This window comes from Citricoccus sp. NR2, assembly GCF_027594385.1.
Taxonomy (GTDB): Bacteria; Actinomycetota; Actinomycetes; order Actinomycetales; family Micrococcaceae; genus CmP2.
In genome coordinates this window covers 1,312,871-1,367,665 of sequence record NZ_CP115154.1, presented here as the reverse complement: position 1 = coordinate 1,367,665, position 54,795 = coordinate 1,312,871, and the positions used below count along the sequence as shown (strand labels likewise).

The window sequence follows — 54,795 nt, the reverse complement described above, 5'->3', positions numbered from 1 at the left end:
ACCAATCCGGTCGGAAATGTCGATGATCTGCTGCAGCGACTCCCGGTGATGCTCCTGCGGGAAGAGCGGGATGGTGGTCTTCTCCAGCGTCTCCGGCGAGGAGGTCGTGTACTCGGCGATCACCTCGCGTACGATCTCCGGGTTCTCCTCGGAGAACTGCTGCGACTCCTTCATGGCGGCAGCAAAAGCCTCAACCAGATCCGGGTCACTCTCAATCAGGCCCTCGGTAGCGAAGTACCCGCCGATGGAGAGATCCTCCACGGGCTGCGAGAACGGCCCGTAAATGCGCTCCAGGCCGGCCTCGTCGCCGATCACGGCGAATGGATCGACCGCGGTGATCGCATCCACATTCCCGGCCTCCAGCTGCGGAACCATGTCCGGGAACGCCACTTCCACGAAGTTGATGGAGTCAGCATCGCCACCCTCCTGCTCCATGCCCTCAGAGATCACGGAGTCGAAGATGTTGTTCAGCGTGTTGACGGCAACGGTCTTGCCTTCAAGGTCCGTGATGGACTCAATGCCGGAATCCGGGGTGACCATCACGGCAGCGAAGTCTTCCAGCTCGCTGCCGGTGGTCTGCGGACCGGTGGCGACAATCTTAATCGGCAGACCACGGTCGCGCGCCACCACCAGGGAGGTCACGTTCGAGTAGCCAAAATCGAGGTCCCCGGACTGCACACCGGGCACGATGGCGGCGCCACCCTGGGCCTGAGTCAGCGTGAGGTCCAGGCCATGCTCCTCGAAGATTCCTTCGCGCTGACCCACGTAGATGGAGGCGACGTCACCGATCGGGATCACACCCACCTCCACCGGAGTCAGCTCACCCTGTGCCTCGGCGGAAGCCTCTTCCTCGCCGCCGGAGGGAGAACCCTCACCACAAGCGGTCAGCAACAGTGCCCCGGCGCAGGTCAGGGCGGCGAATCCAGCGGTGCGTCGTTTCGACGTCGTCAACGTGAACATAGAGAGACTCTCCTTCAGTGGCTCCGGCCGGGCCGAAGTGATGCGAGTAGATGAGTGGTGAACGTTCTATTGTGAGCATGAACACATCGTGGCTTGAGTGTAAATCATTGAATATTCGGCGGCAATCACCTGCCTTCATAAATAGTTCGCATACCCCTGAATTGGGCGCCGGGTTCGCCAGGATGGTTCGTCCCTCAGCGGACAACTAGCCCACGACATTGCGCCGGGTTCACGGCAGTGCCATCGTCAAATCCATGTCCGAGAACATCAGCACCCAGGTTCAGCTCATCTCCCGCCCGCAGGGGTGGCCGACTCAGGAAAACTTCCGCATCGTCCAGGTGACCCTGGACGAGCTGGCCCCCGGGGAGGTGCGCGTTCGCAACAGCTACCTCTCGGTGGACCCATACATGCGCGGACGCATGAGCAACGCGAAGAGCTACGTAGCGCCGTTTGCGCTCGAGGAGACCATGACCGGCGGCGCCGTAGGTGTGGTCACCGAGTCCCGGGATGAATCACTGCCGGTGGGCACGCAGGTGCTGCATCAGCTCGGCTGGCGTGACATAGCCCAAGCCCCGGCGTCTCAGTTCCGCGCGGTGCCGGAGATCCCGGGCGTCGAGCCTTCCGTATACCTGGGCATCCTCGGGATGACCGGACTGACCGCTTACGTCGGGCTAACTACCATCGCCCCGGTGTCCGAGGGCGACACCGTATTCGTCTCCGGTGCAGCCGGTGCGGTGGGTACCGCCGTCGGCCAGATCGCACGCCTGCTGGGCGCCTCCCGGGTGATCGGTTCTGCCGGGTCCGCGGAAAAGATCGCACTGCTCACCGAAAAGTACGGCTTCGACGCCGCCTTGAACTACAAGGACGCCCCGGTCCGCGAGCAGTTGGCAGAGCTGGCGCCCGAGGGGATCGACGTGTTCTTCGACAACGTCGGCGGTGACCATCTGGAGGCGGCCCTGGATGTGTTCAACGACGGCGGCCGCGGCGCGCTGTGCGGGGCGATCTCGACCTATAACAGCACCGAAACCGCAATCGGGCCGGACAACATGGTGAACATGATCAAGCGGAGCCTGCGGCTGCGTGGCTTCACCGTGGGCCACCACCTCGACCAGTCCGCCGAGTTCCAGGAACGGATGGCGCAGTGGTTCAGCGCCGGAAAGATCGCCTACGACGAGACCGTGGTGGAGGGCATCGAAAACTCCGTGGATGCGTTCCTCGACATGATGCGCGGAGCCAACACCGGCAAGATGGTCGTCCGCGTTTCTTAGTTGCGAACCTGAAGCTCTAGTAGGCCGGGCTATTCCATATCGTCTACAGAGTCGGCCACGTTCTCTAACCGATACTCGCTACGGATCGAGTCCAGGAGCCGGTCACCCTTCGGGGTATCGGCCACCCAGAACTTCCAACCATTGACGCTGGATCCAGCTACCGCGTGACCTGCCGCCGACAAAGTTGGATACGATTCTCCCTCGAGAAGAATCGTTCCGCCCTCCTCAATTTCACCCACGGCGTCGTACGCCCCAGCGGGAGACAGGACAGTTCCGCTTTTGATTAGCCCCGCTTCGATGAGGTCGAGGACCGAGATCTGTCGTTCGTCAGAGGCGTCTCGATCGGTAGGCGGTTGCGGGTCAGCTTCGATGATCGGCGCATAGGTCGTATCGTCTGCGCCTTCACGCAATGCGGTGAAGGCTTCCTGCGCCACTTTCGCCATGAGCTTGCGCCGCGCTGCAAGGAATTCGGGATAAGACATTTCGGTCCAGCCCGGCGGGAGCGCGTGAAGGTGTTCTTGTCGAGCCAAGCGTTCCGCACTGAGATAGGTCTTAGCCTGCACCTGCTTAGGCCAGTATTCATTCGGCATGGCATCGCTGATTGCGATGTTGTCACTCCACTCAACCAATGCCATATTGCCGATCTGGTTGATCTGGCGAAAATCCTTGATACCAATGCGCTTGAGGTATTCCTTCGGGAAGAGGTGATGGCGTTCGATCCCCTTCTTCGCAGTCACAGCCGGGTCCAAACGATCCCGAACTTTTCCGCTGGACAGAAGAGCATCAGCGTCGAGGATATTGAGTCCCGCGAAATAAGCCAGCAATGCAGGGCTCTTCGCCGCGGCAGTTCCCAGCTCGTTTGGCAAGGTGATCGTCCAGAAGTCAGCGGTCAGAGTGTCGGAAATGATGCGATCCAATGCACCGACGAATCCGACACTTGGGTCGTCCGCAATTTCGGCAATAGTTGCAAAGTCACGTTCAGCCTGGGACTCGAAAGAACCTGAGTAACGCGCCGTGGTGTGAGCCATGAAGAACCACCGTGCAATGACCTCTCGAAGCTGGTCAAGAGGCACTCGATACTCCGTGCGGCCGATCAGCCAGATGGCATAGGTGTACAGAATGACATTCACGCTCGAGATCATCTTCTCGCTGCGATAACCAGCTCGTTCCAAACACTTAAGGTACTCGTGCCAGTTGGTCAGATCGAGAACGTGCCGCTGTGCCTCTTGCAACTGTGCGAACTGCTTCTCGCGGGAGTCGGCGGACGTCAAACCGGTCTCAAGGTCTTTTCCTCGGAGCAGAGAATAGGCATGACGTAGAACGGCACGTCTAAACGCCAACGAAATGCTGACGCGCAACAGTTGATCAGGGGACGGTGCCAAATACCAATTGAACGGTGACGCCGCTTTGCTGGGTACTTTGCTGTCTCGGGCGAACTGCTCAAGCTGCTTTCGGCCTTCGTCCCAATGCACGCTCATCAGGGTGAGGATAAAGTCAGCCTGGTTAAGCTTCACACCTTCGGAGTTGATTCTGACGAACACTTCAGCGACTTGTTCCTCGTCGATCGCAGAATCGAGCTCAACGACGTCGAATGGGTAGTTCTGCAGATCTCGAACCCTGTCGAGTGCATCTTCCCAGTCGTCGCGCTTTGCCTGATCAAGTTCTCCTCGCGCCGTTTCGTAGTCGTTGAAGAATTTCGAGACCGTACGGCGATAGTTGCCCCACAGCTGGGTAATGTCCTTCAAGAATTCGGGGTTCTTGTCAGTGGTAGCGTCCCAAACAGCGAAGTGTGCGTCTCGTGGACGGAATGCGATCTGAACGCGCGACTCTGTATAGTCCTCGCGGACCACTGTGGCACCCGTAATCACAGAGTAGAGCGAGGTCAACCGCTGTTGACCGTCAACGATCAACCATCGTGCGACTTTCGCTTCTTTTCCATCAGTACCGATCTGCCGCGCCCCGGCTTCTGCGCCGGTTTCCCAAAGCAACAGGTGGCCGACGGGAAACCCTCGGTACATAGAATCGAACAGATCACGCACCTTGGTATTCGCCCAAACGAACGGCCTCTGTAGTTCCGGTAGCGCGATGTCGCCTCGAGAAATGTTGTCGACCAAACTGCGCAACGAGAAATTCGTGGATCGAAAGAGCGTGATGGCCACTGTGAAACTCCCAAAAACGTTGTCATTCTCAGATGGTTATGCCGGGTAGCATCCGCTTCCTGCTTGGAGAAACGCCTGCTCGCATGGTCATATCCGCGTTGCGCTTCATTCTTCCGTAAGCCCCCAGCGTTGCCCAAGATCATGTCTGCAGAATTCGGACAATTAGTTGTTCCGACGGCAGAGTCACCAAAATTGCGGATGAAGTCCGTAATGGAAATCTGCCTCACGCAGCGATTTCAGCGCCTTGTTCTGGATCTGCCGGATCCGCTCGCGCGTCACACCGTAGATCTGCCCGACCTCCTCAAGCGTCATTTCCTTCCCCGTCGCAAGACCGTATCGGAGGCTTAAGACGCCCGCTTCACGCTCGGGGAGACAATCGAGACATGAGTCCAAGACCTCATTACGCTCGTTGAGCTCAATAATCTTGTGAGTCGCAGCGGTAAGTGGCGTGGTTTTCGCACCGGTAAGTGGCATTTTTAGCAAGCCAGGTGGCCGCCGGCAGGTGATGTAGGAGTTTAGAGCCCGAATGCTCCGCCACTGATGAGGATGAAGATACCGAGGCCGATTAGCACGATAGGGAACAGCACGTGTTCCCAGCGTTCTAAGATTTCGGCGATCGGCGGGCGGGTGGCGAATAACTTGGCCAGCATGACCAGGACGGCGACGAGTACGAGGAAGACGATGCAGTAGGTCACCACCGTGGCTGGGGCTACGTTGAGGAAGACCGGCACGTAAACCCCAATGTTATCCCCGCCGTTGGCGAAGGTGACTGCTGCGACGGTCCACACGCTAACCCTCTTGTCCGCGATTTTGGCATCGTCATCATCGTCCTGGTCTTCACGCCAGGCCTGCCACCCAGCCCACAGGCCCAGACCCAGGGGAATCAGCCCAAAGTACGGGATAGCTGCCGAGGGCAGGATGGCTCCGGCACCCAGACTCACCAGCACAGCCGCACCGAGGATGCCTGAGAATCCCAGGTATTGACCGGCGGCGATACGTGCCGTGGTCCCGCGTTGTCCAGCTCCACGGGCGAAGAACAGCGAGACCACGATGATGTCATCAATATTGGTTGCGATGAACAGACCGATCGCCTGCACAACAGAGGAAAAAATCACGGGACCAGCCCCGAGGAGCAGCACCCCGGTACTGAACAGCCAGAGTCCAGACACGGCGCGTCCTCATCGACGGCCAGAGTGACCTCGACCAACGTAGTCAGCGCCTGTGCCAGGTGCGCATCAGTAATCTCATACCGTGTCTGGCGACCCTGGGTCACAGCGACCACGATCCCGCAGTCGCGCAAGCACGACAAATGATTGGAAACATTCGAGCGGGTCAGACCCAACCCCTGGGCCAGCTCCGCCGGGTAGGAGGGGCGTTCCATCAAGATCAGCAGTATCCGTGAGCGGGTGGGGTCGGCCATCGCCCGGCCCAACCGGTTCATCACATCTACACGCGAAGCAATAGTCAGCATCTGGTTAACTGTACAGCTAACGCTGAACCATCCAATCTGTACTCACTTTTTCGGGAGCGTCCCAGTTCCTTGGTTGTGGGACTACTACGGCCTAAGGGAACAGGCTCGCTCTGCATCCGTTAAATCCAAGACCTATCTTGAGGTCCTCAGGCAGGGCGTCTCATAGGGGCTTCCTCAACTGAAGCACTCAAGTATGCCCGGTTCTTTCCACGGCTCGGCACGAAACTCCCACCGAGGCGCTCTGGGAAAACGAGACCCACAGATTGTGCGAGAGCCACAAGCGGGTTGACCTTCCCTCAGCTGGAACGTGGAGAATTGACGAGTTGCCCGCCCCGAACCGTCGAGGACCGATGAGTACAAGCACATCCCTTCCCGCTTACGTCGATGCTCTGGTCATTGGCGGGGGCGCCGCTGGCCTCTCGGCTGCTACCTGGTTGGGTCGTTACCAGCGCCGCACCTTGGTGGCCGACGCCGGCCAGCACCGCAACCGGTTCGCAGATCAGGTTCACGGGTTGCTGGGCCGGGACCCGATCAGCCCCAGGGAGTTGCTGAACCAGGCCCGCGCCGACCTGGCCCAATACCACCAGGTGAGCGTCTACGAGGCAACGGTAAGCGCCCTGGAGCCTACCGGCCAGGGCCGGTTCCAGGCCACGATCGACGGCGCCAAGGTTATCGCCGATCGGGTGGTGCTAGCCACCGGGGTCCGCGACCAGTGGCCGCCAATCGCGGGCGTCGATGCGCACTGCGGCGTCGATGTGCATCACTGTCCAGCCTGCGACGGGTACAAGGCACGCGGGGGCACCGTTGTCGTCCTAGGTGCTGGCGAACACGTGCCCGCCTACGCTGCCGAGCTGCTGGATTGGGCCGAGGCCGTGCGCATCGTCACCAACCCCACCGATAGGGCCTTCGACGAAGCCCAGAGGGCCACATTGGCCGAGCACGGCATCAGCGTCGTGGAGGGGGTGGCCCAGGCGCTGATCGGGCTTCCGGGAGCCCTGGAGGGGTTGCGCTTGAAAGACGGGACTGTCGTGGAGGCACAGAAAGTGTTCTTCTCCTACTCCCATCACCCCACCAATGACCTCGCCCTCCAGCTGGAGTGTGAACTCGATGATCACGGGCAGATCGCCGTGGACGGATACCAGCTGACCAGCGTCGATGGCGTCTACGCCGCCGGGGACATTACTCCCGGAATGCAGCTGGTCTCGGTGGCCATCGCTGAAGGGGCGGTCGCTGGGGTGGCGTGTGCGACGTCGATGCGTGGGAATCACACCAACGAGCACGCGCCTTCTCCGGCCCCTCCGACGAGGCGTTTCACCATGAACCGGTGACACCGTCTGCCACTGGACCCAGCGACATAGGTAGTTCGACCAGCCCCCAATCAGCGCCTGAGGAGAGGCGAGATTAACCTTCCCGCGGGCTGTAACATTCTTTGCAGGAGGACTTATGAAGATTGGCGAACTCGCCCGGCTGTCCGGCGTCACCACCAAGACGATCCGTTATTACGAGTCCATTGGGCTTTTGCCGGATCCGGTGCGCACCCCGTCGGGTTATCGGGACTTTGATGAGTCTTATGTCGATCGGTTGACTTTCATCCGCACCTCCCAGCGCTTGGGAATTACCTTGCATGAGGTTAAGGAGATGCTTCTGTTCCGGGAGCGGGGTGAGGCCCCATGCGCGTATGTGCGCAGCGTGCTGGATACCCAACTGGAAGGGATTGATCGGCGGATGCGTGAGCTTGAGTTTCTGCGGGAGCAGCTGACCCAGATTGTTTCAGAGGCGGACCCACTCCCTGCCGCCGCTGATAACTGCACCTGCCAGTTGATCGAGCACGCGCGGCAGAAAGCCAGTATCGCCCCTAGTGGTACGGACTAAGCCGAGACCATCTGCCGGCATGCATCGGCGGCCTTGCGGCAGGCCTCGGCACACTCGGTCATGCCGGTCCGCTCACATTCCTGCGCGCAACGCTCGCATGCGTCTGCGCATACCCGACAGAGTTCGGCGCTGAAGTCGCTGCCACGGGCGATCAACGGGATACAGGCCCGGCATAGATCGGCGCAGTCGACACACAGTGTGATGCACCGAGCCAGATCCTTATCCCCCTGCTCGACACACTCCTTGGCGCACGCGGTGCACTTGGCCAAGCAGTCGCTGAGGATATCGATGAGCTGTTTGGTGTGGTCTTCGATCATTGTCATGACGATTTTCCTTCCCAATAGTTAGCAGTCTTCTTATCGTGGACCTTCCCCCGGCTGGAACGTCAAGCTCCCGGGCCTACGAACCGTCTCATCATCCAATTTGACCTTCTAGTGGAGTGGAAGGTTTATGGTTGATGGCACCTACAAGGAGGTGTGTCGTGAGCACTTATACATTCCGTGTTGAAGAGATCCACTGTGGTGGCTGCGAGAAAGCGATCCGCAATGCGTTGACCCGTGTGAACGGGGTGCGAGACGTCACTGCGGATTCTGACACCAATCAGGTGACGGTGAGTTACCACCAGTCCCAGACCAGTATCGAAGAGATCGGTGAGCGCCTTGCCACCGCTGGCTATCCGGCCGTCAGCTGAGCTGGCGCGTGAGACTACCGAGGAGACGGGAACGAGCACTGTGACGAAAACGGAACAGGCAGAGCAGCTGTGGGCGGAGGAGCCCAGTCACCTGGCGGGACACGCCCGCATTCGAGCTCGGATCGCGGGTCTGCATTGTTCGTTGTGCACCGGAACGATCGAGAAGGCGCTGTGTCGTCAGTCCGGGGTGGACACGGTGGCGGTCAGTCTGACCCATGAACAGGCCCTGGTTGACTACGATCCGAAACTCACCGGTCCTGAGAAGATCCTGAAGACGCTGCGCGATATCGGCTATGACCTCTATGACCCGCGCAAGTTGCGGCCCTTCGAGGAGGAGGAAGCCGACCTCGTTCACGAGGGCAAGCGTCTGCTGGCCGCGATCGCGGCGAGTCTGGCCACCATCGCCCTGATCCTGGAGGTCTCTGGTCTCTGGTCGGTGCTGGTGCCAGCCTCGGTCGTGATCCTAATGGTGCCGGTCTCCTACGCAATCATGCGGCCCGCCGGCCGAGCCCTCGCCACCTTGGGTGCGGTGACGATGATCGCTCCGGCCGCATTGGCGTATACGGGCCGCCAGTCAGGGTGGGTTAGCGAGACAGCGGCGGCGTGGCTCACCGGCGCCCTAGCGCTGACGGTGGTGTTGGCCATCGCCCCCCATATCCTGCGCATGGCCTACCAGGCCGCCAGGCGGGGGATCCTCAACCAACACGTACTGCTGGAGATCGGTGCGCTTGGTGGCATCGTCGGCGGTGTGATCGGGTTGACAGAAGTCTTCCCTGATTACCCCACTGCGGCGTTCTTTGCTGTGACCGTGTTGGTGGCGAACTATCACATCTTCTCTGAATGGCTCTCCCTGCTGGTCAAGACCCGCTCCAGCCAAGCGGTGCGCAAGCTGCTGGAGTTACAACCCGATACCGCCAGTCTGGTCCAGGACGGCACTGAGAAAGAGGTGCCTGTCACCCAGATCACAGCCGGGGACCTGGTGCGCATCCGCCCCGGAGACCGGGTCCCGGTCGATGGCCGGGTCATCGAGGGTTACTCGACCCTGGATTTGTCCCTGGTCACTGGTGAACCCGTCCCGGCCGAACGCTCAGCTGGTGGAGAGGTGATCGGTGGGTCCATCAATGGGGCCGGCACTCTGTTGGTGGAGGCGACCCGGATCGGGTCCGAGAGCTTCCTGGCTCAAGTGGCCCGGCACGTTGAAGACTCGAGAGCGCTGAAGCCCGGGATCCTGCACCTGGTCGACCGGGTGCTGCGCATCTACACTCCCACCGTGCTGATCCTAGCTACTCTCGCGCTGCTCGGTTGGCTGCTAGGTTCCTGGGCATGGGCGGAGGAACCGGATGTGCGACGGGCAGTGTTCGCCGGCATCGGTGTGCTCATCATGGGTTATCCCTGCGCGATGGGGATCGCCGCCCCGCTGGCCCTCGTCCGGGCGGCCGGGGAGGCCGCCGACCAGGGAATCATCATGCGCACCGGAGAAGCATTCCAAACCTTCGGCCAGATCCGCACCATCGTGCTGGATAAGACCGGCACCCTCACTGAAGGCAAACCTGCTGTCCGCGAGATCCAATCCCACACCGACGAGGCAGACCTGCTCACCACCGCCGCCGCGGCCGAAGAGCCCTCCGAACACCCACTAGCCCGAGCTATCGTCACTGCTGCCACTATCCGAGGTCTGACCCTGCCAGCGGTCCAGGACTTCCACTCGGTCACCGGCTTCGGCGTCACCGCCACCGTCGACGGTCGCGCCGTGTTGGTCGGCCGGCCAGGCTTTCTGGTCGATCGCGGCATCGACCTGACCCCCCTCGGCCCCGCCATCCAACGCTTAGAGGCCATCGGACGCACGGTGGTGGCCGTCGCCGCCGACCGCGACTTACTGGGAATCATCGCCCTGGGCGATGAGATCCGCCCCGAGACGGTCGAGGCCGTGCAGCAGCTACAGGCAGCGGGCATCACCCCCGTGTTAGCAACTGGCGACAACCTCCCAGCGGCGAAGCACGTCGCCGCGCAGGTCGGCATCGAAGACATCCGAGCCGGGCTGCTGCCTGAGGACAAAGCCGACCTCGTACGCGAGCTCCAGACCGAGGGGGCCCGGGTCGCGATGGTCGGTGACGGCATCAACGACGCCCCTGCCCTGATGCAATCCGACGTGGGCATCGCCATGGGCAGCGGCACCGACATCGCAGTGGAATCCGCCGATGTCGTCATCGTCCGCGACGACCTCCGCGCGATCCTCACCGCACGCCAAACCAGCCTCTCCAGCTACCGCCGCACCAAGCAGAACGTCGCCCTGGCGTTTCTCTTCAACGGCACCGGGATCCTCGTGGCCACCACCGGGTTGGTCTACCCAGTCTGGGCAATGATCGCCATGGCCCTGTCCGTGACCACCATCTTCATCAACTCCCTCGGCGGCAGACCACGGCTACTCTTCGAAGCCATCGGCAGTGTCGGACGCTCCCGCGAAGACACAAAACCTGACGTGGTGGACACGCGCCCAACCTGACCAACCTGAATGTCATGTTCAGGGGCCCCCTTCACGAAACGGCAGCCAGGTGGGCCGAGTCCTGTGCCAGTTGCCCAACCCCTTTCGGATACCAGGGCCGCCAATTTCCGTTTAGGAAAGGCGGCCACTTATTGCTGCGACTCACACCGTAGTGGGCGTGTCGACAGTGTGACTGTTAGCGGGAGATGGCGGGGAATCGCAGTTTCGCTTGGCGGCTCCGGGTGCTTCTGTTCTTGCCCGGTGGGCCGTCGTCAGTTCTGGATCTCGGTCCACAGGGCGCGGACGCGGTCGTCGATCTGGTCGACGATTTCGCGGATTCGTTCCGGTGTCTCCTCGGCGGGGTCGGCCAGTTCCCAGTCCAGGTAGCGTTTGCCGGGGTAGATGGGGCAGGCGTCGCCGCAGCCCATGGTGATGACGTAGTCGGCTGCGCGGACGACGTCGTCGGTCAGTGGTTTGGGGAAGGCTCCGGACAGGTCGATGTGGCGTTCGGCCAGCGCGTCGATCACCAGGGGGTGGACCTCGGATCCGGGCAGCGAGCCGGCCGAGCGGACCTCGACCCGGTCGCCGGCGTAGTGGGCCAGCAGGGCGCTGGCGATCTGGGAGCGTCCGACGTTGTGCACGCAGACGAACAGCACCTGCGGGACGGTTGTCTCGATTGTGCCCTGTGCCAGGGCGAGAGCGCGGAGGCGGTCGGCGGCGAACCGTTCGGCGAGGATCGCCAGGTGGTCGCGGATTCTCGCGGTCCGCGACAGGGTGGTGTAGGACTCGAAGACGTAGCGCTCGATGGTCTCCGGGGAGAAGATTCCCTCGTACTTGCGGGCGAGGTCATCGGCTGTGTGTTGGAGGACTTGGGTGTCGAGCGGCGGGGTGTCGGCGGCCATGGCCTGGTCCTTTCAGGAGCAGCAGGAGGAGGTGGGTGCGCCGCCGATGGTCACCGGGAGTGGCCCGGCTGGCACGTCGCAGTATCCGCCGAGGTCTGTGGTGCAGACGCCGGTCTCGGGCAGTTCGAGGTGGACGGTGTCGGCGGCGACCCGGTCACCTGCCAGTGCTGCGGCGATGGAGCGGACCTGTTCGTAGCCGGTGGCCATGAGGAACGTCGGTGCGCGGCCGTAGCTCTTCATGCCGACGATGTAGAACCCGGGCTCGGGGTGGGCCAGCACGCGTTCGCCGTGTGGTTCGACGCTGCCGCAGGAGTGGAACTCCGGGTCGATGAGCGGGCCGAGCTTCTGGGGTGCATCGACGGTCGGGTCGAGGTCGAGGCGCAGCTCGGTCAGCATCGACAGGTCGGGGCGGAAGCCGGTGGCCGGGACGAGGACGTCCACGGTGAGCTTCTCGGCGCCGCTGGGTCCTGCGGCCTGGACGTGCAGCTGCTCGCCGTGAGTTTCGAAGCCGGTGATCACGAACGAGGTGTGGACATCGATTCGGCCGGATTCGACCAGGTCCCGGAGGCGGGTGCCCAGGGCGCCGCGGGCGGCGAGTTCGTCGCGGTCTTCGCCGCCGTAGGCGCGGGAGGCGTCCGCTGACCGGACGGCCCAGCTGATCCGGGTCGCGGGGTTGTCGTCGGCGAGCTCGGCGAGGTCGAGCAGCGTGTTGGCCGCGGAGTGGCCGGCGCCGACGACGAGGACGTGGCGCCCGGCGAACCGGTCACGGTCGACACCGGTGACGGCGGGCAGGGGCTGGGTGATGAGGCCGCGGGCTGTCGCCTCGGCTTCTCCGGGGGCGGGCAGGCCGGACCGGCCGAGTGGGTTGGGCTGGTGCCAGGTGCCCGAGGCGTCGATGACGCTGCGCGCCAACACGTCCTCGGACGATCCGTCGGAGGAGGCGATGCGGACGAGGAACGGGGTGGTCTCCCTGCCGGTGCTGCGGGTCTTGTCGATCCCTTCCCGGGAGACCGCGATGACGCGGGCGTCGGTGCGGACGACGTCGCCCAGTGCCGCTGCCAGCGGGGTCAGGTAGTCGGTGATCAGCTCGTGACCGGTGGGCAGGACTTCCGGGTTCGGGGCCTGCCAGCCATCTGCCTCGAGGAGGCGGCGGGCGGCTTCGTCGATGTTGTAGCGCCACGGTGAGAACAGGCGGGTGTGGCCCCAGTCGCGGATCGCGGCGCCGCTGGTGCTGCCGGCCTCCAGCACCAGCGGGGTCAGGCCGCGTTCGCGCAGGTGGGCGGCGGTGGCCAGCCCGACGGGGCCGGCGCCGATGACGACGACCGGCAGACTCTCGGTGTGGTTGGTGGTGTCAGCCATGGCTGGTCTCCTGAAGGACGGGGGCGGTTGCCGGTTCGGTGGCGGCGAGGAAGCGTTCGGCGTCTAGGGCGGCGGCGCACCCGGTGCCGGCGGCGGTGATGGCCTGCCGGTAGCGGTGGTCGACCGCGTCGCCGCAGGCGAAGACGCCGGGCAGGTTGGTGGCGGTGGTCGGGGCGTCGACGACGATGTAGCCGTCCGGGTCGAGTTCCAGCTGGCCCTTGACGAGTTCGGTGCGGGGCAGGTGCCCGATGGCGACGAAGATCCCGGTGGCATCCAGCTGGCTGGTGTTGCCGGTGAGTGAGTCGGTCACGCTCACGCCGGTGACCTTTTCGTCTCCGTGGATGGCGGTGATCTGGCTGTTGTACAGGAAGCGGATCTTCTCGTTCTGTTGTGCCCGCTGGGCCATAATCTTCGATGCGCGCAGGGTGTCGCGCCGGACCACCACGGTCACGGTCGCGGCGAACCGGGTCAGGAACAGTGCCTCCTCCATGGCCGAGTCCCCACCGCCGACGACGATGATGTGCTGGTCGCGGAAGAAGAACCCGTCGCAGGTGGCGCACCAGGACACGCCGTGCCCGGTGAGCCGCTTCTCATCGGCCAGTCCCAGCTCCTTGTACGCCGAACCCGTGGCGACGATGACGGCCGGTGCTCGGTAGGTGGCACCGGACAGGGTCGTGACCTCTTTCAGGGGCCCGGTCAGGTCGACGGCGGAAGCGTCGTCGTACTCGATGCGGGCCCCGAAGTTTGCGGCCTGCTCGCTGAGTCCCATCATGAGTTCCGGGCCCTGGATGCCGCCGGGGAATCCGGGGAAGTTCTCGACGTCGGTGGTGTTCATCAAGGCGCCGCCGTGGGTGACGGATCCGGCGATCACGCGCGGGGACAGCCCGGCGCGTGCCGCGTAGATCGCGGCGGTATAACCTGCGGGGCCGGACCCGATGATGATCAGCTCATCCGTTTGGGTGCTGGTGGTCGTCATGGTGTCAGCGCCTCACTTCGCGCCGGTCGATGCTGGCAGCAGCTCGGAGACGAGCTGCTCGATGCGGGCCTTGATGTCATCGCGGATCGGGCGGACCGCCGCGATGCCCTGGCCTGCGGGGTCTGCGAGGTCCCAGTCCTCGTAGCGCTTGCCCGGGAAGATCGGGCACGCGTCCCCGCAGCCCATGGTGATGACGACGTCGGAGGCCTTGACGGCGTCGGTGGTGAGGATCTTCGGGGAGGCAGAGGTGATGTCGATGCCGTCTTCTGCCATCGCCTCGACGGCGACCGGGTTGATCTGGTCGGCGGGTTCCGAGCCTGCCGAGCGGACCTCGATCCGGCCGCCCGACAGTTCGGTGAGGTAGCCGGCGGCCATCTGGGAGCGGCCGGCGTTGTGGACGCACACGAACAGCACGCTGGGCTTGGTCGTGGTGGTGTTGGGGGCAGCGGTCATAGGACCATCCAATCCGGGAGTGGGTATTCAGTCGTTGAGAAGTGCGGAGTGCAGAGCCTGGACGCGGGTGTCGATGTCGTCGCGGACCAGGCGCATCCGTTCGATGCCCTCGATGCCGCGCTCCGAGGGCTCATCGGTGTTCCAGGTCTCGATCGTGGCGGTCATACCGTCGACGGGTTCGACGTGTGCTTCCTCGCCGAGGACGATGACCCGGTCGACCCGGCGCAGCAGGTCCGGGTCGATCGGCTTGGGCGATTCTCCGGACATGTCTGCGCCCACCTCGGCGACCACGTCGGCGGACAGGGCGTTGAGGGAGGTACCGGGCTTGGTGCCGGCCGAGTGCACCTCAACCGCGTCGCCGGCATGGTAGCGCATCAGCGCGGCGGCCATCTGGGACTTGCCGCCGTTCTTGACGCAGACGAAGAGGACGCTGGGCCTTTTCGGTTCAGAGGTGCTGGTCATGCTCGGACTCCAGAGGTTCTGCGTGCGGGGACAGTCGGGTCGTTGGGGAACAGCTTGGGACCGGCCCAGAGAGCGACGTAGACGAGACCGACGAGGACGGGGACTTCGATGAGCGGGCCGACGACACCGGCCAGCGCCTGCCCCGAGGTGATCCCGAATGCGCCGATCGACACCGCAATCGCGAGCTCGAAGTTGTTGCCCGACGCGGTGAAGGCCACGCTGGTCGACTTCGCGTAGTTCAGTCCGACGGCTCTGGAGGCGAGCAGGCTGATGATGAACATGAGCACGAAGTACAGCAGCAGCGGCACCGCCATCCGGGCCACATCCAAGGGCTGCGAGGTGATCGCCTCACCCTGCATGGCGAACAGCAGCACGATGGTGAACAGCAGTCCGTAGAGCGCCCAGGGACCGATCCTCGGCAGGAACGTCTCCTCGTACCACTGCCGGCCCTTGGCTCTCTCACCAAGCACGCGGGTGAGGAAGCCCGCCAGCAGCGGAATGCCGAGGAAGACGAGCACCGATGCCACGATCGCCCACACGGAGAACTGCGCCGAAGTCGTCTCCAGTCCCAACCACGAGGGCAGCACCTGCAGATAGAACCAGCCCAGCGCACCGAAGGCCACGACCTGGAAGACGGAGTTGATCGCCACCAGCACGGCGGCGGCTTCACGGTCTCCGCAGGCGAGATCGTTCCAGATGAACACCATCGCGATGCAGCGGGCCAGGCCCACGATGATCAGCCCGGTCCGGAACTCCGGCAGATCGGGCAGGAACACCCAGGCCAGCGTGAACATGAAGGCCGGACCTATGACCCAGTTGAGGAACAGCGACAGAGCCAGCAGCTTCCGATCACCGGTCACCCGGTGCATCTCGTCGTAGCGAACCTTCGCCAGCACCGGATACATCATGACCAGCAGACCGATCGCGATCGGCACGGAGATCCCGCCGACCTTCACAGAGTCCAAGGCCGTGTCGAGCCCGGGCACGAAACGCCCCAGCAGCAGACCCACGGCCATTGCCGCCAGGATCCAGACCGCCAGCCAGCGGTCCAGGAAGGACATCTCCTTCGTCACCGGCACCGCGTTCTGCGCAGCCGTCGTTGCAGTGGTGTTCATCGGCACTAAGCTCCTTGTATCGATGGATGTCTATGGAACACACTAAGCGCATGCATCGATGGGCGTCAATGTATGATGGGGTGATGGCAACCGCATTCGAAACCGTGAAACTGCTCACCCCCCATGCCAACGACTGCTGTCCGCTGGCGGTCGCACCGCTGGGCGCGGACCAGGCCGAACAGATGGCCAGAAAGCTCAAAGCGCTGTCCGACCCGACCCGGCTGCGGGTGCTGTCGCATGTAGCCGCGCAGGGATGCGACGCGGTGTGCGCCTGCGACCTGACCGAGACGCTCGACATCAGCCAGCCGACGATCAGCCACCACCTCAAGAAGCTTGTCGAGGCGGGCCTCCTGACGCGTGAGCAGCGCGGCAAGTGGGCGCACTACACCGTGGTGCGCGAAGCGTTCGCCGAGCTGCGCCAGTTCCTCGCCCTGGACTGATGACCGCACTCGGGGCAGTCAGTCGCGCGGTGGAGGTGAGAGATCGAGCCGATGTTGCCGTGATCGGTGGCGGACAGGCCGGCCTGGCGGTCGGCTACTACCTGCGCCGTGCCGGATTGTCCTTCGTGATTCTCGATGACCAGGACGCCCCTGGTGGGGCCTGGAGGCACGTGTGGCCCTCGCTGCGGCTGTTCTCGCCGGCAGAATACTCATCCCTGCCCGGCCGGCTGATGCCGAGAACCTCCGGCGGTAACCCCGACGCCGATCACGTGATCCGGTATCTGGCCGACTACGAGGAGCGGTATTCACTCCCAGTCGTGCGGCCGGTGCGAGTCGCCCAGGTCATCCCAACCAGCGAGGGATTCCAGCTGCTCACCGATGCCGGGCAGTGGCGGGCGCGTGCCGTCGTCAACACGACGGGCACATGGTCGCAGCCCTTCTGGCCAACCGTGCCGGGGCAGAGGAGCTTCCGCGGGAGTCAGATGCACAGTGCCGACTACCGCGGACCAGGCAAGTTCAAGGGCCAATCCGTCCTCGTCGTCGGCGGAGCGAACTCAGCCGCACAGATCGCAGCCGATCTCGCCCGCGCCGCGACGGTGACCTGGTGCCTGCGCGGTGCGCCGCGCTATCTGCCCGACGACGTCGACGGGCGCGAGCTCTTCCGGGTGGCCAGCCAGCGGGTGCGCGCACTGGCCGCCGGGGAACCGGACTCCGGCGGCGTCGCGAACTTGGGCGACATCGTTGCCGTCCCACCCGTGAAGAAGGCACGGGATGCAGGGCTGCTGATCCCTCACCCGATGTTCGAACGCTTCACCCGCGACGGCGTGATCTGGAACGACGGCAGCACACGCCGAGTCGACGCGGTGATCTGGGCCACCGGCTTCAGACCGGCGCTGCGCCATCTGCGGGCACACGACCTCCGGGAGTCAGACGGGACGATCAGGCTCGACGGAACGGCGTCACCCCGGATCCCGGGGCTCTATTTCGCAGGCTACGGAGACTGGACCGGTCCGGGATCGGCCACCCTCGTCGGTGTCGGATCCACCGCGAAAGCCACGGTCGGCGCCATCGCCGGCGATCTTGAGTCCGCCACGACTGCTGCGGCCATCTCTGCACGAGCACGGTGAGTACCATCAGCGCATGGAGATGATGTGCGCGGACTGCGGATGCGCGGTCAGGCGGGGCGTGATCGTGCGCGCCTGTGAGCAGTATCCGGATTGCTGCTGTCAGGATCTGGCCGTCGCGGGCGACCATGGCACTGCGCGCGATGCATGACGCTCTTCGCCACGAGTGACCATATTGTGGTCGGCCGCACCCAGGGCGATCCTGCTCGTCTCAAGCAGAAGCCGTCCGGGTTCCGGGCAGGCTGAGCTGGGATGCATGAAAGTCGAAATGCCGGATCGGGTAGGCGTACACGTCCATCGGGTGCCGTTGCTGCCCCGTCGCGCCTCGGAGCCGCTCGCGCGGTGCAGGGCAGGCAGCCTCTAACTCGGCACAGTTGCGGCTGTATCCATCTCTGATCGCGGTTCGATCCATGATCGTCACCCTCAGCAGGTGGGGGCTTCCTCCGGCCTGCTTATCTCACCGACAACGCGGTCAGGCTGCGGCTGTAGCAGTAACGACCGTTTTCGCTACAAGACATCGCGCCACCGGCGCATCGTCTGTGGATCGCCGCGGTAAATGGCGGTCTTCTCGCACCGCTATCTGTCGCTTGTCTCGATCGACAGCACTGGGGTTATGTGAGGGACGTGAAGGCGCACTCAGACTGACAGGGTGCTGAACTGTCTGGGCAGGTCGCCACGTGGTCGATCGAACTCACCAGCACGGCACGAAGCTCTTCCAAGTTGCGGATACTGTCTTCCACCTCCCGCAGCCGCTCAGTGAGCACTGGGTGCAGGGCATCTCGAGTATTGGTGCAGGTGCCCGTTTCGGTGACCTCGAGAAGCCACTTGATCTGCTCAAGGTCCATATCCATCTTCTTGGCCACCCTGATGAAGCGCAGACGCTCCAGCGCCTCGGGGCCGTATTCGCGGTATCCATTGATGGACCGGGTCGAACTGATCAAGCCGAGCTGTTCGTAGTACCGCAGGGCCGTCGCTGGAACCCCACTATGCGCGGTGACCTCAGAGATACGCATATCTACACCCTTCCACGGAGGCGGAGTGTCATCGGTCGCTGCTCGTCGCGGGAACCTGTTCGGCCGGGTCTGGCTTGTCCCGGTGGCGAATGATCTGACTCAGTGCCGCCAAGATCGGGAGCTCGATCAAAGGCCCTACCACCAGGGCCACGGCGATCAGTGGCCGGTCGGGGAACGCGGCGACTGCGATGCCCAGCGCAATGGGCGAGTTCCTGGCTGTGGTCACCATCGTCAGAGCCACTCGTTGGGGTCCCGTCAGGCGCAACAGCCGAGAAACCCCGGTGGCGACCAGCGGAAGGATGATGAAGAACGCCAGCAGCGGAGGCAGCAACAGCAGCATCTCGGCGCCGCTCTCAGCAACCACCGGCGCCTGCCAGGCGAACATCGCGAAGACCGCGACACACAGCAGCGGCATCACCACACGATTCGCCCACCGGTTGACGTGCTCCTCCCTCCAATGCTCGCCCTTGAGCCGGGTGCTGACCCAGCGCAGCGTGAACGCGACCACCAGCGGGGTCAGAAGCATCAACAGCACGGCCTCCAACAGGGTGGCTGTATCGACCATCGCAGCTTCACCGCCGAGCAGCATCACGTAGACCGGCAACAGCAACAGCTGGAGCACCAGGTTGATCGGCAACAGGGCGGCAGCGATCCCCGCGTGCCCACGAGCCATTGCGGTGAAGATCAGGTACCAATCGGTGCACGGGGTGACCAGTAACAGCAACAGTCCGATTCGCAGGTCAGGCTGCGCACCGAGTAGTCCAAGACCCAAGGCCCAGGCGAGAAGCGGGGTGAAGGCGTAGTTCAGCACCAGACTGACCCCGACAAGTCCCTTAGCCTTGCCCACGTCTTTGAGGTGCGAGGCATCGAGCTGCATAAAGACAGCGATGAGCATCACCAGTAGGGCTGGGATCACGAGATGCTCGCCGTTGGCGCCTAATGGGCTGGCGAGACCGACGCCTAATCCAGCCAGTGCCGCCACGGCGACGAACACGCTTTGAAGACGCTCAGCCCAAGTCATCTGTTGGTCCTCTCCATCGGCAGCTGTGACAGGACCATTCCGGCAGCTGGGTTCAGCGGCAGGGGGGCCTGCATCCCCACGGTAAACCTTCAAGTCAGCTAGAAGGTCAAGACGAGTTTCGGTCCCTCCGGCTAGACCCCACATCCTCAGCTCCATGGACCTCGACTCAATCCTTACCGCGAGCCCGTCGCCGGCAGTCTGGCCATCGACCACGATGCTGGCCATTGGAGCGGGACCTGCTCACGGTCCAATGATCCCCAGAGCTCTCATGCGCCTGGCAACCTATCCGATGGCCATCTGAAAACTGTCGGTACATGTTCGGCCTGCTCTCTCACTGCTGCTGGGCTTGGGGCTGCTGAGCCCTGAGGTTCTTTCAAGCCGTAGCCGGGCCTCGCGCAGGTGACCTGAGCGTTGTGGGGGCCTCCCTCGGGCCTCGCTGTGTTCAACCTCCAGGGGCTCCCACCGTGCCGGCCCGCATCGTGGGGTTTGTCTTGATCTTTGGTCAGAGCATCGATCCCAGGTCAGACGCGATGGAAGGATATACCGCCGGCGAGGATCTTAGCTCCCGCGCCGTCAGCCCGTACTTCATGGCCAGGCTGATCGTGTTCACCAACTCTGCATAACCATGTCCGAACAGATGCGCCCCCACGATGAGATCAGTCGATCGGTCGACGAGAATCTTGGCTGCCCCGGCTGTTTCGCCGACCCGATACTGGGAAAACCACCGACTGGTGTCGGTATACCTGACGTCGATATCCATACCGCGCGACCGGGCTTCATTCTCCAACGCCCCTACCCTGACAAGCTCCGGGATCGTGAAGACCGCCGTCGGAGTCGCCGCGTAGTCAGGTACAGCATTCCCTGACTTCAAGATGTTTGATGCTGCGACTTTCGCCTCCACCACAGCTACCGGGGTAAGCGGCATCCCCTGGGTGTCAGCAGCATCACCGGCGGCATACACGGCTGAGTTCGTAACCGACTGCAGATCAGCTGTCACGTCGATGCCTCGTGGGCCATACGCCACGCCGCCGGCCTCAAGATCAAGCCGGGACAGATCGGGGAGACGTCCTGCTCCATGAACGACAAGGTCCACTTCGATCATCGCTGCGACGCCCTGCTGTTCAAGATGCACCTGATACCCGGCGGGCACTTTCTCCACGCCGGTGATGCTGGTGCCCGATTGGACATCCACGCCAGCCTGGGTGCCGCGTCGGATCAGCAGGTCCACCAGATCGGGGTCGAAACTCTTCAGCGGCCGCGGACCACGGTCGATGATGATCGGGCGGGACCCGGCTCGTGCCGCGATGTGAGCGAACTCGAAGGACACGAACCCGCCCCCGACAAAGAGGACCCGCGGAGGAAGGCTCTCGAGGTTCAAGAACGCGGTGCTGTCGATCAGGTGCTCGTGGCCAGGGAAATCAAGCGGGGCAGGTGTGGCGCCGGTCGCGATCAGGATCTTTGGTGCGTGATAGCCCACACCGGAGACCTCAACCTCTGTCGGGCCGGTGAACACCGCGGTGCCGTGGAGTGTCTGCACCCCGTGCGCTTTGAGATCGTCTTCCATACTGGTGGGCACCCCATCGGTGAAGCCGTGCTTGTGCTTCATCAGCTGCGCCCAGTTCACCGACAAGCCACCTTCATCGATGCCCTTATCCCCCATGAGATGTGCCGCATCCAGGATCTCAGCTCCCCGGCGCAGAATTTTCTTCGGGTCACACCCCCGCAAGGCGCAGGTGCCACCATAGGGAAGCGAGTCCACGATGGCCACACGCCAACCCTGGGATGCGCACTTGGTCGCTGCCGCGATCCCAGCCATGCCGGCCCCAATGACTATCAGGTCGTACTTCTCATGCTCCTCGTACTTCTTCGTCATATCTACACCTTCTCTGAAGCGCCGCGACCGTCACGCAGCGGGGTGAATGGATCCTCGACACTCAGGATTTATCTCGGCGTGGACTCAGCGGCTGCTGCTGCGGAGCGCAGCTGCTCCATGGTGGGGGCGCCGGCGATTCCCTCAGGAGTCATATACCTGCGACACGACAAGCCCACCGCCGAAGAGGCCTCCGAGAACCTGTCGAAACCATCGATCAGGACGCTGGGGGAACCGTGAAAACCCAGCCGCTGAGCCTGAGCGTCACTCTCTACCAGCTGTGTGCTCAGACTGATGTCGGGCCTCTCAGCGCACAGCCTGACAAGCCGCTCATGGGCGATCTTCCAATTGGGGCATCCCTCGAAGTACTGCAGCACGATCTCCATAGCCTGACCATAAACCTTATAGCCGGATACAAGGTCAAGTCATAGGATGGGAGGGTGCTTATCGGAGAACTCAGCGTTGTCACCGGCATTGGCCGTCAGGCGATTCGCTTCTATGAACGCCAGGGCCTGCTGTCGAACCCGGAACGAACGGGCGGCGGCTACCGTCGCTATGACGATCAGGCCGTCACTCGACTGCGGTTCATCCGCGCCGCCCAGGCCGCGGGCCTGACCCTGCAGGAGATTCTGGGCACGATTCAACTTCGCGAGACCGGTCAGATCCCTTGCGCACACGTCGCGGGTCTCGTCGAGGAGAAGCTCGCCGATGTTCGAGCCCGACAGGTTGAACTCGAGATGCTGGCCGCTGATCTCGAGCAGACCGTTCTGGCAAGCCAGCACCTCGACCCGACCAATTGCGGCGACGATGAAGTGTGCCACATCGTGACAACGCCCGAACACAACCTGAACCGTCCCAGGTTTGATGCCGCATCTTTTCGAGTTGAGAGGATGGCTTCATGCCGAAGAAAATTGATCCCCAGGTCCGCGAACGAGCGGTCAGGCTAGTGCTTGAGCACCGAGCGGAATACCCATCGAACGCGAAGGCGATCGCAGCCGTAGCCCTCCAAGAAGGCGTGGGTACTGAATCTCTACGCCGGTGGGTGCTCCAAGCCGAGATCGATGCCGGTACCCGGGAAGGTCAGACCAGCGAAGAGCACGCTGAGATCAAGCGGCTCAAAGCCGAGAACCGTCAGCTCCGTGAGGACGTAGCGATCCTGCGCGCGGCAACGACTTTCTTCGCGGGGGAACTCGACCCCCGCAACCGCTGATGATGGGCTTCATCGACCACATGCGTTCGGAGGGCTTCGCCGTCGAGTCGATCATTCGCGTCCTGCGTGAGCAGGGCGTGAAGATCGCGGCACGCACCTACCGTGCGTGGAAACGCCCCCGGATCTCGGCTCGTACGGTGACCGACGCGATGGTCGTGGACGCGGTCCGTGACGCCGCTTGGAAGACCGTTGTCGACCAGACAGGCGCGCAACGGCGTCGGATGACTCCGGAGGGGTTGTACGGGCGGAAGAAGATGACCGCTCTGATCCGCCGCACCGCCTTGCCAGACGCCTCCCGCGGTGCAGTCGACCGCGCCATGCGGGCGTTGGGGCTCTCGGGCGTCACGCGGGCGAAAGCGATCCGTACGACGATCCGTGCGAAGGACGGGATCCGTGCCGGGGACCTGTTGAACCGGGACTTCACTGCCCCGCGGCCTGATCACACGTGGGTCACTGATTTCACCTACGTCCGCACCTGGACGGGCTGGGTATATGTTGCGTTCATTCTCGATGTGTTTTCGCAACGCATCGTGGCCTGGCACGTCCAGACCACCAAGCATGTCGACCTGGTCATGATCCCGCTGCGCATGGCGCTGTGGGAACGTGACCGAGCGGGCCATCCTGTCGGCCCTGGGCAACTGCGGCACCATTCGGATGCGGGGTCTCAATACACCTCCGTGGTGCTGACCGAGCATCTCGCGCTCGAGGGCATCGCTGCCTCGATCGGGACCGTTGGCGATGCGTACGACAACGCCCTGATGGAGACGATCAACGGGCTCTACAAGGCCGAGTGCGTGCGCACGACGATCTTCCACGACGGCCCTTACAAGACAATCGCAGACGTCGAGTTCGCGACCGCTGGATGGGTCGACTGGTATAACAACCGAAGGCTTCACGGTAGCCTTGGAATGGTCAGCCCCGACGAGTTCGAGGCGACCTACTACGCGGCCCTCACCCCAGCGCCGCTCCCCGCATAACAGCGGCATCAAACGCATAACAGCGGCATCAAACCTGGGACGGTTCAACCGGGCCAGCATTCATAGTTCTGAACACCATCCCGGGCCTCGTGCCGTGGGGATGGAACATCGTGGGCCCCTTAACTGACGATTGGCTGAGCCCAAAGTGGTCGTCCCAGTTCCTTGGTTCTGGGACAGTCCCGGTCAATATCCGCGTCGATGTGTGGCTTTGTGAGATAGGTGGCGGCTTTTCTTCAGGGATAGATGGCGGCGCATACTGTCCACCCAGAAGCGTCGATGTCCGTGGGGCCTCACACCGCCACCCATCTGGGTGGATCGAGGCTTAATGACCGGTGAAGGCGGGCAGGAACTGGACGAAGACGGAGCCGGCGACGGCGACGTAGGCGACGGCGATGAGGGTTCCGACCCAGCCGGTGGCGAACCGGACCACCGACGGCGGGGCGGGGATCACGCCGTGGGCCAGGTTGCGGGCGGTGAGCAGGATGAACAGCGGGATCATGGCCGCCCAGACGATCATGCAGTACAGGCACAGGATGTAGATCTCGTACAGGGCCTGGAACCACAGCCAGGCCACGAACCCCATCCCGAGGGTGACCCCGGCCTGCAGCCCGGCCCAGTACCAGCGCCCGGGCCGGGCCCCGGAGAGCACCACCATCGCGGTGGCCAGCACCACGGCGAAGGCCACGATCCCGATCAGCGGGTTCGGGAAGCCGAACAGCTCGGACTGCCAGGTGCCCATGACCCGACCACAGGACACCCAGGGGTTGATGTCACAGCTGGTGGTGTGGCCGGGGTTCTCGTAGAGGGCGAGGCGTTCGAGGACCAGAATCGCCGAGGCGATCCAGCCGACGGCCCCGGTGACCAGCAGGACCACACCCAACGGGCGGTGCCGGGCAGCAACCGGCATCCCCGCCTCCGCGGAGGCCGGTCCGCCGCCGGCCGGGTGATCGGTGGGGCGGTCCGTGGTGATCGTGGGGGTTGTCATGGGCGAGCCGGTGCCGGGGGCAGGGGTGGTCATGGTCAGGCTCAGTTGCTTGCGGCCGCGTCGATCTCGGCGCGGAACTGCTCGAGGGTGTTCAGGGTGAGCATCTGCCCGTCCAGGAAGAAGGTGGGGGTGCCCTGCACGCCCAGGGCGACCCCGTCGGCCACGTCGGCCTCGACGCGGGCGCGGGTGGCCGGATCGGCCACCGCCTTGTCGTAGGCGGCCAGGTCCAGGCCCAACTCCTCGGCGTAGCCGCGGAACACCGGGCTGCGGTCCTCGGCGGTGTGGCTCCACTGCTCCTGAGTGTCAAACATCCGCTGGTACATCGCCTCGTACGCCCCCTGCTGGGCGGCGGCCTCCACCGCCACGGCCGCGGTCATCGAGTTCGGGTGCCCGGGCAGCGGGAAGTAGCGGTGCACGACGGTCACCGTGTCGGCGTACTCGGCGCGCAGTTCCTCCACGACCGGGTAGGCGGCCTTGCAGCCCTCGCACTCGAAGTCCAGGAACTCCACCAGCACGGCCCGCTCGTTCGGGGCCTGGGACAGCACCCGGCTGTCCGAGCGCACCACCGGCGCGGCCTGTGAGGCCGCGGTCTGCCCGGACCCGGAAGAGGCGGCTTGGCCGGTCTGCGCCGGGGCGGCCTGGGGGGTGGACTGGGCCCGGGCGGCGAAGAAGGCCACCACCCCGGCCAGGACCAGGGTGGCCAGCACGACCCAGACGATGACCTTGGCCCGGCGTTGCCGGGACGGGGCGGAGACGGCCTTGGTCGGGATGGGGTCGGGGGAAGTCACGAGCGGTCCAATCCGTGGGGTCGGGAGTCAGGGCAGGGGAGGTTAGACGGGGGTGGTGAAGGTGCCGGCGAGGTTCTGCAGCTGGTAGATCCACAGGGTCCAGATCCCGGTGACCATCAGCACCCCAACCAGCACCAGCAGGATCCCGCCGATGATATTGAAGGCCCGGATGTGGCGGCGGACGAAGCCTAGGGTGCGAGTGACCCAGTCCAAGCCCAGGGCGACCAGTACGAAGGGGATCCCCAGGCCCAGGCAGTAGAGGAAGCCCAGCAGTGCCCCGCGCCAGGGGTCACCGGTGGTGGTGCTCAGCGCCAGCACGGCGCTCAGAGTGGGCCCCATGCAGGGGGTCCACCCCAGGCCGAAGACCACCCCGAGCAGCGGGGCCCCGGCGATCCCGGTCCTGGGCTGGAAGGACATCCGCCGGGTGTTCTGCAACCACGGCAGCCAGCCGATGAGCACCAGGCCCATGAGGACCACGAACACCCCCAGGGCCCGGATCAGCACGTCCTGCCACTGCAGCAGCCAACCGCCGATCACCCCGAAGGCGGCCCCGTAGGCGGTGAAGACCGCGGCGAAGCCCAGGATGAACAGTCCCACCCCGGTCATCACCCGGCGCCGGTTGTCCGCCCGGCGTGGGTCGGCCAGCCCGGAGACATACCCCAGGTAGCCGGGCACCAACGGCAGGATGCACGGGGAGAGGAAGGACACCAGTCCGGCGACCGCGGCCAGCGGCATCGCCACCAGCAGCGCCCCGGACTGGACCATCTCGGCGAAGAACCCGCCCAGACTCATGCCCGCCCTCCCCGACCCCGGCCGGGGCGATGCGGGCAGGTGCGGCGGCAACGGGCAGTCACTAAGGGTCCTCACTGGGTCAACGGGTCGGGGCCGCCTAAGTCCGGGCGAAACCCCCCGCAAGAGACTACAGCACAGGCTGTATAGTTCACCCCATGCTGACGATTGCGACACGGTTGGACGTGATGAACCGGCTGGGCCGGGCAATGGCCGACCCCACCCGGTCGCGGATCCTGCTGACCCTGCTGGAGGGCCCCGGGTACCCGGCCGAACTGGCCCAGGCGCTGGGGTTGACCCGCTCGAACGTGTCGAACCACCTGGCCTGCCTGCGGGACTGCGGGATCGTGGCCGTCGAACCCCAGGGCCGCCGCACCCGGTACGCGATCGCCGACGCGCACCTGACCCGGGCGCTGAGCGGTCTGCTCGAGGGGACCCTCGCCGTGGATGCCTCCGCCCCCTGCCTGGACCCGGGCTGCCCGGTGCCCGGGTGCTGCGACACGGGGCAGGTGGCCTCATGAGTTCGGCCTGCGGCTGCGAGGCCCCGACCCCCGGTGCACCCGAGGAGCCCGAAGAGCACCGGCCGTGGTGGCGGGATGCGGCCATCCTGCTCCCGGTGCTCTCCGGGGTGGCGTTTATCGCCGGGCTGGTCCTGGAATGGTCGGGGGCCGGTTTGGTGGCCACGGTGGTGTTCTGGGTCGGGCTGGTGCTGGGCGCCTGGACCTTCGTGCCCGGGGCGCTGCGCGGGCTGTTCACCCGGGGCCGGCTCGGGATCGGGCTGCTGATGACGATCAGCGCCATCGGCGCGGTGATCCTGGGCTACATCGAGGAGGCCGCCGCCCTGGCGTTCTTGTACTCCATCGCCGAGGCCCTGGAAGACAAGGCCATGGACCGCGCCCGGGCCGGGCTGCGCGCCCTGCTCAAGCTCGTGCCCGAGACCGCGACCATCCGCCAGGGTGGGGCCACGGTGCAGGTCGAGGCCAAGGACCTGCATCCCGGGCAGGTGCTCGTGGTCCGGCCCGGGGAACGGGTCGCCACCGACGGGATCGTGCGCGCCGGGCGCAGTTCCCTGGACACCTCGGCGATCACCGGGGAGTCCATCCCGGTCGAGGTCGGCCCGGGGGACACGGTCTCGGCCGGGTCGATCAACACCGCCGGGGCCCTGGAGATCGAGGCCACCGCCGCCGGCACCGACAACTCCCTGACCACCATCGTGCACCTGGTCGAACAGGCCCAGGCCGAGAAGGGTCAGCGGGCCCGCCTGGCCGATCGGATCGCGAAGCCGCTGGTGCCCGGGGTGCTCATCCTGGCCGTGCTGGTCGCGGTCCTCGGGTCCCTGTTCGGGGACCCGGAACTGTGGATCACCCGCGCCCTGGTGGTGCTGGTGGCCGCCTCCCCCTGCGCCCTGGCCATCGCGGTCCCGGTCACCGTGGTCTCGGCGATCGGCGCGGCCAGCCGGTTCGGGGTCGTCATCAAGTCCGGGGCCGCCTTTGAGCGCCTCGGCGGGATCCGCCACGTGGCCGTGGACAAGACCGGCACCCTGACCCGCAACCAGCCCACCGTCACCGCCGTGCTCACCACCCCCGGTGCCACCGAGCAGGACGTGCTGGGCTGGGCGGCGGCGCTGGAACAGCACAGCACCCACCCGCTGGCCGCGGCCATCACCGCCGCCGCCCCGGCCACGCCCGCGGCCGCCGGCGTCACCGAGACCGCCGGGCACGGGATCACCGGCCGGATCGACGGGGGCCCGGTCACGGTCGGCAGCCCCCGCTGGCTGAACCCCGGGCCCCTGGCCGTCCAGGTCCAGCAGTTGGAGGACCGGGGCATGACCGTGGTCATCGTCCACCGCGATGGGGCGGTCGCCGGCGCCATCGGGGTCCGCGACGAGCTGCGCCTGGAGGTCCCCGCCGTCGTGACCACCCTGACCGGCCAGGGCATCGGGGTGACCATGCTCACCGGGGACAATGCCCGCACCGCCCGGGCCATCGCCGCCGACGCCGGTATCGGCGACGTGCGCGCCGAACTGCGCCCCGAGGACAAGGCCGCCGCCGTCGGTCAGCTGACCGGCACCCGGCCCACCGCGATGATCGGGGACGGCATCAACGACGCCCCCGCCCTGGCCGCCGCCGGGGTCGGGATCGCCATGGGCGCCACCGGCTCGGACGCGGCCATCGAGTCCGCCGACGTCGCCTTCACCGGCCACGACCTGCGCCTGATCCCCCAGGCCCTGGCCCACGCCCGCCGCGGCCGGGCCATCATGAACCAGAACATCGTGCTGTCGCTGCTGATCATCGCCGTGCTGCTGCCGCTGGCCATCACCGGTGTGCTTGGGCTGGCCGCCGTGGTCCTGGTGCACGAGGTCGCCGAGGTCATCGTCATCGGCAACGGCCTGCGCGCCGCGACCACCCGACGCACCACCCTGGCGCCCCTCCCCGACCGGCAGGCCCAGCCCGCCGCCGTGGGATGAGCTCCCACCGTGCCTGCGGGACAGAGACCCCGCAGGCACGGTAAGACCCGACCGGCCGGGGCCGTCCGGTACCTTCCAGTGATTTCACAGGTCGGGCGGTCAGCAGATCCACTGATGCTCCACTGATGCGCCGGGAAACGGGCGCATCGCGAAAGGACACGAATGAATCACCGGCGCAGGTACCCCCTGGTGCTCTTGACCGTCGCGATCGGGGCCGGCGTAGTGGTCCTGGACCAGGGGACCAAGTGGTGGGCGGAGAGCGCCCTGTCCACGGGTGAGCGCGTCCCGCTCCTGGGGGACCTGCTCGGGCTCCAGCTGGCCTACAACCCCGGGGCGGCCTTCTCGTTCGGGGCCAACGCGACCTGGCTCTTCACCGTCATCTCGGCGGTGGCGGTCGCCGCGGCGATCTGGTTCACCCTCCGGGTCCGTACCGTGTCCTGGGCCCTTCTGGTCGGGTGCCTCGGCGGCGCGGTGACCTCCCACCTGGGCGACCGGCTCCTGCGCCCCCCCTCGTTCGGGCAAGGCCACGTCGTGGACTTCCTCGCCTACGGGAACTGGTTCATCGGCAACCTCGCGGACATCTTCATCGTCGGCGGGGCACTGGCCGCGGTCCTGCTGACCGCCACGAGCCCCGACCGGGACACCGCCGACACCCCGCAGTAAACGCCACCCGGACAACCCTGCCGCCTGCAGTGGCTGCAACCCCACGGCGCCAGCCCGCCGGCACCGGACGAGAGAACACGCTGGTCTTGGCGGGGGTGAGGCCGGTGTGACAGGTTGGTGGCATGCTTGGTGCGACGCCGATCGTGCGCAGACCGGCAGCCGTCGGCCTGGCCGAACGCCTCGATGCCGATGCCGCCGGCGTCGCCGAAATGCAGCGCCTACGGTCCCGCTACGGCGCCGGCCCGGTCCAGCTGCGGATCCCCGGCCGCCGGATCGCGCTACTGCTGGATCCCGCTGATGTGCGCCGTGTTCTCAACGACAGCCCCACCCCCTTCTCGCCGGCCACGCTAGAAAAGCGCGGGGCGCTGAACCACTTCGAGCCGGCCGGTTCCCTCGTCTCGACCCCGCAGCAACGGCTCTCACGCCGACCGTTCAACGAGCAGATCCTAGAAACCCCGCGCCCCGTCCACAGTCATGCCGAGGCGATGACGGCTGTCATCACCGAAGAGGTCTCCACGCTGGGCGGCCACGTGGACTTCACCGGCACCCTGGACTGGGAGTCCTTCGCGGTGATGTGGGCGCGCATGGTCCGGCGCATCGTGCTCGGCGCCAGCGCCCGCGACGACGACCAGGTCACCGACGACCTGCGCCGGTTGCGCGCCCGCGGCAACTTCTCCTACCTCATGCCGCAGAACCGCCGCCTGCGCGAGCGGTTCCTGCGCCGACTGCAGCACTACATCGAACTGGCCGAGCCCGGCAGTCTGGCCGCCCTGGTCGCGCAGACCCCGGCCCCCGACGAGGCCGTCCCCCACCAGCAGGTCCCGCAGTGGCTCTTCGCCTTCGACGCCGAGGCCTGGGCCACATTCCGGGCCCTGGCCCTGCTCACCAATCATCCAGGCGCCACCGGGACGGCACGCTCGGAGGTGGCCCACGCTCCCGATCTGCCGTTCCTGCGCGCCACCGTGCTGGAGTCCCTGCGGCTGTGGCCCACCACCCCCCTGATCCTGCGCGATAGCACCGCGACGACGCACTGGCGCAACGGGACCCTGCCGCCGGACACCGCGCTGGTCATCTACGCCCCGTTCTTCCACCGCGACGACCAGACCCTGCCCCAAGCCCACCGCTTCAGCCCCGAGCTGTGGCTTCAGGAGCGCGATGACAATGCCTGGCCGTTGGTGCCCTTCAGTGCCGGCCCCGGCATGTGCCCGGGCCGCAACGTGGTGCTGCTGACCTCGTCCCTGGTGCTGGGTGAATTGCTGCGCCAACACTACTTCACGGCCCAGGAACCACTGGACACCAACCAGCTGCCCGGCACGCTGAGCCCGTTCTCCTCGCACTTCACCGTGCGCCACCACTGAACTGGCCCGTCCTCGGATCCCACCGCCCAGTGCCGGCGCCTGTGGTGCCTCGCCGAGCTTCAGTTCATCCGGCGTGAAGAACGAGGGCCGGCAGATCCGCTGCGGCGATCTGCCCGACCAGCGCCATCGAGTCACGCGCCGCTGGTTCCTCCCGGCGGCGCGAGGCATGTCCCCACCAACGGTCCGCGCTGAAGATGTTCTCCCTCATCGTCCGGTCCCGGCACTCGAAGGCACACCGGGCCGCCACGATGGGTCGCCCGGGGCACGGCCGGCCCTATCGTCTTCTCGCTTCCCCTTCACCGACCGCAGGCCCGGCCGTGAGGAACCACGGGGAGTGAAGGCGGCCTCTTCCACCACGAGACGGGCAGTTCCTACTGTGGGGTCGATGGGGTCGATGAGGTGAGCCGGGTGGGGCGATGAGGGGCGCGCAGTTGTCAACGGAGTGGGCAGCGACTGCCGGTCACGGCAGCGGGATGACCGCGCGGAACTTGCCCCCCCCCCCCGGAGTGAGCTGTGGCGGCCGGTCGCCGCGGGCCACGGTGACGTGGTCGAGTCCGTGGTCCGCTAACAGGCGCCGGATCTCGGTGTGCACCGCCTGCCAGACGCGCTCCGGGTCGGTTCCGGCCGAGGACTGCAGCCGGACCTCGAGGTGTGTGGGGGCGGTGTGCACCAGTTGGACCAGCTCCACGCCGGGAACGCGGTCGACCCAGGCGGTCACGGTCAATGACGTGAGCACCACCGGCTCGCCGGCGGGAGTGTGGAAGGTGAGCAGGTCGGCGGTGCGGCCCCGCACCCGGATGGCCGGCAGCGGGTCCCCACACCGGCAGGGATCGGGCCGGACGAAGACGGCGTCGCCGAGGTTGTAGCACAGGATCGGCTGGACCTTGTTGGCGAGGTTGCTGAGCAAGGTGGTGTGCGAGGCCTGGCCGGGTGGGACCGGGCGGTGCTCGGCGTCGACCGGTTCCAGAAGGACCCAGTCGCTGTTGACGTGGAGCCACCCGTGCTGGCAGCTGTAGGTGAGGAAGGGGCACTCGGTGGCGGCGTAGCCCTGGCGGACCTTGGCGTTGAACGTCGCGGCGATCCTGTCGTACTCCCCCTCCGGCAGGGCCTCGGCGGACAACACGACCAGCACCGGGTCGAGGTGCAGTCGGCCGGCGCGCTGCTCGGTGGCCAGTAGCGCGCCCATCGTGGCGTACGGGGCGAGGATGGCCGGGCGGAAGCCGTTGAGCCCGGCGACCAGCTGCGCCATGGGGGTGTGCACGCCGAACACCCCGATCCGGTTGCGGCCCCACCGGTTCTTGCGCAGCGCGGCGCCCGCGGAGGCGGAGGCGTAGTGGCCCCCCGTGGCGTTGACCATGGCCACGCGCCCGCCGCGGGCGAGAATCCGGAGCGCATCGGCGGGAGTGAGCCACGCACCGAGCAACCGCGCCAACAGGGCGGTGGTCACCGCGAGGGACCGCTCGTCCCACAGGAAGATGCCCCGGGTGCCCGTGGTTCCGGAGGTGGTGCCCACCGTGTAGCGGCCGAGGAACTTCTCGCCCACCATGGCAGGGTCCTCGACGAACGCCCGCGCGGCGGACAAGGTGACGGCCCGGTCGGTCACCCAGTCATCGAAGTGGCGCATCAGCTCGGCCTTGCCCGTGACCGGCAACAGCACCGGATCCGTGACGTGCTCGGGCAGGTGCTGGTAGAGCCGGCGATAGAAGGGCGACCGGGCGCGCGCGAAGGCGACCATCTCGACAAGGCGCTCGTGCCGCCGCCGGTCGAGCCCCTCCCCGCCCTGGCGGTGGGCGGCGCGGGCATCGCGCAGCAGCCACAGGCGGCTTTCCGTCATGAGCACTCCCTTGGCGCGTTCATCAGCGGGTCGCCGGAGCTGGCTCGCCGATCTCTGCCCCGCAGTCCGCGACCAGCGCGGGGAGGCCCAGGGTGGCCGCGAGGACGGCACACCACCAACCGGGCCCGGCGGACCCCACCGCCACTGACGGAGGCGTCTCCAGCAGGGCCTGCCCCCACCTCGCCTGGCGGTACTGGCCTTCCCCCCGATGGGGAGGCCGGATAGTGTCGGGGGCCCCGGCCCTGCAGATCGCCCATGCTGGAGATTGCCCATGCCCAAGATGTCCGGAATCGAAACGGCATTCTGCCGCAGTGCCCTCTGGGGACGTTTCGCCCGCGACATCATCGTGCCCTGGAGCCTTGGAGGGCAAGACCTCAGCGGCGACGTGCTCGAACTCGGTGCTGGCAGCGGCCAGATGGCAGCAGCCCTGCTGCAGCGGTCCCCGGGGATGCACTTGACGCTGACCGACATCGATGAACGCATGGTCGCCACGGCACGCAAACGCTTCCCGACAAGCCCACGCCCCACGGTGCAGCAGGCGGACTCCACGGCCCTTCCCTTCGCGGAATCCTCGTTCGACGTTGTGCTCAGCTTCCTGATGCTGCATCACGTGGTGAACTGGAAGACGGCGGTAGCGGAAGCCGCTCGGGTGCTCAAGCCGGGCGGCATGCTGATCGGCTATGACCTGACGGCCTCCCCCGCCGCCACATTGCTTCACCTCGTCGATCGATCACCCCACCAGCTCGTGGCCCCTGCCGACCTGGCTGCCACCGGGGAACAGGTAGGCCTCGACGTCTCCATCCGTACCGGTTGGGCCGGCCACGTCATGCGGTTCCTCGCACACAAGCACTAACCCCTACCGAGACTCGACAAGGCCAGCGGCGTCGGTTGGTGCCGAAGTACAGGGAACAACACCCCTGGGACACCGGGTCGACAACCCTGCATTTCCTCGGGCCGGACTTCTGCGTCACGGTCACGGCGCGCCGCTGACGTGGAGGGGCCCTGTCGGTGCTGGAGCTGGACTGGTCCGGCACCAGGGGCCGCGCCGGGGGTCCGCCGGTCGCCGCCGATCAGCAACTAGCCGCCATTTCGGTGCTGCTAGCCGGGTTCGCCCCGGTCACCTGCTCACCGCGCTAATCCTGTCCCGGCCGCCGCGCCAGCGGACCGGCCCCGGACCGGATCCGCCTCCCGGCAGGGCTGGGCCTCACCGGTATGGTTCACCGCTGCTTTACCCGGGGAGGCCGGCGTAGGAGTGCAGGCCCGGGAAGTAGATGTTGACGATGGTGAAGTTGAACACCACGCAGGCGTAGCCGATGATCGACAGCCAGGCGGCGCGTTCCCCGGTCCAGCCGCGGGTGGCGCGGGCGTGCAGGTACCCGGCGTAGACGACCCAGATCACGAAGCTCCAGACCTCCTTGGTGTCCCAGCCCCAGTACCGGCCCCAGGAGGCCTCGGCCCAGATGGCGCCGGCGATCACGGTGAACGTCCACATCATGAAGCCCACCGCATTGAGGCGGTAGGACCAGTTCTCCAGGCTCAGCGCCGGGGGGACCAGGCGCATGAAGGCGAACCCGCCGGTGGCGCCGGTGGGTGCCTTGGCCTCGCGGCGGTGCTGGATGAGCTGCAGGATGCTCATGGCGAAGGTCAGGGTGAACAGCGCCGAGGCCAGCACGGCGATGGAGACGTGGATGACGATCCACGGGGACTGCAGTGGCGGCTGCAGGTATGCGATCGGGGTGGGGAAGCCCATGGTGGCTGCGGCCATCATGATGACCACGAGCCCGGAGGCGAAGGTCCCGAGGAAGCGGATGTCCTTGCGGATCAGGAACAGCAGGTACACGACGGATACCAGCAGGGCCCCGGTGGTGCAGAACTCGTACATGTTGCCCCAGGGGACCTGGCGCGCGGCCAGGGCCCGGGCGATGACCGCGAAGGCGTGCAGGGCGGCGGCGATGATCATCAGTGCCACCGCGACGTTGGCGGCCGGGCGGCGCGTGGCTCCGGTGTAGTCCATGTCCTCGTCCACCAGGTCACCCACCGCGTTCCCGGCGGCCGGTGGTGCCGTCGTGCTCGGGCCGTGGTCCGGCGCCGGGGTGCTTGTCGGCCCACCCACGGCCCCGACTAGTTGCTTGTGGCGGGCCTCCGAGGACCGGGCCGCATCGGTGCGCTCCTGTTGTTCGGCCAGTTCGGCTTCCAGGGTCCGGATGGTCTTGGAGGAGCTGGCCATGTCCAGGGCGAAGACGATGAAGGCCGCGGCGTAGACGATGGCGGCGATCAGCATGAACAGGTCACTGTAGGCGGCCAATTGATAGTTGATGGGTTGCATGGGTCACTCCACTCGGTTCTGTGCGGCACCGGCGACGACGATGGGTCCCTCGCCCTCGGTGCTCTCGGTGTCTTCTGGTGCCTGCACCGGCCACAACTTCTCAAACTGCCGGCGCAGGGTGAGGTTCTCCTCGCGCAGGCCGAAGTCCTCGCCACGGGCCAGCAGCCCGTACTCGACCATGGTGGACCCCTCGGGGCCCGTGGTGCCACGCACCCACGCGCGGCGGCGGCGCACGAACAGGCTCACGCCGAGGGCCACGAGGGCCAGCACGGCGAAGAAGCCCACGCCCCACTTGCCCGGGTCGTAGAGGATGTCCAGCCCCACGTAGCGGCGCAGGCCGTCGAAGCTGATGGACCCCTTGCCCTCGGGCAGCTCGTAGGATTCCCCTGGCTTGAGCGTGATGCCGCCGGCCTCGAGGTTTCGGGAGTTCAGTTCGGTGAGGTTCTCGGTGTCCAGCACATACACGTTCTGCGGGTCGCCCTCGTCCAGGCCCAGATCGCCGTAGTAGGAGTTCAGGTTCAGCTCCGGGTTCAGCGGGGCAGGATCGAGCGAGACCGCCACCCCGTCCTCGCCGGTGTAGGCGGCGGGCAGGAAGAACCCGACGAAGCCGAGCTGGTCGGGTCGGGCGTCGGGGGCCTTGATGGTTACCAGCGAGGTGAAGAGGTTGTCCTGGACCTGGGCCACCACCGGGCCCTGGAAGGCGATGTCCCCGTTGCCGTCCCGCACGGTGAGCTCCGGGGCGTAGCCGTTGCCGACCAGGTAGACCCGTGTGCCCTGGAAGTCCAGCGGATGGTTGACCTTCAGCTCGACCTCTCGGGCGGTGTCACCGGGACCGTCCTGCACGTCCAGTACGGCCGTGTAATCCAGCGGCTGGCCGTAGTGGGTCGGGGACTGCCGGTCATAGACGGTCTCGAAACGCTTCAGGGTCATCGAGAACGGAGTGAGCATTTCTTCCGAGAACGCCGTGCCGGGGGTGAAGGAGTCGTAGGCGACCAGCGTGTTGGCGAAGCCCTCCCCCTCCACCAGGATCTTCTGTCCCCGGTAGCTCAGCAGCGAACCGGTGGCCATGAACACCAGCACCCCGATCAGGGACAGGTGGAAGACGATGTTGCCGACCTCGCGCACATAACCGCGCTCGGCACCCACGGAGGCCCCGCCCTCGGGCTCCTCGCGCACCTCGATGCGGTAGCCGCGCTTGCGCAGGTACTTCGCCGCCTGGTCCACGGCCGCGGCCGGGGAGGGGCCGGAGGGCTCCAGGACCACGGTGCCGTGCTCGGGCAGCCGGGACAGCCGGCGCGGGGTGCGCGGCGGGGCCGAGCGCAGCACCTGGGCGTGCTTGACGGCGCGCGGCAGCACGCAGCCGATGAGGGAAACGAACAGCAGCAGGTAGATCGCCGAGAACCAGACCGAGGAGTAGACGTCGAATAGCTGGAGCCGGTCCATCCACGGCCCGATCACGGGGTTGTCCGTGATGTAGTCCTCCACGACCGCTGGGCCCTGCTGGCGCTGCGGGAACAGGGAACCGGGCACAGCGGCCACGGCCAGAAGCAGCAACAGCATCAGCGCGGTGCGCATGCTCGTCAGCTGGGTCCACGCGAACCGCAGCATGCCGCCGAACCCTAGGGCGGGCACGGCAACATCCTCCGGCGGGGCGTTCCTCCGTGGTTTCGGACTCAAATCGGCATCCTCACTTCAGTGGCAGACCGGGCCGGCAACGGCACCCACCGGGTGCTCCACCGCCGGGCGGGCTCAGGCCTGCTCGTCCAGCACCGTGGTGATCAGGCTGTCCAGCGTGGAGGGCTCGGCGATTCCGAGGATCCGTGCCGAGACTCGACCCTGGCGGTCCAGCACGATGGTGGTGGGCACGGCCTGCGGCGGCACGTAGTCCGTCATGGCCAGCAGCACCTGCCCGCCGCGGTCCTCCACCGAGGGGTAGGTGATGCCGAAGGTGCGCTCGAAGGCCTCGGCGGTGGCGATCGTGTCCCGGACGTTCACCCCGAGGAACTGCACCCCGGCGGGTTCGAACTGCTCGTGCAGGGCTTGCAGGTCCGGGGCCTCCACCCGGCACGGGGCACAGGCGGCGTACCAGAAGTTCAACACCACCGGGTCCCCGGCCAAATCCTCCGTGCTCACCGGCTCCCCGGAGAACAGGGTGGAGCTGAACTGCACCGGCTCCCCGCGCTCGGTCGGGGCGATCTCTAGCACGGAGCCGTCCCCAGCGATGTAGTTCTTGCCATCAGCGTTGCCGGCCTGGGCGGCCAGCGGATCGTCCGAACTGCAGGCCGCCAGCAGCGGCAAGGACATGACCCCGGCCAGCCCGGCCAGGACCTGACGGCGCGAGGGGGTGGGCAACGGCGGACGGGATGGCATACGGCGGGCACTTCTCTCAGAACTCGGTACAGGAACCAGGGCAGGGATCGGGGCGTCCAGAATTCTACCGGCTGTAGAAGAACGGGCCGGACTCCGGGCTACACCGCCAGCAAGGCTGAGCGATGACAGCCCGCCGGGGTCTTCCGGTCGGCGGATTGGCGTCACGGGTGCTCAGTCTCCTCAGTGGTCAAGGCGCGCAATGCAATTTGCGGCACGGGGAAGGCGGGGCCGAGCCGCTCGGGGTGAATGCCCGGCCCCGCCACTCAGAGCCCGAAAGCTCCGCCGCTGACGAGGATCACGATGCCGAGGCCGATGAGAACGATGGGGAAGAGGATGTGCTCCCAGCGTTCGAGCACTTCGGCGATCGGGGGGCGGGTGGCGACGAACTTGGCCAGCACCACCAGTACCGCGACCAGCGCGAGGAACACGAGGCAGTAGGCGACCACGGCGCCCGGGCCGACGCTGAGGAAGACCGGGACGTAGACGCCGATGTTGTCCCCGCCGTTGGCAAGGGTGACGCCTGCGACTGTCCACACGCCGACCTTCTTGCCGGCAACCTTGGCCTCGTCGTCATCGTCGTCATCGTCTCCGCGCCAGGTCTGCCAGGCCGCCCACAGGCCCAGGCCCAGCGGGATGAGCCCGAAGTAGGGGATGACCTCCGGGGGCAGGAATGCCCCGGCGCCCAGCGAGATGAGCACGGCCGCGCCCAGGATGCCGATGAACCCGAGGTATTGGCCGATCAGGATGCGGGCGGTGGTCCCGCGCTGGCCCGCGCCGCGGGCGAAGAACAGCGAGAGCACGATGATGTCGTCGATGTTCGTGACCAAGAACAGGCCGATCGCCTGCAGGATCGAGGACAGGATCATGCCGCCCCCTCCGCATCGCCGCAGCCAGGCACCGAGCAGGCCGGGTCCAGGCACGGGGCGCTCTCATCCACCGCCAGGGTGACCTTGACCAGCGCCGTCAGCGCCCGCGCCAAGTGCGCATCGGCGATCTCATACCGGCTCTGGCGGCCCTCGGACACCGCGACCGCGATCCCGCAGTCCCGCAGGCACGCCAAGTGGTTCGACACGTTCGACCGCGTCAACTCCAGGTCCCGGGCCAGTTCCGCCGGGTAAGCGGGATGGTCGAGCAGGGTCAAGATGATCCGGGATCGAGTGGGGTCGGCCATCGCCCGACCCAACCGGTTCATCACATCCAAACGAGAATCTAAAGTCAGCACCCGCTGAACTATACAGCGCGCACTGAACACTCGGTCACAGGCGTCAGCCCAGATCGCATGCCCGTAAGGGGAACCCTCACCGGACACCACCGCTACTTATCGAGAGGAACGACGGCACGCCTGGCGGGCTGTCCCGTAAGACCCGTCCGGTGAACTGTCCGGTGAAGGGAGGCTATATGACACACTGGGGAGCATGTCCCCCTTGAAGGTCGGCTATGCCCGAGTCTCCACCGACGAGCAGGACCTAACCGCACAGCGGGACGGACTCGCGGCGTTCGGCGTCGATCCGAAGCGCATCTACGTCGATCACGGGCTCACCGGCCGCAACGCCGACCGTGAGGGCCTGAGGCAGGCGCTGGCTGCCTGTCGGGACGGCGATACGTTCGTGGTCACCAAGCTCGATCGGCTGGCACGTTCAGTCCGTGATGCCCACCAGATCGCCGACGACCTCGCGGCGCGGGAAGTGAAGCTGAGCATCGCCGGATCGGTGTACGACCCGACCGACCCGATGGGCAAACTGTTGTTCAACGTGCTGGCGATGGTCGCCGAGTTCGAAGCCGACCTCATCCGCGCCCGCACCCGCGAGGGGATGAAGGTCGCCAAGGCCAAGGGCCGGCTGCGCGGGAAGTCACCGAAACTCACCCCCCGGCAAGAAGCTCACCTCGTCCAGCTACATGCTGCCGACGAGCACACCGTGGGCGAGCTGGCCGAGCTGTTCAGCGTGGGCCGCTCCACGGTCTACCGCGCCCTTCAGCGCGCCGAGCGCGGGCGCGAGAACGCCTTGCAGTAGGTGCGTCGTGGACGCTCAGCAGCGGTGGCGAATCCTCAGGCTCCACGTCGAGGACCAGGTGCCCCTCGCGCGCTTAGCTCGCGAGACCGATGTAGGGCTGCGGACCCTGGAGCGCTGGCACGCCCGCTACCGCGCCGACGGCTACGCCGGACTGGAGACAGCCTCACGGGCGGACGCCGGCTCCCGCCGCCTTCCGCCCGACCTCGTCGACCTGATCGAGGGCCTGGCACTGAGCAAGCCGCGGCCGGCCATCGCCACGATCCATCGCAAAGTCACGGGCATCTGCGCCGCCCGGAGGTGGCCGGTCCCCTCCTACTCGGTGGTGTGGGACATCGTGCGGACCCTGGATCCCGGTATGGTCACCCTCGCCCTGGAGGGCGCAGCGTCCTACCGCGACAAGCACGAGCTGGTGCTACGCCGGCAAGCAGAGCTGCCCAACGCGATGTGGCAATCCGATCACACCATGCTCGACATTCTGGTGGTCGGCACCGACGGCAAGCCTGCGCGACCGTGGCTCACGACCATCCTCGATGACTACTCCCGGGCGATCTGCGGTTATACCGTCTTCCTGGGTGCACCCTCGGCGATGAACACCGCGCTGGCGTTACGGCAGGCGATCTGGCACAAGACCGATCCGGCCTGGCCGATGTGCGGCCTGCCCGACGTGCTCTACGTCGACCACGGCAGCGACTTCACCATTGACCAGCTCGCCCACACCGCCGTCGACCTCCATATCCGACTGATCCACTCCACGGTTGCCCGCCCTCAAGGTCGCGGCAAGATCGAGCGCTTCTTCGGCACCGTCAACACCGAGCTACTCTCTGGGCTGCCGGGATACTTGGCCCCGGGACAGCCAAGGCCGATGCCGCAACTGTCGTTGGCAGAACTCGACTCCGCCGTCGAGGGCTTCGTGTCCACCTACAACGACCGCACACACAGCGAGCTGGGTATCTCCCCGCGCGGCGCGTGGATCGCCGATGGCTGGCTGCCCCGAATGCCCGAGAGCCTGGAAGACCTCGACAGGCTGCTGTTCACCGTCGCCAAGACCCGCGTCGTGCGCCGCGATGGCATCCGCTTCCAGGGCCTGCGCTACGTCTCGCCAACTCTGGCCGGCTACGTCGGACGCTCGGTCGTGATCCGCTACGACCCCCGCGACATCACCGAGATCCGCGTCTTGGATCACGACGAATTCGTCTGCAAGGCCGTCAACCAAGAGCACCACGACCAGAAGGTCAGCCTCAAGGAGATCCAGGCCGCGCGCAACGCCCGCCGCCGGGCGCTGCGAGCCGGCATCAACGAACGCATCGCCCTCGTGGCCGCACCTACCGAGACGCCACGGATCACCGAAGCACCGGCTCCGGCGCCGAGGTCGGCGTTGAAGATCTACAAGGAGGACCTCAGGTGAGCCAGCGCTTCATCGTCACCAAGGAGCACCGCCGCTTCACCGAGTTCGCCGACGCCGTGCGCCGCGGGCACACCATCGGTTTGTGCTTCGGATCAGCCGGCGTAGGAAAGACACTCTCCGCGCGCCGCTACGCACACTACGAGAAGGCTCATGACCTGCTGACCTACTGGGGGCCGCGCTCCGACAACGACGCCAAGATCTACGCCGCCTTGAACCGGAGCCGCACCGTGCTCTACACCCCCAGCGTGCTGACCACCCCGCGGACCCTGAAGGACGAGCTGACCCAAGCCATCACCCGCACCAACATGTGCATCGAGCAGCACCTCGTACCTCCCGGCACGGCCACTCCCGAGGCCTGGGGATGGCGACACGGCAGGAACTACGTGGAGCTGATCATCGTCGACGAGGCCGAACGACTGCGTCCCGCCGCTCTGGAACTGCTGCGCGATCGCTACGACCGCGACGACATCGCCCTGATCCTGATCGGCATGCCCGGCCTGGAGAAGCAGTTCAGCCACTACCCCCAGTTCTACAGCCGAGTCGGCTTCGCCCACCAGTACCGGCCCCTGGGACAAGACGAACTGCTGTTCGTCCTCGAGCGACACTGGCGATCCCTCGGCCAGACCCTCGACCCCGACGACTTCACCGACGCCCAAGCCATCGCAGCCATCGCACGGATCACCCGCGGCAACTTCCGGCTCCTCGAACGCCTCTTCCCCCAGATCCAGCGGGTCCTGAAGATCAACGAACTCGACACCATCACCAACGACGTCATCGAAGCCGCACAGAGCACCCTGGTCATCGGTGTCACCTGACCCCGCCACGAAGCGACCGAAGAACCCCGCCATTCAGCAGACGAAGTCACACAGTATGAGCACCCTCTACACCAAGAACGGCCGTCCACTGCGCAGGGAGGGCGATCGGCTTTACTCCCGCTCCGGTATCTATATAGGCAAGATATATGAGGACCGCGTCTACCATCCCAATGGTCACTACGCAGCGACGATCATAGGCGACAGGGTCGTTTATCGGGCCACGCATAGCGCAAGAATCAAGGGGCCTTCCACCAGCGCAAACCGAGTCGGCATTGCCACGGCAGATCGGGTCCCAAGCGCGATTTTGGGGGACGAGCCGAACTTCCCGAACTAAGGGCAATGCGGCACTAACCCCAAGATAACCGCTGGACGGACGGGGTCTTAGGCGCTGACGAGCGTCCTGCCGCCGCTGGGGCCGGTGGTCAGCGCCTGGGCAACCGCTTGTCCGAGGTCTTCGGTGGTGACTGGTTTGGCCCGCTGGTACCGGGTGCTACCAGGTTCGATGGTTCTTCCCTTGCGCCACCTCGCGCGCCAGCCGACCGAGTCGCTGCGAGTTCTCGCCGGGCCATCCGTTGGCGGCGGCCCATTCCGTGATGGCTCGTTCGTCGAGCTCATGGCCGGCGGCGTGAAGTCCGCGCAGTGCTTTAATCACGTCGCGCTTCTCATAGCCGCTGTCCACTGGGTTCGCGTGATTAACCACCAACGTCAGATGTCCGAGCGCTTCGACGGTTTCCGCCCCTAGCTCGGTGACCTCCGAGTTGCGTGTCCAATAGGGCACGAAGTCCGGCTCGTGCAAGACCTCTGCGCCAGTCTCTTTGGCCCAGATTGGCAGACCGTGCCCCCAACGCACCACGCAAAGGGCGGTGATGCCGCGTCCGGTCATGATACGACCAAGGTCATCGGCGTGGGCCCACATCGCCAGCACCGGGCCATTCGCAACGGAAAGGCCTCCTCCACGTTCGACGGCTGTCCTGACGCCGGGGCGGGAAGTGTACGCGCGGACGAGTTCGTTGCCAGTGAGATCGCGCTTGGCCTTGGCCCACACGGTTACTTGCTGGCCGTGTGCAAGGTGTCGACTGCACCATTGGATGGCGGCGCGGAGTCCTTCATCAGACTGGTCGGAAATCGCCGTCGGATAGCCGACTTCTGCCTTGGTCATTCTCGCTCCTTGCCTTGATAGCCACATGTGAAGTGGAGATCCTGTACCGATGATGACAGGGATGGCGGACATGCTTGATTAGCGGACTGTTCGGCTGCACGCCCTCGAAGTATTGGCCCAGCCGCGGCAGCAAGGTCACAACCGGTGTCAATGTAGGTACGGCTCTAGACGTATCTGTCCACTGCACACCATGTCATCTCACACATCTGTGGGACGGGCATACCTGGTTAGACACTCGTGCCCCCATTCCTGGTCGGCCGCGCCCCTCAGGAGTTCACCTGCGCCGTGGCCGGCGGCGGGCACCGGCGCGTGGCAGGGTTGAACCGATGAGCCTCGGCCGAGGCGCTGACCGGGGCTATCGAGACGACTGACTTGGTTCTCTGCCGGCCGCAATCCTCGAGGGGGCATCGCGACGCCCGTCGCGGGCTTGGAGCAGCGTAGTCTCTGGCGGGCCTTCTTGGTTGCTACGGTTCATTGAGCACTGTATAGTTCAGCGGGTGCTGACTTTAGATTCTCGTTTGGATGTGATGAACCGGTTGGGTCGGGCGATGGCCGATCCGACCCGGTCGCGGATACTGCTGACCCTACTTCAGGGCCCCGCCTACCCGGCCGAGCTGGCCCGGGACCTGGAGTTGACGCGGTCGAACGTGTCGAACCACTTGGCGTGCCTGCGGGACTGCGGGATCGCGGTCGCGGTGTCCGAGGGCCGCCAGAGCCGGTATGAGATCGCCGATGCGCACTTGGCGCGGGCGCTGACGGCGCTGGTCAAGGTCACCCTGGCGGTGGATGAGAGCGCCCCGTGCCTGGACCCGGCCTGCTCGGTGCCTGGCTGCGGCGATGCGGAGGGGGCGGCATGATGCTGTCCTCGATCCTGCAGGCGATCGGCCTGTTCTTGGTCACGAACATCGACGACATCATCGTGCTCTCGCTGTTCTTCGCCCGCGGCGCGGGCCAGCGCGGGACCACCGCCCGCATCCTGATCGGCCAATACCTCGGGTTCATCGGCATCCTGGGCGCGGCCGTGCTCATCTCGCTGGGCGCCGGGGCATTCCTGCCCCCGGAGGTCATCCCCTACTTCGGGCTCATCCCGCTGGGCCTGGGCCTGTGGGCGGCCTGGCAGACCTGGCGCGGAGACGATGACGACGATGACGACGAGGCCAAGGTTGCCGGCAAGAAGGTCGGCGTGTGGACAGTCGCAGGCGTCACCCTTGCCAACGGCGGGGACAACATCGGCGTCTACGTCCCGGTCTTCCTCAGCGTCGGCCCGGGCGCCGTGGTCGCCTACTGCCTCGTGTTCCTCGCGCTGGTCGCGGTACTGGTGGTGCTGGCCAAGTTCGTCGCCACCCGCCCCCCGATCGCCGAAGTGCTCGAACGCTGGGAGCACATCCTCTTCCCCATCGTTCTCATCGGCCTCGGCATCGTGATCCTCGTCAGCGGCGGAGCCTTCGGACTCTGACGTAGCGGCAGCGATCCAAACGGCCCCGACCGGGCGCACCCCTCTCGGTTCAGACCGCGACACCTACCTGCAGCCAGTCCTGCGTGATCGCGGCAACAAGACCGCCACGGAGCGCTGCAAAAACCCCGCCACCAAGCGAACGAAGCCACAGACTAGCCCCAAACACAGTGTCCTAAACAAAGACGACGACGGCCGCCGATTCCTCACCGGCGATTTCAGGGAGGTCAACAGCAGCGCCCCGCCACCGCCCGAGATGCCGCCATTCCAGATCACCCACGAGCACCGCCGCTTCGCTGAATTCGCCGACGCTGTACGCGCCCACCGCTACATAGGCCTGTGCTGGGGGCCACCCGGGGTGGGCAAGACTCTTTCGGCTCGGCACTACGCCGGAACCGATGAGTGGGAACAATGGGAAAACATCTTCAATGACGATCTGGGCCCGGTACCCCAAGGTGTGCTCGATTCCCGCACCGCGGTCTTCACCCCCACCGTCGCCGCGACTACTCGGCAGATCGACCAGGGCCTTCCTCGAGCCTGTCAGCAGATTTCTTTCGCCGTGGACTTCGCTGAACACGGGACCGTCGATCCCTTCGTTCACACCGAGTCCCGCTCCAGCGGACGCACCGAACTGCTCATCATCGACGAAGCCGACCGGCTGAAGACCACCGGGCTTGAACAAGTCCGTGACTACTTCGACCATCACCACATGGGCGTCATCCTCGTCGGTATGCCCGGCATCGAGAAACGCCTCGCCCGCTACCCCCAGCTCTATAGTCGCATCGGATTCGCCCACGAATACCGCCAGCTGACCCCGGAGGAACTCACCGCAGTCCTGACCAGACGACTGCCCGCAGCCAAGGACGAAGGAGATGGCGGCGTCGCCCACGCGACAGCCATCGCCACCATCGTGCGGATCACCGCCGGCAACTTCCGCCTCGTTGACCGGCTGCTCACTCAGATCGAACGTGTCCAAACAGTCAACAACCTCGAATCGCTAACCCCAGAGGTCGTCGAAGCCGCACGGCAAGCCCTCCTCATCGGCCATTAAGTCGGCCATTAAGCGCTGCGAAAACCACGCCACTTATCTCTGCGACTCACAAATAATCTCGTCCGTGGAGAATGCTTCCAGATCAACCAGAATGTCCTCGAGCCGTTCGAATACCCCATCGACCAGCTGCTCCCGCGCCAGGGAAAGAACTCTGCTGTCGGCGGCCAGAAGAGTCTCGATCTTTTCTTCCGGCAAGCCAACCTCTTCGGACAACTGCTTCGACGTGGGTCGTGACCCCCGTTGCTCTGCCAGGGATCGATCCACTGTCCTGATTTTCGTCAGGTTCTCAACGACATGGACCGGAAGCCGAATCAGCCGATCTTTATCTGCGAGTCCGCGCGCGATGGACTGGCGGATCCACCAGGTGGCATATGTCGAGAACTTGAGGCCGAGCCGATAGTCCCACTTCTGAATCGCACGGATCAGACCAAAATTTCCTTCTTGGATGACATCGATGAAGTCCATCCCCCACGGTGCGTGTCGCCTCGTGTACTTTTTCGCCAGACTGACCACCAGACGAAGGTTGCTGTTTACGAACCGATCCATCGCATCACGTCCTTCGGCAGCCAAACGCTCCAAGAACCGGATCTCCCTGCGCGGAAGTCTCGCCGCCGATTCGAGCCGCTTCTGTGCCGTCAGCCCCACCTCGATGGCACGCCCCAGCGTCACTTCCTCGTCGGCGTCGATCAAGGGGTAGCTCGCCGCACGTCGCAAGTAGTCAGCGACGATGTCGTCAGTGAGGATGAGGGATGACAGTTGTTCCTCAGGGCCGTCCTCGTCGTCCCACGGCATCCACAGCTCGACGTCAGATTCTTCGACGTCGGACACCTCGATGATCGGGTCCGGTCGCGGGGTCTCGTCCGCGGGTTGCGGCACCACAGCAGCAGGCATCTCGGGCGCAAGAAAAGCCAGGAGCTCGTCCAGGTGCCGTTCCAAGTCGAAGTACGAAAACTTCCGCGCGAAGGGCAACACATTGGGAAGAAAGTTCCCCTGCTGCGCAGGGTCCTCGATGGTCCCTCGCGCGTAGAGGTACACCAGGCGTCCGCGTTCACCGTTCTCACGACGCCGAATCACACGTCCCAAACGCTGAATCAGCTGGCGTTCCACCCGCGTCCCTGCGGTGATGACAGCCAGTTCCGCTGCGGGGACGTTGACGCCCTCATCCAATACGCGTGGGGCACACAGTACATCGAGTCGGCCCTCGGCGAACCTGCTCATCGTGATCACCCGGTCGGCTTTCGACATGCTCGACATCACTGCGCCAGCTGTGATGCCATTCGACTCGAGAACACGTACGGAGTTCAGAGCGGAGAGCTGCGACGCGCCAAATATCAGGGAGCGGTCGGCGCTTTGAATCGCAGGCGTCAACCGGCGCAGAGCATCAAGCTTCGCTGATGATTCAGACAGCAATTGCTGCCGTGCCGAAATATTCTTCAAGAAGCGTCGCGCAACCGCTGACTCCGGGCGTCCATGTTCCTGCCCTGCCAACTTCTTGACGAGTTCAAAGAAGGCAGAATCGTCGGCATCATCGACATCGACGTAATTTCTCAGCGACCGCTGGTCCTTGGAAATATCTTCAGCCAGGGTTTCGTAGAGACTCTGTTCGTTTGCGGGGAGCCGAACGCCGACCAAAGCAATATCGAAAGGCGAGATGACACCCTGTCTCAGCGCCTCGTCGTACCAGATGCGGTAGATGACCCCGCCGAAGTACCGGTCGAGGGACGGAGCGCTGTTGCCAGCGTGTGAGTAGGTCGCCGTCAGCCCCAGCCGCCATGCGTATGTCTGCTGCAGGGCGCGATGGAAGACCTTTGCGGCGTAGCGATGACATTCGTCGGCGATGATGAGACCGTCCTGATACTGGCGCAACGTCTCGTGCTCGGCCGCCGAATTCACGATGGCGATCAGCACGTCACAGGACGAGAAGGAATCGTCACGGCCTCCGCCCAGCCGCCCGATGCGCACGCCGGGCAGATCCCGACGCACCGAGGCCGCCCACTGCTGCTGCAGCTCCAGCGTCGGAACCAGGATCAACACCTTCATACCGGTGCGCAGCGCTTCATACGAGGCCGCGATTCCCAGGCGCGTCTTGCCGGCGCCGGTCACGGCCTCCACCACGCCCTGACAGGATCTCGCGCGCCACAGCTGCAGTGCCTGACGCTGCCAGTCATATAGACCCGGATACTCACGATCCGCCGTCGCCAGCACGGGAATCGATCGAGACTGTCGTTCTTCTATGTCGGACATGAAAACCCCTGAAGGACCAAAGGATGTTGTCACAACTGAATCTAACTGTGAGGACGGACACGATAAGCCGACCGGGTCGGTATGAGAAGCTGGATGGGTACGTATCCGGCGGGACGACCCGCACGGTAACCCTCACGAGCTGGGACGACCCTGCAGAATCGGTCGAACATCGTGACCTCTGTGACCTTCTCCTCCACCCTGCGCACCGTTCTCACCCGCGGCGACCTCGCTCGTCTCGCCCTCGGCTGGGGTGCTTTCGCTCTCCTGGTGTTCGCCGGCCCGCTGCTCGGTGACGCAGGATCTTTGGCCACGTGGACACTGTTTACCGTGCTCGCGGTCATCATCGGCGTCATCGTGGTCTGCGCCTTCGGGGTGGTCACCCAGGCGGAGCATCTGGCGCACCGGCTGGGCGACCCCTACGGCACCCTGGTGTTGACCCTGTCCATCGTGCTGATCGAGGTCATCCTGATCTCGGCGGTGATGCTCGGCCCCGGCGATCATGCGACCATTGCGCGCGACTCGGTGTTGGCGGTGTCGATGATCATCCTGAACCTGGTGGTCGGGGTGGCCCTGCTGGTGGGCGGATCCCGCCATGCGAACCTGCAACCGAATAGCACCGGGGTGTCCGCGTATCTGTCACTGCTGGTGGTGTTGGGGACCGTGGCTTTTGCGCTACCGCAGCTGATCGGGGAACAGGGTGCGTACACGGCGGGCCAGGCCGTGCCGGTCGCGGTGCTGACCGTGCTGCTGTACGGATTCTTCCTGTACCGGCAGATGGGCCCGCAACGCCGCGATTTCCAGGAAGTCGACCTCGCTCACCCTTCGGGTCGAGCGCCGGGCTCCGACGGTTCCCATGCGGCGAGTGTCACCGAGGTGCTGCGCATGCACCGAGCGGAGATTCTCAGCCGGGCGGTGGTGCTGGTGCTCACGGTGATCCCCATTGTGTTGCTCTCCCACGACATGGCAGCCCTGCTCGACGTCGGTTTGGACCGCTTGGGGGCTCCCGTGGCCCTCTCCGGGGTGTTGATCGCGATGATCGTGTTCTTGCCGGAGACGATCACGACGTTCCGCGCGGCCTGGGGTGGTGAGATCCAGCGCGTGAGCAACCTCTGCCACGGCGCCCTGGTGTCCACGGTGGGGCTGACGATCCCCGCGGTGCTGACGATCGGGCTGCTCACCGGCCAGTCGGTGATACTCGGCGATGATCCGACCGGGCTGGCTCTGTTCGCCGTCACCCTACTGCTGACGCTCACGAGTTTCGCGGGCAAGAAGGTCAGTGCGCTACATGGTGCTGCTCATGTGCTGCTGTTCCTGCTCTACGGAATCACCCTGTTCACCTAGGGTGGCCGCACGGCCCGTTACTCTGAGGCGGACTCGGCCGCGGAGCGACCTGCCTGGTTGAGGTGGTCGTCCACGTGGTCCACGGCGGCCTGGATGCCCTGACCCGATTCGAGCTTCGTGAGCCCCTGTTCCAATACGGCGCGTAGATCGGCGGAACGCAGGTCCTCGTATTCGTGGTTCGTGAGCTCGGAGATCAATTCCTGAGCGACGGCAGCACGCTCAGCCCGGGTCAACGACCGGGCTGCGTTGAGCACCTCAGGAAGATTTGATTCCATACCACTAGTCTACGCAGTGTTTCAAGGGGTCGAAACTGTCACGACGTCGTGGGCGAGCTGCTTCTCGATGGCGCGCACGGCGTCGCGGCCGGCCCGGTTGGCACCGACCGTCGACTGCGATGGGCCGAAGCCGATGAGGTGCAGACGCGGCTCAGCGTCGGCCTGGGTGCCACGCAGTTTCACCCCACCCAGATCGGTGCGCAGCTGCAGGTCTTCCAGGTGGCGCAGGTCCCCCTTGAAGCCGGTGGCCCAGAGGATGGCGTCGACCGAGGTGAAGGACCCATCCGCCTCGCGCACCCCGTGTGGCTCGATAGCAGCGAACATGGGACGCCGGTTCAGGGCTCCGCGTTCGCGTGCAGCGCGTGTATAAGGCGCATCCGGGGGTAGCCCGGTATAGGAGACCACACTGCCGGTGGGACGTCCGGCTTCGACGTCGGCGGTCACGCGCCGGATCACGTCGCGTCCATATTCCATGTCGAATTCGTCCGACATCCATTTCACCGGTGTGCGGGTGTACCAGACCGTATCGGTGACCCGCGAGATTTCCTCGAGTTGTTGCAGCGCCGAGATGCCGCCGCCTACGATCGCGGTGCGCAGCCCTCGGAACTGCTCCAGGCTCGTGTAGTCCCGGGTGTGTAGCTGCAGGCCTTCGAAGGTGTCGGCTCCGGGGTAGGCCGGCAGGGTCGGATTGTTCCAGGTGCCGGTCGCGTTGATCAGGTACTCCGCGTGCCAGGTGCCCTGCGAGGTCTCCACAAGGAAACCGTGCCGGCCGGAGGCGTCGTCGCGCGTGACCCGCTCGACCGTGACCGGGCGCAGAATCGCCAGATTGAACTGAGTTTCAAACTCCCCGAAGTACCGTGGCACCGCCTGATTGCTGGGTTCCTGTGGGTTCATCTGCGGCTTCGGCATCCTGGGCAAATCGAAGATGGCGTTGAGGGTGCCGACGCGCAATGATTCCCAACGGTGCTGCCAGGCGCCGCCGGGGCCCGGGTTCGCATCAAGCAACACAAAAGTGTGCGCGCCGTCGGGGTGCTCGAGGGCACTGTCGAAGCCCGAGCGCTGCAGGTGGAAGCCCGCCGAAAGCCCCGCCTGACCGGCGCCGATCACCAGCACCGTCACATCCCGGACGCCCGACTCTGTGTGTACTGAGTTTTCCGCCATCACACTGAATATCAACGGCTCACGGTGGCCCGGTATTCCGCCGCGGGAGCCACCGTGAGCAGGGCCAGCACCAACGTCATCAGGGCCAGCCCGATCCAGCCCAGCGGGGTCAACCGCTCCCCCACAATGAGCACGGCCAGCAGCGTGGCGATGGCCGGTTCCGTGAGCGTCACTGTCGTGGCAGTACTCGCCGACACGCGGGTGAGTCCGAAGCCGAAGAGCAGGTACCCGAGGAACATCGGCACCAGGGCAATATAGGCTGCCACTGCGAAGGTCTGCGGTGAGCCGATCAGCGGCGCGCCCGTGATGAAGAGCACCGGTAAGAGCAGGGCACCGCCGAGACCGAACACGGACCCCATCGAGGCCGCTCGGCTCACCCCGGAACTCATGAGTCGGTGAGTGGTCCAGGAGTACAGGGCGTAGGTGGTGCCGGCGACCAGCCCGAGAGCCACCCCCAGCAGGGTCGGGGCCAGCCCGCGGGTGGCGTCGTTCATGGTCGAGACGCAGAGCATCACGCTGCCGGTGATGCCGAGTCCGGCGGCGAGCATCCACCACCGGCTCAGGGCGTGGCCTTCCACCACGCGCTCCAACACCCCGGAAGCCAGTGGCGCGGAGGCAAGCGACACCACAGAACCAATGGCCACCCCGGCCGTGTGCATGGAGCTGTAGAACGCCAGCGGATACAGGAAGACCGCGAGCGCGCCGATCAGCACCAGACTTCGTTGCTGTTGCAGTTGAGGCCGCGCCGTACGAAGCGCCGGAATGGCAATGAGCGCCTGCAGCAGCCCGCCCACGCCGAGTGCGGCAGCGCCGATGGCCAGCGGGCCGGCGCTCGGTGCGAAAGTCGCGGCGGTACCGGTGGTTCCCCAGAGCAGGGAGGTGACCGTGATAGCGGCGAGTCCGGCTCCGCGCCCGGTGTTCACCGCAGTCCTGCCAGCAGTCCGACGGCCAGTTCGCGGGCCCGGTAGAGTCGCACTGTCTGGCCCTCGAGTCCGGCGCGCATCATCGCCCCCTCCAACAGGAAAGCACAGTGTTCTGCCAAGATGGCCGCACGTTCGTCGTCGACGATGTCCCGCAGGTGCTCGAGCAGAATCTGCTCCACCTGTTCCTTGTGCGCACGCACCGCTTCACGCCCCTCGGACCCGGCGGTGAGTTCTGCCGCGGCGTTGAGCAACCCGCACCCGCGAAAACCCAGCTCCGCTTCGCGTTCGCCATGGTCGATGTAGGCATCGAATACGGCGAGCACCGCCTCCGACGGTGACGAGGCAGCATCGACGCGCTGCTGATAGAGGACCAGCCATTCCTGGTGGCGCTCGTCAATGTAGGCACCCACCAGCTCCCCCTTGGAGGAGAAGTTGTTGTACAGACTCTTCTTCGCCACCTGCGCCTCGGCGGTGATGGTGTCGATTCCGGTGGCCGTAAGTCCGTCCGTGTAGAACAGCCGCGATGCCGCACCGAGCAGCTTCGTGCGGGCAGAAATCCGCTCCGAGGTCATGTGGTCCTCTTCTGTGGTCGCGCATCATGAATGCAAGTAGGTAGATCAGTATACATACTGCGATGACGTCATGCCTCGCGGGCGAAATGCCCGCACCGAAGAGCAGAAATTGATCATGGCAGCCCCTGGACGACGAGGCGGACGCGCTCGAGCGCATGCATCACGAGTTCATCCCCGCCCAAGGGCTGCGCCTGTGCTATACCCACCATGAGGTGTACTTCAGCGACGTCAGATGCACCGCCCCGAGTGGATGCGCACGCTGCTGCGGCAGTCGGTCACACCGACCTGACCGCGTCCGCGCACCCGGCGAATCCGCAAAATCTGCCCGGCGAATCCGCAATGAGCGAGGGGGGTTACAGCCCCTTGCCCGACGGCGACACCAGAATCTTCACCGCCGTCTCGTTGCGGTTGATCAGGGTGTCGAACCCTTCGTCGATGAGTCCTTCCAACCCGATCTTGCCGGTGATGAACGGTTTGAGGTCGATCTTGCCTTCTTCCACCAGCTTGATGGTGGCCGCATGGTCGAAGGAATAGCCGATGGTGCCGCGCAGATCGAGCTCCTTGAGCACCAGGGTGGCCAGGTCCGCTTCCGGACGGTGACCCCAGATCGACTCGTTGACGATGACGCCGCCGGGACGCACGGCGTCGAAAAGCATGTTCAACACCACGTCCACCGAGGTGGCTTCGAAGCCGACGTCGGCACCCTTACCGTCGGTCAGCTTCCGCACTTCTTCGGCCACATCCACGTCGCGCGGGTCGAAGGCGTAGTCGGCCACGCCGGTCTCCAACGCCTTCTGACGCCGCAGTTCGGACAGCTCGGACACGATCACGGTGACGTCCAGCGCCTTCAGCACCGCGGCCGTCAGCACACCGATCGGCCCGGCACCGCCGATGATGGCGACGTCGCCCGCTGCGGCCTCGGAACGGCTCACCGCGTGGTGGGCCACCGAGAGCGGTTCGATCAGTGCGGCCTCATCCAGACCCACCTTCTCGGAAATGGGGTGCACCCAGTGCCGGTCCACGGCGATCTGCTCGGCGAGCCCGCCACCACGGCCGCCCAGGCCGATGAAGTTCATATCGGGCGAGAGCTGGTAGTTCTCTTTTCCGTAGTACTCCTCGTGGATGATGTAGGGCTCGACCACCACGTGCTGGCCGACCTCCAGATCGGTGACGCCTTCACCGAGTGCGGCCACGGTGCCGGACATCTCGTGACCGAGCGTCACCGGCGCGGATTCGCCCGAGATGGGGTGCGGGTGGCCTGCTGGCGGCACGAAGATCGGGCCGTCGAGGTATTCGTGGAGGTCGGTGCCGCAGATCCCGCACCAGGCGACGTCGATCAGCACCTCGCCGGTGCCGGCCACGGGGGCCTCAATGTCTTCAATGCGGATGTCTTTGCGGTCGTAGTAGCGTGCAGCACGCATGACGTGATCCTCCTAAAAATCTCGACGGAAGCATTCTTGCTTCCCCACCATGGTGGACCCGGACACCCGGCGAAGGTAAGGGTCCATGGTCGAGATCGCCCCGGTTCCTCCCGGGTGATCCGGGGGTGTTCCCCATGGCGTCGCCGCCCGGCACCGCGTACCGTCGTCAGTATGCAGAAACTCTTCACGTCCATCCGCCGTCTCGGATTCCGCCGCGGCCCGGCCCGCCTGGCCGGGGGCATCGCCGGCGGCATCGCCCAGCATGTGGGCATCAACGTCTGGCTCGCCCGACTGTTGGTGCTCGTCTCTTTCCTGTTGCCGGTGGTCGGCGTCGGGCTCTACCTCGTGGTGTGGGCGCTGACCCCGTGGCAGGACGGATCCATCCCGCTGGAGCGCGCCCTCGGCGGCAACCCCGAGATCCACTGATTCTTAAGCCTCCGGCCGGGCTGAGCGGCTCACCGTTCTGATCTGGACGAGCGCAAGGTCCAGCAGCGGGGTGTCCGCCCCGAGCACCCGGGCCCGGTCCGCGAGATCGCCCAACAAGTGCTCGGCCTCGGTGCGGTGCCCGGCCACCAGATCCCGGTACAGCGACGAGGTGAACTCCGACCCGGGCTCGGTGAGCATCGCTCGACTTGCCTGTTGCGCCGCCTCCGCCACCGGATATCCAGCGTGCGCCGCCACGGCTTCCAGCTCCTGGACCGCGGCGTGGATGTGCGGGAGTCCTCCAGCATCAATGATGTCCCCGATGGGCCCGCGGAACAGACAGGTGGTCACGCCCGCCGCAGCAATGAACATCCACTTCTCCCACAGCGCGGAGCGGATGTCGTCGCGGACCGCGAAATCGATGCCCGGCACATCCAGTGCCTCCACCACCGCAGCGGGTAGCGGCTCTTCGGTGAGCGACCCCACCGTGAGCCCGCACAGCGGCGTCAGCTGGTGAACGGTGTCCCCGTCCAGGGTGGCGACGATGCGCACGAACCCGCCGAGCGTGCGCCCCGGGTAGCGCTGCTCCACGAGATCCAAATGCGCCATCCCGTTCAGGATCGGCAGAATGAGGGTGTCCGGACCCACATACGGCGCGATGTCGTCCAGCGCGGAATCCAATGCCGTGGCCTTCACCGCCAGCACCACCAGGTCGAAGGGTGCTGTTTCTTCGCCCCGCACGAGCACGTTCACCGGGTGGGTGCGGTCCAGCCCCGGGGAGACGAAGCGCAGGCCATCACGGCGCAGTCGCTCCGCGCGCTCGGGGCGCACCAGGAAGGTCACCTCGCGTCCGGCCTCGTGTAAATACGTGCCGAATGCGCCGCCGGTGCCACCGGCGCCCACCATCAGAATCCTCATGGACTGCATGCTACCGTCGCCCCATGCAGCACACGCTCACCCTCACCCGCGGCCCGGTACGATTACGCCCGCTCACCCTCGACGACGCCGAGGCGCTACATCGCACCCTGTCCCCGGAGATGTGGGCCGGAATGGCCGACCCCTTCCCCGAGACCCCGGCCGCGCTCAACGAGTTGCACGCCCCCATGCTGGCATCGGAGACCGTGCTCGCTTTCAC

General features: G+C 65.6%; 58 protein-coding genes (2 of these 58 only partly in view). 24 read left to right on the top strand and 34 right to left on the bottom strand.

Features of this window, described 5'->3' with window-relative positions:
• A protein-coding gene (locus tag O1A05_RS06410) for an ABC transporter substrate-binding protein (protein ID WP_270107205.1) crosses the window boundary here: on the bottom strand, positions 1-960 show its 5' portion. It extends 51 nt beyond the left edge of the window; only the first 960 of its 1,011 coding nucleotides appear in the window; the start codon lies at positions 958-960; the stop codon falls past the left edge of the window.
• Positions 961-1,214: 254 nt separating this feature from the next.
• Here O1A05_RS06410 and O1A05_RS06405 point away from each other — a divergent pair, with 254 nt between their 5' ends.
• Complete coding sequence (locus O1A05_RS06405) at positions 1,215-2,228, top strand: NADP-dependent oxidoreductase (protein ID WP_270107204.1); 1,014 nt, start codon at positions 1,215-1,217, stop codon at positions 2,226-2,228.
• 29 nt (positions 2,229-2,257) lie between these two features.
• On the opposite strand, the gene O1A05_RS06400 is transcribed toward O1A05_RS06405, so the two are convergent.
• From O1A05_RS06400 to cmtR (O1A05_RS06385), 4 genes are all read right to left on the bottom strand, one after another.
• Entirely contained in the window at positions 2,258-4,387 is a 2,130-nt protein-coding gene (locus tag O1A05_RS06400; RefSeq protein ID WP_270107203.1) for a GmrSD restriction endonuclease domain-containing protein, read from the bottom strand.
• 183 nt (positions 4,388-4,570) lie between these two features.
• Positions 4,571-4,861 carry a sigma-70 family RNA polymerase sigma factor gene (locus O1A05_RS06395; protein ID WP_333482007.1) on the bottom strand — a complete coding sequence of 97 codons (291 nt, stop codon included), beginning with the start codon at positions 4,859-4,861 and terminating at the stop codon, positions 4,571-4,573.
• Between the two features lie 41 nt (positions 4,862-4,902).
• On the bottom strand, positions 4,903-5,502 hold the full coding sequence (locus O1A05_RS06390; RefSeq protein WP_270107516.1) for a cadmium resistance transporter: 600 nt from the start codon (positions 5,500-5,502) through the stop codon (positions 4,903-4,905).
• A complete protein-coding gene (gene cmtR, locus O1A05_RS06385) occupies positions 5,499-5,858 on the bottom strand; it encodes a Cd(II)/Pb(II)-sensing metalloregulatory transcriptional regulator CmtR (RefSeq protein WP_270107202.1) in 360 nt (119 codons plus the stop codon). Before cmtR (O1A05_RS06385) ends, O1A05_RS06390 begins: the two co-directional genes overlap by 4 nt.
• 350 nt (positions 5,859-6,208) lie before the next feature.
• Between cmtR (O1A05_RS06385) and O1A05_RS06380 the strand changes: the two genes are divergently transcribed.
• Both O1A05_RS06380 and O1A05_RS06375 read left to right on the top strand, forming a co-directional pair.
• Positions 6,209-7,186, top strand: a complete 978-nt coding sequence (locus O1A05_RS06380; protein ID WP_270107201.1) for an NAD(P)/FAD-dependent oxidoreductase — start codon at positions 6,209-6,211, stop codon at positions 7,184-7,186.
• Between the two features lie 115 nt (positions 7,187-7,301).
• Positions 7,302-7,730, top strand: coding sequence for a heavy metal-responsive transcriptional regulator (locus tag O1A05_RS06375; RefSeq protein ID WP_270107200.1), 429 nt, complete (start codon positions 7,302-7,304; stop codon positions 7,728-7,730).
• Here O1A05_RS06375 and O1A05_RS06370 read toward each other — a convergent pair.
• On the bottom strand, positions 7,727-8,053 hold the full coding sequence (locus O1A05_RS06370) for a four-helix bundle copper-binding protein (protein ID WP_211090502.1): 327 nt from the start codon (positions 8,051-8,053) through the stop codon (positions 7,727-7,729). The genes O1A05_RS06375 and O1A05_RS06370 overlap by 4 nt on opposite strands.
• Positions 8,054-8,211: 158 nt before the next feature.
• On the opposite strand from O1A05_RS06370, the gene O1A05_RS06365 reads away from it, so the two are divergent.
• The gene (locus tag O1A05_RS06365) at positions 8,212-8,421 is read left to right on the top strand and encodes a heavy-metal-associated domain-containing protein (RefSeq protein WP_211090503.1); all 210 of its coding nucleotides are present in this window, start codon (positions 8,212-8,214) and stop codon (positions 8,419-8,421) included.
• Between the two features lie 40 nt (positions 8,422-8,461).
• A complete protein-coding gene (locus O1A05_RS06360) occupies positions 8,462-10,924 on the top strand; it encodes a heavy metal translocating P-type ATPase (RefSeq protein ID WP_270107199.1) in 2,463 nt (820 codons plus the stop codon).
• Positions 10,925-11,175: 251 nt separating this feature from the next.
• Here O1A05_RS06360 and O1A05_RS06355 read toward each other — a convergent pair whose 3' ends face one another.
• From O1A05_RS06355 to arsB, 6 genes are read right to left on the bottom strand one after another with little or no spacing between them, the layout of a single operon-like run.
• Positions 11,176-11,805: an arsenate reductase ArsC gene (locus O1A05_RS06355; RefSeq protein ID WP_168887297.1), complete on the bottom strand. Its 630-nt coding sequence runs from the start codon at positions 11,803-11,805 to the stop codon at positions 11,176-11,178.
• A gap of 12 nt (positions 11,806-11,817) precedes the next feature.
• Complete coding sequence (locus O1A05_RS06350) at positions 11,818-13,164, bottom strand: FAD-dependent oxidoreductase (protein ID WP_168887298.1); 1,347 nt, start codon at positions 13,162-13,164, stop codon at positions 11,818-11,820.
• Positions 13,157-14,140 carry a thioredoxin-disulfide reductase gene (trxB, locus tag O1A05_RS06345; protein WP_168887299.1) on the bottom strand — a complete coding sequence of 328 codons (984 nt, stop codon included), beginning with the start codon at positions 14,138-14,140 and terminating at the stop codon, positions 13,157-13,159. The genes O1A05_RS06350 and trxB overlap by 8 nt, the downstream gene beginning before the upstream one ends.
• A gap of 12 nt (positions 14,141-14,152) precedes the next feature.
• The gene (locus tag O1A05_RS06340; protein WP_270107198.1) at positions 14,153-14,593 is read right to left on the bottom strand and encodes an arsenate reductase ArsC; all 441 of its coding nucleotides are present in this window, start codon (positions 14,591-14,593) and stop codon (positions 14,153-14,155) included.
• A gap of 27 nt (positions 14,594-14,620) precedes the next feature.
• Positions 14,621-15,055, bottom strand: coding sequence for an arsenate-mycothiol transferase ArsC (locus O1A05_RS06335; protein ID WP_211090505.1), 435 nt, complete (start codon positions 15,053-15,055; stop codon positions 14,621-14,623).
• Entirely contained in the window at positions 15,052-16,170 is a 1,119-nt protein-coding gene (gene arsB, locus O1A05_RS06330) for an ACR3 family arsenite efflux transporter (RefSeq protein WP_168887300.1), read from the bottom strand. The genes O1A05_RS06335 and arsB overlap by 4 nt, the downstream gene beginning before the upstream one ends.
• An 83-nt stretch (positions 16,171-16,253) precedes the next feature.
• Between arsB and O1A05_RS06325 the strand changes: the two genes are divergently transcribed.
• Together O1A05_RS06325 and O1A05_RS06320 are read left to right on the top strand one after the other, a co-directional pair.
• Positions 16,254-16,610 (top strand): ArsR/SmtB family transcription factor, encoded by a 357-nt coding sequence (locus O1A05_RS06325; protein ID WP_229503377.1) that lies wholly within the window; start codon positions 16,254-16,256, stop codon positions 16,608-16,610.
• Positions 16,611-16,645: 35 nt separating this feature from the next.
• Positions 16,646-17,737: an ArsO family NAD(P)H-dependent flavin-containing monooxygenase gene (locus O1A05_RS06320; RefSeq protein WP_270107197.1), complete on the top strand. Its 1,092-nt coding sequence runs from the start codon at positions 16,646-16,648 to the stop codon at positions 17,735-17,737.
• A gap of 608 nt (positions 17,738-18,345) precedes the next feature.
• On the opposite strand, the gene O1A05_RS06315 is transcribed toward O1A05_RS06320, so the two are convergent.
• The 4 genes from O1A05_RS06315 to O1A05_RS06300 form a co-directional block, all read right to left on the bottom strand.
• Positions 18,346-18,747 (bottom strand): MerR family transcriptional regulator, encoded by a 402-nt coding sequence (locus O1A05_RS06315; RefSeq protein ID WP_168887305.1) that lies wholly within the window; start codon positions 18,745-18,747, stop codon positions 18,346-18,348.
• Between the two features lie 28 nt (positions 18,748-18,775).
• Positions 18,776-19,768, bottom strand: a complete 993-nt coding sequence (locus O1A05_RS06310) for an arsenic resistance protein (protein WP_188686993.1) — start codon at positions 19,766-19,768, stop codon at positions 18,776-18,778.
• A gap of 502 nt (positions 19,769-20,270) precedes the next feature.
• A complete protein-coding gene (locus tag O1A05_RS06305; RefSeq protein ID WP_168887307.1) occupies positions 20,271-21,641 on the bottom strand; it encodes a dihydrolipoyl dehydrogenase family protein in 1,371 nt (456 codons plus the stop codon).
• A gap of 68 nt (positions 21,642-21,709) precedes the next feature.
• On the bottom strand, positions 21,710-22,024 hold the full coding sequence (locus O1A05_RS06300) for a thioredoxin family protein (RefSeq protein WP_168887308.1): 315 nt from the start codon (positions 22,022-22,024) through the stop codon (positions 21,710-21,712).
• Between the two features lie 54 nt (positions 22,025-22,078).
• Between O1A05_RS06300 and O1A05_RS06295 the strand changes: the two genes are divergently transcribed.
• Entirely contained in the window at positions 22,079-22,585 is a 507-nt protein-coding gene (locus O1A05_RS06295) for a heavy metal-responsive transcriptional regulator (protein WP_270107196.1), read from the top strand.
• Positions 22,537-23,825 (top strand): IS3 family transposase gene (locus O1A05_RS06290; RefSeq protein ID WP_270107195.1). Its coding sequence is split into 2 segments (ribosomal slippage): positions 22,537-22,810 and positions 22,810-23,825, totalling 1,290 coding nucleotides; the frame shifts between segments, so codons are not numbered across the junction. Before O1A05_RS06295 ends, O1A05_RS06290 begins: the two co-directional genes overlap by 49 nt.
• A 322-nt stretch (positions 23,826-24,147) precedes the next feature.
• Here the strand turns inward: O1A05_RS06290 and O1A05_RS06285 are convergent.
• Genes O1A05_RS06285 through O1A05_RS06275 form a run of 3 tightly spaced genes read right to left on the bottom strand, consistent with a single transcriptional unit; the run spans position 24,148 to position 26,390 of the window.
• Positions 24,148-24,843 carry a vitamin K epoxide reductase family protein gene (locus O1A05_RS06285; protein WP_442867669.1) on the bottom strand — a complete coding sequence of 232 codons (696 nt, stop codon included), beginning with the start codon at positions 24,841-24,843 and terminating at the stop codon, positions 24,148-24,150.
• A gap of 8 nt (positions 24,844-24,851) precedes the next feature.
• On the bottom strand, positions 24,852-25,598 hold the full coding sequence (locus O1A05_RS06280; protein WP_270107194.1) for a DsbA family protein: 747 nt from the start codon (positions 25,596-25,598) through the stop codon (positions 24,852-24,854).
• 42 nt (positions 25,599-25,640) lie between these two features.
• Positions 25,641-26,390: a cytochrome c biogenesis CcdA family protein gene (locus O1A05_RS06275; protein ID WP_270107193.1), complete on the bottom strand. Its 750-nt coding sequence runs from the start codon at positions 26,388-26,390 to the stop codon at positions 25,641-25,643.
• A gap of 155 nt (positions 26,391-26,545) precedes the next feature.
• Between O1A05_RS06275 and cmtR (O1A05_RS06270) the strand changes: the two genes are divergently transcribed.
• The 4 genes from cmtR (O1A05_RS06270) to O1A05_RS06255 all read left to right on the top strand — a co-directional run bounded on the left by cmtR (O1A05_RS06270) (position 26,546) and on the right by O1A05_RS06255 (position 30,875).
• Complete coding sequence (gene cmtR / locus O1A05_RS06270; protein ID WP_270107192.1) at positions 26,546-26,908, top strand: Cd(II)/Pb(II)-sensing metalloregulatory transcriptional regulator CmtR; 363 nt, start codon at positions 26,546-26,548, stop codon at positions 26,906-26,908.
• Positions 26,905-28,854, top strand: a complete 1,950-nt coding sequence (locus O1A05_RS06265) for a heavy metal translocating P-type ATPase (RefSeq protein WP_270107191.1) — start codon at positions 26,905-26,907, stop codon at positions 28,852-28,854. The genes cmtR (O1A05_RS06270) and O1A05_RS06265 overlap by 4 nt, the downstream gene beginning before the upstream one ends.
• A gap of 162 nt (positions 28,855-29,016) precedes the next feature.
• Complete coding sequence (locus tag O1A05_RS06260; protein WP_270107190.1) at positions 29,017-29,517, top strand: signal peptidase II; 501 nt, start codon at positions 29,017-29,019, stop codon at positions 29,515-29,517.
• Between the two features lie 122 nt (positions 29,518-29,639).
• The gene (locus tag O1A05_RS06255; protein WP_270107189.1) at positions 29,640-30,875 is read left to right on the top strand and encodes a cytochrome P450; all 1,236 of its coding nucleotides are present in this window, start codon (positions 29,640-29,642) and stop codon (positions 30,873-30,875) included.
• 64 nt (positions 30,876-30,939) lie between these two features.
• Here O1A05_RS06255 and O1A05_RS06250 read toward each other — a convergent pair whose 3' ends face one another.
• On the bottom strand, positions 30,940-31,083 hold the full coding sequence (locus O1A05_RS06250) for a hypothetical protein (RefSeq protein ID WP_270107188.1): 144 nt from the start codon (positions 31,081-31,083) through the stop codon (positions 30,940-30,942).
• Positions 31,084-31,335: 252 nt separating this feature from the next.
• Positions 31,336-32,709, bottom strand: coding sequence for a phenylacetate--CoA ligase family protein (locus O1A05_RS06245; RefSeq protein WP_270107187.1), 1,374 nt, complete (start codon positions 32,707-32,709; stop codon positions 31,336-31,338).
• Positions 32,710-32,980: 271 nt separating this feature from the next.
• On the opposite strand from O1A05_RS06245, the gene O1A05_RS06240 reads away from it, so the two are divergent.
• The gene (locus tag O1A05_RS06240; RefSeq protein WP_270107186.1) at positions 32,981-33,562 is read left to right on the top strand and encodes a class I SAM-dependent methyltransferase; all 582 of its coding nucleotides are present in this window, start codon (positions 32,981-32,983) and stop codon (positions 33,560-33,562) included.
• A gap of 155 nt (positions 33,563-33,717) precedes the next feature.
• Positions 33,718-33,846 (top strand): hypothetical protein, encoded by a 129-nt coding sequence (locus O1A05_RS06235; RefSeq protein WP_270107185.1) that lies wholly within the window; start codon positions 33,718-33,720, stop codon positions 33,844-33,846.
• Between the two features lie 91 nt (positions 33,847-33,937).
• On the opposite strand, the gene ccsB is transcribed toward O1A05_RS06235, so the two are convergent.
• The 5 genes from ccsB to cmtR (O1A05_RS06210) form a co-directional block, all read right to left on the bottom strand.
• On the bottom strand, positions 33,938-35,035 hold the full coding sequence (gene ccsB / locus O1A05_RS06230; RefSeq protein WP_270107184.1) for a c-type cytochrome biogenesis protein CcsB: 1,098 nt from the start codon (positions 35,033-35,035) through the stop codon (positions 33,938-33,940).
• A gap of 3 nt (positions 35,036-35,038) precedes the next feature.
• Complete coding sequence (resB, locus tag O1A05_RS06225; RefSeq protein WP_442867668.1) at positions 35,039-36,712, bottom strand: cytochrome c biogenesis protein ResB; 1,674 nt, start codon at positions 36,710-36,712, stop codon at positions 35,039-35,041.
• A gap of 72 nt (positions 36,713-36,784) precedes the next feature.
• Complete coding sequence (locus tag O1A05_RS06220) at positions 36,785-37,405, bottom strand: TlpA family protein disulfide reductase (RefSeq protein WP_270107183.1); 621 nt, start codon at positions 37,403-37,405, stop codon at positions 36,785-36,787.
• A gap of 263 nt (positions 37,406-37,668) precedes the next feature.
• Positions 37,669-38,271 carry a cadmium resistance transporter gene (locus O1A05_RS06215; protein ID WP_270107182.1) on the bottom strand — a complete coding sequence of 201 codons (603 nt, stop codon included), beginning with the start codon at positions 38,269-38,271 and terminating at the stop codon, positions 37,669-37,671.
• Positions 38,268-38,627, bottom strand: a complete 360-nt coding sequence (gene cmtR, locus O1A05_RS06210; RefSeq protein WP_270107181.1) for a Cd(II)/Pb(II)-sensing metalloregulatory transcriptional regulator CmtR — start codon at positions 38,625-38,627, stop codon at positions 38,268-38,270. Before cmtR (O1A05_RS06210) ends, O1A05_RS06215 begins: the two co-directional genes overlap by 4 nt.
• A gap of 193 nt (positions 38,628-38,820) precedes the next feature.
• On the opposite strand from cmtR (O1A05_RS06210), the gene O1A05_RS06205 reads away from it, so the two are divergent.
• Genes O1A05_RS06205 through O1A05_RS06195 form a run of 3 tightly spaced genes read left to right on the top strand, consistent with a single transcriptional unit; the run spans position 38,821 to position 41,637 of the window.
• Positions 38,821-39,417: a recombinase family protein gene (locus O1A05_RS06205; RefSeq protein WP_010534181.1), complete on the top strand. Its 597-nt coding sequence runs from the start codon at positions 38,821-38,823 to the stop codon at positions 39,415-39,417.
• Positions 39,418-39,424: 7 nt separating this feature from the next.
• Complete coding sequence (locus tag O1A05_RS06200; RefSeq protein ID WP_270107180.1) at positions 39,425-40,822, top strand: Mu transposase C-terminal domain-containing protein; 1,398 nt, start codon at positions 39,425-39,427, stop codon at positions 40,820-40,822.
• On the top strand, positions 40,819-41,637 hold the full coding sequence (locus tag O1A05_RS06195) for an AAA family ATPase (protein WP_270107179.1): 819 nt from the start codon (positions 40,819-40,821) through the stop codon (positions 41,635-41,637). The genes O1A05_RS06200 and O1A05_RS06195 overlap by 4 nt, the downstream gene beginning before the upstream one ends.
• 490 nt (positions 41,638-42,127) lie before the next feature.
• Here O1A05_RS06195 and O1A05_RS06190 read toward each other — a convergent pair whose 3' ends face one another.
• On the bottom strand, positions 42,128-42,796 hold the full coding sequence (locus tag O1A05_RS06190) for a hypothetical protein (RefSeq protein ID WP_270107178.1): 669 nt from the start codon (positions 42,794-42,796) through the stop codon (positions 42,128-42,130).
• A gap of 497 nt (positions 42,797-43,293) precedes the next feature.
• On the opposite strand from O1A05_RS06190, the gene cmtR (O1A05_RS06185) reads away from it, so the two are divergent.
• From cmtR (O1A05_RS06185) to O1A05_RS06175, 3 genes are all read left to right on the top strand, one after another.
• Positions 43,294-43,653: a Cd(II)/Pb(II)-sensing metalloregulatory transcriptional regulator CmtR gene (gene cmtR / locus O1A05_RS06185; RefSeq protein WP_270107177.1), complete on the top strand. Its 360-nt coding sequence runs from the start codon at positions 43,294-43,296 to the stop codon at positions 43,651-43,653.
• Complete coding sequence (locus O1A05_RS06180) at positions 43,650-44,252, top strand: cadmium resistance transporter (protein ID WP_270107176.1); 603 nt, start codon at positions 43,650-43,652, stop codon at positions 44,250-44,252. Before cmtR (O1A05_RS06185) ends, O1A05_RS06180 begins: the two co-directional genes overlap by 4 nt.
• A 253-nt stretch (positions 44,253-44,505) precedes the next feature.
• Positions 44,506-45,300: an AAA family ATPase gene (locus O1A05_RS06175; protein ID WP_168887355.1), complete on the top strand. Its 795-nt coding sequence runs from the start codon at positions 44,506-44,508 to the stop codon at positions 45,298-45,300.
• 33 nt (positions 45,301-45,333) lie between these two features.
• Here O1A05_RS06175 and O1A05_RS06170 read toward each other — a convergent pair whose 3' ends face one another.
• Positions 45,334-47,544, bottom strand: a complete 2,211-nt coding sequence (locus O1A05_RS06170; RefSeq protein ID WP_270107175.1) for a sigma-70 family RNA polymerase sigma factor — start codon at positions 47,542-47,544, stop codon at positions 45,334-45,336.
• Positions 47,545-47,715: 171 nt separating this feature from the next.
• Between O1A05_RS06170 and O1A05_RS06165 the strand changes: the two genes are divergently transcribed.
• Positions 47,716-48,885: a calcium:proton antiporter gene (locus O1A05_RS06165; protein ID WP_270107174.1), complete on the top strand. Its 1,170-nt coding sequence runs from the start codon at positions 47,716-47,718 to the stop codon at positions 48,883-48,885.
• A gap of 17 nt (positions 48,886-48,902) precedes the next feature.
• Here O1A05_RS06165 and O1A05_RS06160 read toward each other — a convergent pair whose 3' ends face one another.
• The 5 genes from O1A05_RS06160 to O1A05_RS06140 form a co-directional block, all read right to left on the bottom strand.
• Positions 48,903-49,160 (bottom strand): hypothetical protein, encoded by a 258-nt coding sequence (locus tag O1A05_RS06160; RefSeq protein ID WP_270107173.1) that lies wholly within the window; start codon positions 49,158-49,160, stop codon positions 48,903-48,905.
• Positions 49,161-49,181: 21 nt separating this feature from the next.
• Positions 49,182-50,321 (bottom strand): NAD(P)-binding domain-containing protein, encoded by a 1,140-nt coding sequence (locus tag O1A05_RS06155; protein ID WP_270107172.1) that lies wholly within the window; start codon positions 50,319-50,321, stop codon positions 49,182-49,184.
• An 11-nt stretch (positions 50,322-50,332) separates the two neighbouring features.
• Positions 50,333-51,244 carry a DMT family transporter gene (locus O1A05_RS06150; RefSeq protein ID WP_270107171.1) on the bottom strand — a complete coding sequence of 304 codons (912 nt, stop codon included), beginning with the start codon at positions 51,242-51,244 and terminating at the stop codon, positions 50,333-50,335.
• A complete protein-coding gene (locus O1A05_RS06145; RefSeq protein ID WP_270107170.1) occupies positions 51,241-51,816 on the bottom strand; it encodes a TetR/AcrR family transcriptional regulator in 576 nt (191 codons plus the stop codon). The genes O1A05_RS06150 and O1A05_RS06145 overlap by 4 nt, the downstream gene beginning before the upstream one ends.
• Before the next feature lie 353 nt (positions 51,817-52,169).
• Positions 52,170-53,237 (bottom strand): 2,3-butanediol dehydrogenase, encoded by a 1,068-nt coding sequence (locus O1A05_RS06140; RefSeq protein WP_270107169.1) that lies wholly within the window; start codon positions 53,235-53,237, stop codon positions 52,170-52,172.
• A gap of 171 nt (positions 53,238-53,408) precedes the next feature.
• On the opposite strand from O1A05_RS06140, the gene O1A05_RS06135 reads away from it, so the two are divergent.
• Positions 53,409-53,663, top strand: coding sequence for a PspC domain-containing protein (locus O1A05_RS06135; RefSeq protein ID WP_270107168.1), 255 nt, complete (start codon positions 53,409-53,411; stop codon positions 53,661-53,663).
• A 3-nt stretch (positions 53,664-53,666) separates the two neighbouring features.
• Here the strand turns inward: O1A05_RS06135 and O1A05_RS06130 are convergent, their stop codons facing one another.
• Entirely contained in the window at positions 53,667-54,578 is a 912-nt protein-coding gene (locus O1A05_RS06130) for a ketopantoate reductase family protein (RefSeq protein ID WP_270107167.1), read from the bottom strand.
• Positions 54,579-54,601: 23 nt separating this feature from the next.
• On the opposite strand from O1A05_RS06130, the gene O1A05_RS06125 reads away from it, so the two are divergent.
• A protein-coding gene (locus O1A05_RS06125) for a GNAT family N-acetyltransferase (protein ID WP_270107166.1) crosses the window boundary here: on the top strand, positions 54,602-54,795 show its 5' portion. The gene runs 370 nt beyond the window's last position; only the first 194 of its 564 coding nucleotides appear in the window; its start codon is at positions 54,602-54,604; its stop codon lies off the right edge, out of view.

What these genes read in the sequence shown, in the direction of transcription:
- O1A05_RS06190 (WP_270107178.1), bottom strand. Translation starts at nt 42,796, where the DNA reads ATGACCAAGGCAGAAGTCGGCTATCCGACGGCGATTTCCGACCAGTCT.
- O1A05_RS06260 (WP_270107190.1), top strand. Translation starts at nt 29,017, where the DNA reads ATGAATCACCGGCGCAGGTACCCCCTGGTGCTCTTGACCGTCGCGATC.
- O1A05_RS06370 (WP_211090502.1), bottom strand. Translation starts at nt 8,053, where the DNA reads ATGACAATGATCGAAGACCACACCAAACAGCTCATCGATATCCTCAGC.
- O1A05_RS06305 (WP_168887307.1), bottom strand. Translation starts at nt 21,641, where the DNA reads ATGACGAAGAAGTACGAGGAGCATGAGAAGTACGACCTGATAGTCATT.
- O1A05_RS06130 (WP_270107167.1), bottom strand. Translation starts at nt 54,578, where the DNA reads ATGAGGATTCTGATGGTGGGCGCCGGTGGCACCGGCGGCGCATTCGGC.
- O1A05_RS06350 (WP_168887298.1), bottom strand. Translation starts at nt 13,164, where the DNA reads ATGGCTGACACCACCAACCACACCGAGAGTCTGCCGGTCGTCGTCATC.
- O1A05_RS06335 (WP_211090505.1), bottom strand. Translation starts at nt 15,055, where the DNA reads ATGACCAGCACCTCTGAACCGAAAAGGCCCAGCGTCCTCTTCGTCTGC.
- O1A05_RS06245 (WP_270107187.1), bottom strand. Translation starts at nt 32,709, where the DNA reads ATGACGGAAAGCCGCCTGTGGCTGCTGCGCGATGCCCGCGCCGCCCAC.
- O1A05_RS06310 (WP_188686993.1), bottom strand. Translation starts at nt 19,768, where the DNA reads ATGACTTGGGCTGAGCGTCTTCAAAGCGTGTTCGTCGCCGTGGCGGCA.
- O1A05_RS06405 (WP_270107204.1), top strand. Translation starts at nt 1,215, where the DNA reads ATGTCCGAGAACATCAGCACCCAGGTTCAGCTCATCTCCCGCCCGCAG.
- O1A05_RS06140 (WP_270107169.1), bottom strand. Translation starts at nt 53,237, where the DNA reads ATGCGTGCTGCACGCTACTACGACCGCAAAGACATCCGCATTGAAGAC.
- cmtR (WP_270107202.1), bottom strand. Translation starts at nt 5,858, where the DNA reads ATGCTGACTATTGCTTCGCGTGTAGATGTGATGAACCGGTTGGGCCGG.
- O1A05_RS06145 (WP_270107170.1), bottom strand. Translation starts at nt 51,816, where the DNA reads ATGACCTCGGAGCGGATTTCTGCCCGCACGAAGCTGCTCGGTGCGGCA.
- O1A05_RS06255 (WP_270107189.1), top strand. Translation starts at nt 29,640, where the DNA reads ATGCTTGGTGCGACGCCGATCGTGCGCAGACCGGCAGCCGTCGGCCTG.
- O1A05_RS06175 (WP_168887355.1), top strand. Translation starts at nt 44,506, where the DNA reads ATGCCGCCATTCCAGATCACCCACGAGCACCGCCGCTTCGCTGAATTC.
- O1A05_RS06170 (WP_270107175.1), bottom strand. Translation starts at nt 47,544, where the DNA reads ATGTCCGACATAGAAGAACGACAGTCTCGATCGATTCCCGTGCTGGCG.
- O1A05_RS06300 (WP_168887308.1), bottom strand. Translation starts at nt 22,024, where the DNA reads ATGGAGATCGTGCTGCAGTACTTCGAGGGATGCCCCAATTGGAAGATC.
- O1A05_RS06135 (WP_270107168.1), top strand. Translation starts at nt 53,409, where the DNA reads ATGCAGAAACTCTTCACGTCCATCCGCCGTCTCGGATTCCGCCGCGGC.
- O1A05_RS06160 (WP_270107173.1), bottom strand. Translation starts at nt 49,160, where the DNA reads ATGGAATCAAATCTTCCTGAGGTGCTCAACGCAGCCCGGTCGTTGACC.
- O1A05_RS06380 (WP_270107201.1), top strand. Translation starts at nt 6,209, where the DNA reads ATGAGTACAAGCACATCCCTTCCCGCTTACGTCGATGCTCTGGTCATT.
- O1A05_RS06215 (WP_270107182.1), bottom strand. Translation starts at nt 38,271, where the DNA reads ATGATCCTGTCCTCGATCCTGCAGGCGATCGGCCTGTTCTTGGTCACG.
- O1A05_RS06340 (WP_270107198.1), bottom strand. Translation starts at nt 14,593, where the DNA reads ATGACCGCTGCCCCCAACACCACCACGACCAAGCCCAGCGTGCTGTTC.
- O1A05_RS06375 (WP_270107200.1), top strand. Translation starts at nt 7,302, where the DNA reads ATGAAGATTGGCGAACTCGCCCGGCTGTCCGGCGTCACCACCAAGACG.
- trxB (WP_168887299.1), bottom strand. Translation starts at nt 14,140, where the DNA reads ATGACGACCACCAGCACCCAAACGGATGAGCTGATCATCATCGGGTCC.
- O1A05_RS06265 (WP_270107191.1), top strand. Translation starts at nt 26,905, where the DNA reads ATGAGTTCGGCCTGCGGCTGCGAGGCCCCGACCCCCGGTGCACCCGAG.
- O1A05_RS06250 (WP_270107188.1), bottom strand. Translation starts at nt 31,083, where the DNA reads ATGAGGGAGAACATCTTCAGCGCGGACCGTTGGTGGGGACATGCCTCG.
- arsB (WP_168887300.1), bottom strand. Translation starts at nt 16,170, where the DNA reads ATGAACACCACTGCAACGACGGCTGCGCAGAACGCGGTGCCGGTGACG.
- O1A05_RS06285 (WP_442867669.1), bottom strand. Translation starts at nt 24,843, where the DNA reads ATGACCACCCCTGCCCCCGGCACCGGCTCGCCCATGACAACCCCCACG.
- cmtR (WP_270107192.1), top strand. Translation starts at nt 26,546, where the DNA reads ATGCTGACGATTGCGACACGGTTGGACGTGATGAACCGGCTGGGCCGG.
- O1A05_RS06325 (WP_229503377.1), top strand. Translation starts at nt 16,254, where the DNA reads ATGGCAACCGCATTCGAAACCGTGAAACTGCTCACCCCCCATGCCAAC.
- ccsB (WP_270107184.1), bottom strand. Translation starts at nt 35,035, where the DNA reads ATGCAACCCATCAACTATCAATTGGCCGCCTACAGTGACCTGTTCATG.
- O1A05_RS06275 (WP_270107193.1), bottom strand. Translation starts at nt 26,390, where the DNA reads ATGAGTCTGGGCGGGTTCTTCGCCGAGATGGTCCAGTCCGGGGCGCTG.
- O1A05_RS06220 (WP_270107183.1), bottom strand. Translation starts at nt 37,405, where the DNA reads ATGCCATCCCGTCCGCCGTTGCCCACCCCCTCGCGCCGTCAGGTCCTG.
- O1A05_RS06180 (WP_270107176.1), top strand. Translation starts at nt 43,650, where the DNA reads ATGATGCTGTCCTCGATCCTGCAGGCGATCGGCCTGTTCTTGGTCACG.
- O1A05_RS06155 (WP_270107172.1), bottom strand. Translation starts at nt 50,321, where the DNA reads ATGGCGGAAAACTCAGTACACACAGAGTCGGGCGTCCGGGATGTGACG.
- O1A05_RS06240 (WP_270107186.1), top strand. Translation starts at nt 32,981, where the DNA reads ATGCCCAAGATGTCCGGAATCGAAACGGCATTCTGCCGCAGTGCCCTC.
- O1A05_RS06395 (WP_333482007.1), bottom strand. Translation starts at nt 4,861, where the DNA reads ATGCCACTTACCGGTGCGAAAACCACGCCACTTACCGCTGCGACTCAC.
- O1A05_RS06355 (WP_168887297.1), bottom strand. Translation starts at nt 11,805, where the DNA reads ATGGCCGCCGACACCCCGCCGCTCGACACCCAAGTCCTCCAACACACA.
- O1A05_RS06315 (WP_168887305.1), bottom strand. Translation starts at nt 18,747, where the DNA reads ATGCGTATCTCTGAGGTCACCGCGCATAGTGGGGTTCCAGCGACGGCC.
- O1A05_RS06205 (WP_010534181.1), top strand. Translation starts at nt 38,821, where the DNA reads ATGTCCCCCTTGAAGGTCGGCTATGCCCGAGTCTCCACCGACGAGCAG.